Source organism: Streptomyces sp. NPDC031049 (genome assembly GCF_055571015.1).
Genome location: NZ_JBVIGC010000004.1, coordinates 362,372 through 420,042 on the forward strand (window position 1 = coordinate 362,372; position 57,671 = coordinate 420,042).

At 74.1% G+C, this 57,671-nt stretch carries 43 protein-coding genes and 3 pseudogenes; 22 read left to right on the top strand and 24 right to left on the bottom strand.

Features of this window, described 5'->3' with window-relative positions; genetic code table 11:
* Window positions 1-112: 112 nt before the first annotated feature.
* Together ACZ45Q_RS09385 and ACZ45Q_RS09390 are read right to left on the bottom strand one after the other, a co-directional pair.
* Window positions 113-1,135 (bottom strand): hemolysin family protein, encoded by a 1,023-nt coding sequence (locus ACZ45Q_RS09385; protein WP_468257263.1) that lies wholly within the window; start codon window positions 1,133-1,135, stop codon window positions 113-115.
* On the bottom strand, window positions 1,132-2,484 hold the full coding sequence (locus ACZ45Q_RS09390; RefSeq protein WP_468257266.1) for a hemolysin family protein: 1,353 nt from the start codon (window positions 2,482-2,484) through the stop codon (window positions 1,132-1,134). Before ACZ45Q_RS09390 ends, ACZ45Q_RS09385 begins: the two co-directional genes overlap by 4 nt.
* Window positions 2,485-2,759: 275 nt before the next feature.
* Between ACZ45Q_RS09390 and ACZ45Q_RS09395 the strand changes: the two genes are divergently transcribed.
* A complete protein-coding gene (locus tag ACZ45Q_RS09395; protein ID WP_468257268.1) occupies window positions 2,760-3,032 on the top strand; it encodes a twin-arginine translocase TatA/TatE family subunit in 273 nt (90 codons plus the stop codon).
* Between the two features lie 14 nt (window positions 3,033-3,046).
* Here the strand turns inward: ACZ45Q_RS09395 and ACZ45Q_RS09400 are convergent, their stop codons facing one another.
* The 3 genes from ACZ45Q_RS09400 to ACZ45Q_RS09410 all read right to left on the bottom strand — a co-directional run bounded on the left by ACZ45Q_RS09400 (window position 3,047) and on the right by ACZ45Q_RS09410 (window position 7,660).
* Window positions 3,047-4,678, bottom strand: a complete 1,632-nt coding sequence (locus ACZ45Q_RS09400; RefSeq protein WP_468257271.1) for a penicillin-binding transpeptidase domain-containing protein — start codon at window positions 4,676-4,678, stop codon at window positions 3,047-3,049.
* Between the two features lie 126 nt (window positions 4,679-4,804).
* A complete protein-coding gene (locus tag ACZ45Q_RS09405) occupies window positions 4,805-5,803 on the bottom strand; it encodes a CE1 family esterase (protein WP_468257274.1) in 999 nt (332 codons plus the stop codon).
* Between the two features lie 243 nt (window positions 5,804-6,046).
* The gene (locus ACZ45Q_RS09410) at window positions 6,047-7,660 is read right to left on the bottom strand and encodes a right-handed parallel beta-helix repeat-containing protein (RefSeq protein ID WP_468257277.1); all 1,614 of its coding nucleotides are present in this window, start codon (window positions 7,658-7,660) and stop codon (window positions 6,047-6,049) included.
* Between the two features lie 144 nt (window positions 7,661-7,804).
* Between ACZ45Q_RS09410 and ACZ45Q_RS09415 the strand changes: the two genes are divergently transcribed.
* The 4 genes from ACZ45Q_RS09415 to ACZ45Q_RS09430 all read left to right on the top strand — a co-directional run bounded on the left by ACZ45Q_RS09415 (window position 7,805) and on the right by ACZ45Q_RS09430 (window position 13,166).
* Window positions 7,805-8,179 carry a DUF6479 family protein gene (locus tag ACZ45Q_RS09415; RefSeq protein WP_468257280.1) on the top strand — a complete coding sequence of 125 codons (375 nt, stop codon included), beginning with the start codon at window positions 7,805-7,807 and terminating at the stop codon, window positions 8,177-8,179.
* A 129-nt stretch (window positions 8,180-8,308) separates the two neighbouring features.
* On the top strand, window positions 8,309-8,635 hold the full coding sequence (locus tag ACZ45Q_RS09420) for a trypco2 family protein (RefSeq protein WP_468257283.1): 327 nt from the start codon (window positions 8,309-8,311) through the stop codon (window positions 8,633-8,635).
* Between the two features lie 34 nt (window positions 8,636-8,669).
* On the top strand, window positions 8,670-12,521 hold the full coding sequence (locus ACZ45Q_RS09425) for a trypsin-like peptidase domain-containing protein (RefSeq protein WP_468257285.1): 3,852 nt from the start codon (window positions 8,670-8,672) through the stop codon (window positions 12,519-12,521).
* Window positions 12,522-12,662: 141 nt separating this feature from the next.
* Window positions 12,663-13,166: an FxLYD domain-containing protein gene (locus tag ACZ45Q_RS09430; protein ID WP_468257287.1), complete on the top strand. Its 504-nt coding sequence runs from the start codon at window positions 12,663-12,665 to the stop codon at window positions 13,164-13,166.
* A 25-nt stretch (window positions 13,167-13,191) separates the two neighbouring features.
* On the opposite strand, the gene ACZ45Q_RS09435 is transcribed toward ACZ45Q_RS09430, so the two are convergent.
* The 3 genes and pseudogenes from ACZ45Q_RS09435 to thrS form a co-directional block, all read right to left on the bottom strand.
* Window positions 13,192-14,862: a glycoside hydrolase family 13 protein gene (locus ACZ45Q_RS09435; RefSeq protein ID WP_468257290.1), complete on the bottom strand. Its 1,671-nt coding sequence runs from the start codon at window positions 14,860-14,862 to the stop codon at window positions 13,192-13,194.
* Between the two features lie 92 nt (window positions 14,863-14,954).
* Window positions 14,955-15,890 (bottom strand): nucleoside hydrolase, encoded by a 936-nt coding sequence (locus ACZ45Q_RS09440; RefSeq protein WP_468257548.1) that lies wholly within the window; start codon window positions 15,888-15,890, stop codon window positions 14,955-14,957.
* Window positions 15,891-16,017: 127 nt separating this feature from the next.
* A pseudogene (thrS, locus tag ACZ45Q_RS09445) lies at window positions 16,018-17,250 on the bottom strand (threonine--tRNA ligase); the annotation flags it as partial.
* Between the two features lie 446 nt (window positions 17,251-17,696).
* Between thrS and ACZ45Q_RS09450 the strand changes: the two are divergent.
* A complete protein-coding gene (locus ACZ45Q_RS09450; RefSeq protein WP_468257293.1) occupies window positions 17,697-18,491 on the top strand; it encodes a hypothetical protein in 795 nt (264 codons plus the stop codon).
* Window positions 18,492-18,542: 51 nt separating this feature from the next.
* Here ACZ45Q_RS09450 and ACZ45Q_RS09455 read toward each other — a convergent pair.
* The 3 genes and pseudogenes from ACZ45Q_RS09455 to ACZ45Q_RS09465 form a co-directional block, all read right to left on the bottom strand.
* Window positions 18,543-18,725: pseudogene (locus ACZ45Q_RS09455) on the bottom strand (ANTAR domain-containing protein); the annotation flags it as partial.
* Between the two features lie 387 nt (window positions 18,726-19,112).
* Window positions 19,113-19,631 (bottom strand): annotated as a pseudogene (locus ACZ45Q_RS09460) (GAF domain-containing protein); the annotation flags it as partial.
* Between the two features lie 145 nt (window positions 19,632-19,776).
* The gene (locus tag ACZ45Q_RS09465; RefSeq protein WP_468257296.1) at window positions 19,777-21,129 is read right to left on the bottom strand and encodes a helix-turn-helix domain-containing protein; all 1,353 of its coding nucleotides are present in this window, start codon (window positions 21,127-21,129) and stop codon (window positions 19,777-19,779) included.
* Window positions 21,130-21,266: 137 nt separating this feature from the next.
* Between ACZ45Q_RS09465 and ACZ45Q_RS09470 the strand changes: the two genes are divergently transcribed.
* Window positions 21,267-21,455, top strand: a complete 189-nt coding sequence (locus tag ACZ45Q_RS09470; protein ID WP_468257299.1) for a hypothetical protein — start codon at window positions 21,267-21,269, stop codon at window positions 21,453-21,455.
* 10 nt (window positions 21,456-21,465) lie between these two features.
* Here ACZ45Q_RS09470 and ACZ45Q_RS09475 read toward each other — a convergent pair whose 3' ends face one another.
* The 5 genes from ACZ45Q_RS09475 to ACZ45Q_RS09495 all read right to left on the bottom strand — a co-directional run bounded on the left by ACZ45Q_RS09475 (window position 21,466) and on the right by ACZ45Q_RS09495 (window position 28,514).
* Entirely contained in the window at window positions 21,466-22,803 is a 1,338-nt protein-coding gene (locus ACZ45Q_RS09475; RefSeq protein WP_468257550.1) for an extracellular solute-binding protein, read from the bottom strand.
* A 185-nt stretch (window positions 22,804-22,988) separates the two neighbouring features.
* The gene (locus ACZ45Q_RS09480; RefSeq protein ID WP_468257302.1) at window positions 22,989-25,649 is read right to left on the bottom strand and encodes a substrate-binding domain-containing protein; all 2,661 of its coding nucleotides are present in this window, start codon (window positions 25,647-25,649) and stop codon (window positions 22,989-22,991) included.
* A gap of 6 nt (window positions 25,650-25,655) precedes the next feature.
* Complete coding sequence (locus ACZ45Q_RS09485) at window positions 25,656-26,021, bottom strand: hypothetical protein (protein ID WP_468257304.1); 366 nt, start codon at window positions 26,019-26,021, stop codon at window positions 25,656-25,658.
* A gap of 180 nt (window positions 26,022-26,201) precedes the next feature.
* A complete protein-coding gene (locus ACZ45Q_RS09490; protein WP_468257307.1) occupies window positions 26,202-27,302 on the bottom strand; it encodes a hypothetical protein in 1,101 nt (366 codons plus the stop codon).
* A gap of 120 nt (window positions 27,303-27,422) precedes the next feature.
* Window positions 27,423-28,514: a PP2C family protein-serine/threonine phosphatase gene (locus ACZ45Q_RS09495; RefSeq protein WP_468257553.1), complete on the bottom strand. Its 1,092-nt coding sequence runs from the start codon at window positions 28,512-28,514 to the stop codon at window positions 27,423-27,425.
* A 387-nt stretch (window positions 28,515-28,901) separates the two neighbouring features.
* On the opposite strand from ACZ45Q_RS09495, the gene ACZ45Q_RS09500 reads away from it, so the two are divergent.
* Complete coding sequence (locus ACZ45Q_RS09500; protein WP_468257309.1) at window positions 28,902-29,258, top strand: hypothetical protein; 357 nt, start codon at window positions 28,902-28,904, stop codon at window positions 29,256-29,258.
* 146 nt (window positions 29,259-29,404) lie between these two features.
* On the opposite strand, the gene ACZ45Q_RS09505 is transcribed toward ACZ45Q_RS09500, so the two are convergent.
* Window positions 29,405-29,812, bottom strand: coding sequence for an SH3 domain-containing protein (locus tag ACZ45Q_RS09505; protein ID WP_468257312.1), 408 nt, complete (start codon window positions 29,810-29,812; stop codon window positions 29,405-29,407).
* A gap of 328 nt (window positions 29,813-30,140) precedes the next feature.
* Here ACZ45Q_RS09505 and ACZ45Q_RS09510 point away from each other — a divergent pair, with 328 nt between their 5' ends.
* Both ACZ45Q_RS09510 and ACZ45Q_RS09515 read left to right on the top strand, forming a co-directional pair.
* On the top strand, window positions 30,141-31,028 hold the full coding sequence (locus tag ACZ45Q_RS09510; protein ID WP_468257315.1) for a hypothetical protein: 888 nt from the start codon (window positions 30,141-30,143) through the stop codon (window positions 31,026-31,028).
* A gap of 185 nt (window positions 31,029-31,213) precedes the next feature.
* Entirely contained in the window at window positions 31,214-32,221 is a 1,008-nt protein-coding gene (locus ACZ45Q_RS09515; RefSeq protein WP_468257318.1) for an endonuclease/exonuclease/phosphatase family protein, read from the top strand.
* A 34-nt stretch (window positions 32,222-32,255) separates the two neighbouring features.
* Here the strand turns inward: ACZ45Q_RS09515 and ACZ45Q_RS09520 are convergent, their stop codons facing one another.
* The gene (locus tag ACZ45Q_RS09520) at window positions 32,256-34,340 is read right to left on the bottom strand and encodes a PhoX family protein (protein ID WP_468257321.1); all 2,085 of its coding nucleotides are present in this window, start codon (window positions 34,338-34,340) and stop codon (window positions 32,256-32,258) included.
* Window positions 34,341-34,619: 279 nt separating this feature from the next.
* Here ACZ45Q_RS09520 and ACZ45Q_RS09525 point away from each other — a divergent pair, with 279 nt between their 5' ends.
* The 4 genes from ACZ45Q_RS09525 (at window position 34,620) to ACZ45Q_RS09540 (ending at window position 39,031) form a co-directional block, all read left to right on the top strand.
* Entirely contained in the window at window positions 34,620-36,059 is a 1,440-nt protein-coding gene (locus ACZ45Q_RS09525) for a VWA domain-containing protein (protein WP_468257323.1), read from the top strand.
* Between the two features lie 169 nt (window positions 36,060-36,228).
* Entirely contained in the window at window positions 36,229-37,956 is a 1,728-nt protein-coding gene (gene metG / locus ACZ45Q_RS09530; protein ID WP_468257326.1) for a methionine--tRNA ligase, read from the top strand.
* 131 nt (window positions 37,957-38,087) lie between these two features.
* Entirely contained in the window at window positions 38,088-38,453 is a 366-nt protein-coding gene (locus tag ACZ45Q_RS09535; RefSeq protein WP_468257329.1) for a PH domain-containing protein, read from the top strand.
* A 314-nt stretch (window positions 38,454-38,767) separates the two neighbouring features.
* Window positions 38,768-39,031 (top strand): hypothetical protein, encoded by a 264-nt coding sequence (locus tag ACZ45Q_RS09540; protein ID WP_468257332.1) that lies wholly within the window; start codon window positions 38,768-38,770, stop codon window positions 39,029-39,031.
* 79 nt (window positions 39,032-39,110) lie between these two features.
* Here the strand turns inward: ACZ45Q_RS09540 and aspS are convergent, their stop codons facing one another.
* Complete coding sequence (aspS, locus tag ACZ45Q_RS09545) at window positions 39,111-40,874, bottom strand: aspartate--tRNA ligase (RefSeq protein WP_468257335.1); 1,764 nt, start codon at window positions 40,872-40,874, stop codon at window positions 39,111-39,113.
* Between the two features lie 204 nt (window positions 40,875-41,078).
* Here aspS and ACZ45Q_RS09550 point away from each other — a divergent pair, with 204 nt between their 5' ends.
* Window positions 41,079-43,223: a SpoIIE family protein phosphatase gene (locus ACZ45Q_RS09550; protein WP_468257338.1), complete on the top strand. Its 2,145-nt coding sequence runs from the start codon at window positions 41,079-41,081 to the stop codon at window positions 43,221-43,223.
* On the opposite strand, the gene ACZ45Q_RS09555 is transcribed toward ACZ45Q_RS09550, so the two are convergent.
* The 3 genes from ACZ45Q_RS09555 to ACZ45Q_RS09565 all read right to left on the bottom strand — a co-directional run bounded on the left by ACZ45Q_RS09555 (window position 43,178) and on the right by ACZ45Q_RS09565 (window position 46,018).
* Window positions 43,178-44,239, bottom strand: coding sequence for an AI-2E family transporter (locus ACZ45Q_RS09555; RefSeq protein ID WP_468257341.1), 1,062 nt, complete (start codon window positions 44,237-44,239; stop codon window positions 43,178-43,180). The genes ACZ45Q_RS09550 and ACZ45Q_RS09555 overlap by 46 nt on opposite strands.
* A 164-nt stretch (window positions 44,240-44,403) precedes the next feature.
* Entirely contained in the window at window positions 44,404-45,381 is a 978-nt protein-coding gene (locus ACZ45Q_RS09560) for a pirin family protein (protein WP_468257344.1), read from the bottom strand.
* Window positions 45,382-45,553: 172 nt separating this feature from the next.
* On the bottom strand, window positions 45,554-46,018 hold the full coding sequence (locus ACZ45Q_RS09565; protein ID WP_468257347.1) for an SseB family protein: 465 nt from the start codon (window positions 46,016-46,018) through the stop codon (window positions 45,554-45,556).
* A gap of 189 nt (window positions 46,019-46,207) precedes the next feature.
* Between ACZ45Q_RS09565 and ACZ45Q_RS09570 the strand changes: the two genes are divergently transcribed.
* From ACZ45Q_RS09570 to ACZ45Q_RS09590, 5 genes are all read left to right on the top strand, one after another.
* Window positions 46,208-48,034 carry an acyl-CoA dehydrogenase gene (locus ACZ45Q_RS09570; protein WP_468257350.1) on the top strand — a complete coding sequence of 609 codons (1,827 nt, stop codon included), beginning with the start codon at window positions 46,208-46,210 and terminating at the stop codon, window positions 48,032-48,034.
* 108 nt (window positions 48,035-48,142) lie between these two features.
* Complete coding sequence (locus ACZ45Q_RS09575; protein WP_468257353.1) at window positions 48,143-50,068, top strand: LuxR C-terminal-related transcriptional regulator; 1,926 nt, start codon at window positions 48,143-48,145, stop codon at window positions 50,066-50,068.
* A gap of 341 nt (window positions 50,069-50,409) precedes the next feature.
* The gene (locus ACZ45Q_RS09580) at window positions 50,410-51,795 is read left to right on the top strand and encodes an FAD-binding oxidoreductase (protein ID WP_468257356.1); all 1,386 of its coding nucleotides are present in this window, start codon (window positions 50,410-50,412) and stop codon (window positions 51,793-51,795) included.
* Between the two features lie 80 nt (window positions 51,796-51,875).
* Window positions 51,876-53,174 (top strand): M18 family aminopeptidase, encoded by a 1,299-nt coding sequence (locus ACZ45Q_RS09585; RefSeq protein ID WP_468257359.1) that lies wholly within the window; start codon window positions 51,876-51,878, stop codon window positions 53,172-53,174.
* Window positions 53,175-53,312: 138 nt separating this feature from the next.
* Window positions 53,313-53,570 (top strand): DUF6458 family protein, encoded by a 258-nt coding sequence (locus ACZ45Q_RS09590; protein WP_468257362.1) that lies wholly within the window; start codon window positions 53,313-53,315, stop codon window positions 53,568-53,570.
* 73 nt (window positions 53,571-53,643) lie between these two features.
* Here ACZ45Q_RS09590 and ACZ45Q_RS09595 read toward each other — a convergent pair whose 3' ends face one another.
* Window positions 53,644-55,500 carry an NHL domain-containing thioredoxin family protein gene (locus tag ACZ45Q_RS09595; RefSeq protein ID WP_468257364.1) on the bottom strand — a complete coding sequence of 619 codons (1,857 nt, stop codon included), beginning with the start codon at window positions 55,498-55,500 and terminating at the stop codon, window positions 53,644-53,646.
* 102 nt (window positions 55,501-55,602) lie between these two features.
* A complete protein-coding gene (locus ACZ45Q_RS09600; protein WP_468257367.1) occupies window positions 55,603-56,058 on the bottom strand; it encodes a cupin domain-containing protein in 456 nt (151 codons plus the stop codon).
* A gap of 51 nt (window positions 56,059-56,109) precedes the next feature.
* Between ACZ45Q_RS09600 and ACZ45Q_RS09605 the strand changes: the two genes are divergently transcribed.
* A complete protein-coding gene (locus ACZ45Q_RS09605) occupies window positions 56,110-57,123 on the top strand; it encodes a GlxA family transcriptional regulator (RefSeq protein ID WP_468257370.1) in 1,014 nt (337 codons plus the stop codon).
* On the top strand, window positions 57,120-57,617 hold the full coding sequence (locus tag ACZ45Q_RS09610; protein WP_468257372.1) for an LURP-one-related/scramblase family protein: 498 nt from the start codon (window positions 57,120-57,122) through the stop codon (window positions 57,615-57,617). The genes ACZ45Q_RS09605 and ACZ45Q_RS09610 overlap by 4 nt, the downstream gene beginning before the upstream one ends.
* Window positions 57,618-57,671: the final 54 nt, after the last annotated feature.

Sequence of the window (57,671 nt, forward strand, 5' to 3'; positions counted from 1 at the left end):
CTCCTCCCCCCTTTCTTTTCTTTTGTTCCCCTCCCCCCCCCCCTCCCCTCCCCCCCCCTCCCCCCCCCCCCCCCCCCCCCCCCCCCCCCCCCCCCGCGGCCCCTGTCACGGGTCAGGTCGTCGCCGGGGCCGGCCCGACCAGCTCGGTCAGCACGTCCTCCATCGTCACGAAGCCGAGGACGGTGCCCGTCTCGCCCGTGACCGCGGCCAGGTGGCTGCCGTCGGCGCGCAGGGCGGTGAGGGTGTCGTCCAGCGGGGTGTCGATGCGGACCCGGGTGACCGTGTGCAGCGCCGAGCGCGGGAACGGCCGGTCGCGGTCGGTCAGGCCCAGGGTGTCCTTGATGTGCAGGTAGCCGAGGAGCGTGCCGTTGGGTCCGGTGACCGGGAAGCGGGAGAAGCCCGCCTCGGCCGCCAGCCGCTCCAGCTGGGCCGGGGTGACGGTGTGCGTCACCGTGCGCATCTGCACGGCCGGGACGAGGATCTCGCCGACCGGCCGGGTGCCCAGCTCCAGGGCGTCGCGCAGGCGTTCGCCGTCGGCCGGGGTGAGCAGGCCGGCCTCGCTGGCGTCGACCACCATGCGGGCGAGCTGGTCGTCGGTGAAGACCGCCTCGACCTCGTCCTTGGGCTCCACCCGGAGCAGCTTCAGCAGCCCGTTGGCGAAGGCGTTGATGCCGAAGACGACCGGGCGCAGGGCGCGGGTGACGGCGACCAGCGGCGGGCCGAGGACCATCGCGGTGGCGGCCGGGGCGGCCAGCGCGATGTTCTTCGGGATCATCTCGCCGATCAGCATGTGCAGGTACGTCGCCAGGGTCAGCGCGATCGCGAAGGCGATCGGGTGGATCAGCGCGTGCGGGATGTGGACCGCCTCGAACGCGGGCTCCAGCAGGTGCGCGATGGCCGGTTCGGCGACCGCGCCCAGCACCAGCGAGGAGACGGTGATGCCCAGCTGGGCCGTCGCCATCATCGCCGAGAGATGTTCCAGGCCCCACAGGGTCATGCGGGCGCGCTTGTCGCCCTCCTTCGCCCGCGGTTCGATCTGGCTGCGGCGCACCGAGATCATGGCGAACTCGGCGCCCACGAAGAAGGCGTTGGTCAACAGCGTCAGGGCGCCGATGAGGAGCTGGATCGCGGTCACCGGGCCACCTCGGGCTGCTTGTCGGTCTGCTGCCCGGCCTGCGGGGCCGGGGCGGGCGCCGTGATGCGGACCCGGTCGGCGCGGTGGTGGTCCACGTCGAGGACGTCCACCCGCCAGCCGTCCAGGTCGACGGCGTCGCCCTTGGCCGGGATGCGCGCCAGGTGGGTGGCGACCAGTCCGGCCACCGTCTCGTACGGCCCCTCGGGCGCGGTCAGGCCTATCGTCGCGAGCCGGTCGATACGGACGGAGCCGTCCGCCTCCCAGGCCTCGCGGCCGTCGGCGCCGGCGGGGGCGGGCAGCAGGTCCGGCACCTCGACGGGGTCGTGCTCGTCGCGGACCTCGCCGACGACCTCCTCGACGATGTCCTCCACCGTCGCCACACCGGCCGTGCCGCCGTACTCGTCGATGACGACGGCCATGGTGCGGGCGGCGCGCATGCGCTCCAGGAGCCGGTCGGCGGGCAGGCTGTCGGGGACCAGCAGGGGCGCGGTGGCCAGCTCGGTGACCGGCGTGACCGCCCGCTCCCCGGGGTCCAGGGCCAGCACGTCGCGGATGTGGACGGTGCCGACGACCTCGTCGAGGCTGTCCCGGTAGACCGGGAAGCGGGACAGGCCGGTGGCGTGGGTGAGGTTGGCGGCGTCGGCGGCCGTGGCGTGCGCCTCCAGGGCCTTGACGTCGACGCGCGGCGTCATCACGTTCTCGGCGGTCAGCTCGCTCAGGTGCAGGGTGCGCACGAACAGCTCCGCCGAGTCCGCCTCCAGGGCGCCCTCCGCGGCCGAGTGCTGGGCCAGGGCGACCAGTTCCTCGGGGGTGCGGGCGGACGCCAGTTCCTCGGCCGGCTCCAGGCCGAAGCGGCGGACGAAGCGGTTGGCGGTGTTGTTCAGGTGGGTGATGAACGGGCCGAACGCGGCCGTGAAGCCGCGCTGCGGGCCGGCGACCACCTTGGCGACGGCCAGCGGCCGGGAGATCGCCCAGTTCTTGGGGACCAGCTCGCCGACGACCATCAGGACGACGGTGGAGATCGCCACGCCGAGCAGGGTGGCGACGGTGGAGGCCGCGCCGCCCAGGCCGATCGCGCGCAGCGGACCGCGCAGCAGGACGGCGATGGACGGCTCGGCGAGCATGCCGATGACCAGGGACGTGACGGTGATGCCGAGCTGGGCGCCGGACAGCTGGACGGTCAGCCGGCGCACGGCCTTCAGGGCGCCCTCGGCACCGCGCTCACCGGACTCCGCGGCGCGCTCGAGGTCGCCGCGCTCGACGGTGGTCAGTGAGAACTCGGCCGCGACGAAGACGGCACAGGCCAGGGTGAGGAGGAGGGCCAGCAGGAGCAGCAGGACCTCGGTCACCGTGCCACCCCCGCTCCTTCGGGGGCCGCGGCGAGGTCACCGCGGACTATGACACAGCCGGTACTGGGAGGCTCCATTACGGAACGGGGCTCCTTGACGAGTCGTGAAACGGGTCAGCACCCATGGTAAAGGGCGGGCAAAGCGTTTCGGTCAACCTTGTGAGCACCCGAGTTTATTCCTCTACAGGGCTGTAGACCTAGTCTTGGGTTCGATCTCTGACCGACACTGGTGCGGTCGCCGAACCGTCCGACGACATCCGACCGACAGGGGGCACCATGTTCGGGCTGAGCGAGCTGGCCATCATCCTCATCGTGGTCATCGCCGTGCTGGCCGTGAAGAAGCTGCCGGAACTGGCCCGCTCGGCGGGCAAGTCCGCCCGCATCCTCAAGGCCGAGCGCCAGGCGATGCGGGAGACCGGGGCGGCGGCCGGCCTCGGCGGCACCGGCGGCACCGCCGGTGCCCCCGGTGCCGCCGAGGCCCCCGGAACCGCTCGGGAGCCCCGGGAGCCGCGGGTGATCCAGGGGGAGGCGATCCGCAGGGAGGACTGACCGGCGGACCCCGCTCAGGCCGGGTCGTCCGGCACCGCCGACAGCAGGCTGTGGACGACCGGGCCCGCCGAGCCGCCGCCGGTGACGCCCTCCTCCACGACGACGGCCACGGCGACGTTGCCCCGGTGGGCGACCAGCCAGCCGTTGTTCTCCTGGTCCTCGGAGACCTCGGCGGTGCCGGTCTTGGCGCCGACCTCGCCGGGCAGATCGGCCAGGACGCTCGCGGTGCCCTCGGTGACGGTGGCCCGCATCATCGTGCGCAGCTGCGCGACCACCTCGTCGGGGAGCGGCTCGGTGCGGGTGGTGTCCTCGTTCCCGGCGGTCAGCGACGGCTGGTGGAAGCGCCCGGAGACCGCGGTGGCCGTCACCGACGCCATGATCAGCGGATTGGCCTGCACCCGGCCCTGCCCGATCATCGACGCGGCCTTCTCCGTCTCGTCCTCGGGCACCGGGACGGAACCGTCGTACGACGGCACCCCGATGTGCCACTCCTGGCCGACCCCGAAGCGGGTGCGGGCCACCTCGCCCAGCTCTCCGTCGGCGAGCCTGCCGCGCAGGCTGATGAACGCGGTGTTGCAGGACTCGGTGAAGTCCTTGGCGAACGTCGCGCCCGGGAACTGGGACAGCTCCACGTTCTGGAACCGCTTCCCGACCGTGAGGTACTTCGGACAGTCCACGACGTCGTCCGGTTTCACCGCGCCCTTCATCAGCAGCGCGCTGCTGGTGACCAGCTTCCAGGTGGAGCCGGGTGCGTAGGTTCCGGAGACGGCCCGGTTGAAGCCGGACGCCGGGGAGTTGCCGACGGCGAGGATCTCCCCGTTGTCGACGCGCAGGGCGACCAGCGCGGCGTTCTTGCCGTCGGCCTCGGCCAGCGCCCTCTCCGCCGCCGCCTGCCAGGTCGCGTCCAGCGTCGTGCGCACCGGCCCGTCGTCCGCGGCGCCCTTCGGCCGCTCGCCGAAGCGGGCCTCGGTGCGCCGCACCTCGCCGGTGGCCCGGTCCACCAGCTCCACCGCGCCGCGGGGTCCGCCGTCCGCCCCGCCGCCGAGCCGGGCCAGCACGGGCGTCAGCGACGGGTACTCGGCCGCGGTGAGCTTCTCGCCGTCGCGGTCGACGGCCTCGGGCGGCGCGGTCTCCTCCCGCTCCAGCCGGAACTTCTCCGTCTCGCTCAGCCTCGGGTGGACCAGCGACAGCCGCCAGTCCACCTTCCAGGAACCGTCGCCCTGCTCGCGCAGCGGCAGCTGGGCCCGGTACGTCCACGTCCCCAGGTCCTCCACGGGCATCCGGGCGGTGTAGGGCACGGTGAGCGTGCCGTCCTCGGCCTCCTCGGCGTCCTCGCCCGGCGCCGCGGTGAGCTTGGGCCCGGTGATGTCGAGGCCCGCGGTGAAACTCTGGAGCACCTCCTGCGCCCGCTGGGGCCGGGTGGTGCGCTCGGCCGCGTCCGGCAGCCGGCCGGCCGCCCAGTCGGCGAGGAAGCCGCGGGCCTGCTCCATGGCGGCCGGGTCGGGGCCGTCCTCGCGGGCGAAGGGGCCGATCCCGGCCGCGTAGGAGCCGCCGGCGGCGACCGCGAGGACGACGGCCACCGCGGTGACGGCCCGCAGGGCGGTACGGGGTCTGCGGCGGGCGGCGGGCGTGCTGGTGTCGTACACGTCAGGGCTCCCTTGTCGTCGGCGGCCGTGGCCGCGCGGGAAGAAGTCGGGGATCACGGGCAGGGGTCGAGGAGGGCGGGCGGTCAGCGGCCGTGGCCGCACGGGCAGAGGTCGAGGGGGCGGCGGTCAGCGGCCCGGGCCGCGGGTGAAGAAGTCGAGGATCGTGGCGGTGGCGTCCAGGGCCTTGCTGGTGGGGCCGAAGCCCTCGGGCGGGGTGGCGGTCGAGCCCGGCCAGGTGTGGCCCGCGTCGTGCACGACGAGCAGCCGGACCTCGCCCGCGTCGTCCGGCAGCCGCCACACCGTCCGGTCGTGCCCCCGTTCCCTGGTGGTGACCGGCTCCCCCGCGCCGCCCGCCACGGCGAACGCCTCGGCGCTGGCCCGCGCCGAGCGGGTCGGGATGACCGGCTCGCCCTCGCCGGCCGGCGGGGAGGCCCACCCGGCGAGCGGGCGTACGGGGTCGTCCTCGCCGTAGACGACCATCACCGGCACCCGCCCGGCCGGCTCCACGGCGGCGGACCCGGAGGGCAGTTGGCCGGCGACGGAGGCCGCGCCGGCCAGCAGCGCGGGGCGCTCGGCGGCCATCCGCAGCGCCATCGAGCCGCCGTTGGAGAAGCCGACGGCGTAGACCCGCCCGGGGTCGGCCCCTTCGGTGCGGACCAGGTGCCGCACCAGCGCCTCGGTGAAGCGCACGTCGTGTTCCGGGTCGGGCCGCTGCGGGGTCGCCCGCGTACCGGCGCCCCAGCCCTGGTGCAGGCCCTCGGGGTAGGCGATCAGCATGCCGCGCGCCCGCGCGTCGGCGGTCAGCCTGCTCCGCTCGCGCAGCTCGGCCGGCGACGAGCCGCGGCCGTGGAAGGCGATGACGAGCGGCGGGCGGCGGCCCCGCTCGCCGTCCGCCGACGGCCGGTGCAGCAGGTAGTGGCGGGTGTGGCCGTCCACGCGCAGCCGCTCACGGGACTCGGGCGGGGCGGAGGCCGACCGGGTGGCCGCCGGGGAGGGGTCCCGGCGCACGGACTCGGCGGAGGAGCCGCAGCCGGCGAGGAGCAGGACGAGCACGGCGGCGAGGGCGCCGACGGCCGGGGCGGACCGCGCGGGGCGGGCGGAACGGGTGGGCTGGGCGAGGGGCATGTACCGAGGAGAGCAACGCGGGCACCGCGATGTCCAAGATCTCTGTCGGTCTCGAACCGATAGGTGACCCGTATGACTGCTGGTCGCGGCCCTGTTGCGGGAGGCCGGGGCGCCGGCCGGCTGTTGCAGAAGCGTCACATTCCCGGCCGTCGCCGTATCGCCCGCCGCCGTACCGGCCGACGTCGCGTCAGCCTTCCTCGTTCAGCCGACGTCGCGTCAACCCTCGTCGTCAACCCTCGCCGCTCAGCCGTCGTTGTCGCGCCAGCGTCCGCCGCTCGGGGCGGAGTCGAAGCGGGTCGCGGCCGAGGCGTTGCCGCTGAAGTCGTTGCCCGAGACCCGTCCGCCGGTCCAGTGGGCCCGTTCCGTCACCCACAGGGCGTGCGACTGGGTCCGGGGCCGCCCGTCGTCCCAGACGCGGTTGCCGTGCAGGTAGGGGTGGGTCAGGTCGGAGTCGGCGGTGAGGCCGGCGCGCGGGGCGGGCGCGTCGGGGAGCCGGTAGGCGGAGCCGGGCTCGGGCGTGCCGTCCGCCCAGGCGGTGCGGGCACCGGGACGCCGGGGGGCGAGGCGCAGCTCGGTGGCCGTGTTGCCCACCACCACGGCGGTCCGGTCCCCCACGGTCAGCTCCTTGCCGTGGTGCCCGTCCGGCGTCCAGTCGGCGGTCTCGTCGGTCATCGTCAGGTCGCTGAAGCGCACGCCCTCGCCGCCGCCCCGGGCGGCCGGTGCGGTGCGCCGGCCGTTGCCGTGGACGCGGTTGCCGATGAGGGCGGGCTCACGCAGGGGGGCGTCGACGCGGACGCCGTCCAGGGCGTTGTGCCGGATGTCGTTGGACTCCAGGACGATGTCGGTGGCCGGCTCCTGGTCGCCGCCGGCGAGGTTGTGCTGCCAGTAGCCGTAGCGGCCGTTGTTGCTGATGCGGTTGCCGCGGAAGGAGTAGGGGCCCGGTGTGTTGCCCAGGCCCACCCCGTCGAGCACGTTGCCGTCGATGAGGCAGCCGGTGACGATGCCGCCGCGCCCGCCGACGCTGGTGGTGCCCTGCGAGGACACGTCGAACCCGGCCTGGTGGTTGCCGATCATGGTGCATCCGGTGACCAGGAGTCCGTCGGCGCCCCAGTCGGAGATGCCGAAGCGGTTGTCCTCGGCGTGGCAGGCGGTGATCCGGATGCCGCGCGGCGGCGCCCACTCCTCCTGCTGGAGTTCGAGGAAGATGCCGTTGGTCCCGTTGCCGAGGGCGGTGCAGGCGGTCACGGCGAGCCGTTCGACGGGCCCCCAGCCGCCGACGCCGATGCCGATGCCGGCGCCGCCCATGGACTCCCCGGGGTCCTGCCGTCCGCACCGCTCGGCGTGCACGCCCTCCACGACGGTGTCCTGGAGGAAGTCGCACCCGAAGCCGGTGGCGGCGGTGTCGTGGATGTACAGGTCGGTGAAGCGTCCGCGCAGCACGTACTGGATCCCGAGCCCCTTGGCCAGGACGTCGTACTCGGGGGTGCGCACCTGCGATCCGTCGATCTCGAAGTGGGCGAAGGTGACGTCGGCGATGTGGTGGTCCCGGCCGGCGCCGTGCTGGGCCGTGGTGTACCAGGCCAGCGGCACGGGCTGCTCCGGCGCTCCCGGGTTGCTCAGCGCGAAGCAGGTGGCGCCGCGGCCGGCGCCGATCAGCGAGACGCCGCTGCGCCAGAGCACGGGTTGGTCCCGGACGACGTACCGCCCGGCGGGCACCCGGACGATCCTCGGCCGTCCGTCACGGGCGACCTCCTCCCCCAGGGCGTCCACCAGCTTTTGCAGGGCGGGCTGGTCGTTGGTGACACCGTCCCCGACCAGCCCGTGTTCACGGGCGTCGACCGCCGGCGGGAGAGACATGGGGGCTCCTTCCGGTGACGCGGGTCAGGGGGCCGGGTACCAGCGGGCGGCCGGACCAATCGCGCACGGCGGCAGCGGGGGCGACAGTGCGGGCATTTCCGACTATTCATCGCATTAATCAGCCAACAGGGCGATAATCGGAGCATGAGTACGGCACCGTTTGTACCGCTGGCCGTCTCGGCGGACCACGCGCTCTACATGACCCTGGCCTTCATCGGCGGGCTGGTGATCGCCGGCGCGCTGGTCTGGGCCGTACGCGTCGGCATGCGCGTGATGGACCGGGAGTCCCCGCGCCCCCACGCCGACGAGCAGCCGCACCTGCCCGACACCGGGCCCGTCCGCGAGGAACGCGAGGTGCGGGAGCCGGACGACGTGCCCCTCGCCGCCGACGGAGGCGCACGGCTCATGCCGTACGAGCTCCACCACGCCTCCACCCGCCGCGGCAAGGACCAGAACCGCCGCCGCTGGCTGCCGGGGTCGAGCGGATCGTTCGGGGGCGGCGGGCCGGGACACTTCTGAGCGGGCGCGGGCCGGCCGGGCACCGGCCGGGATGCGCTCGGGCCGTCCGGCGGGGTTGCCGGTTCCCGTCCGGAACCATGGCACCAGCAGCTACCGTATGTGATCGGCCGCATCACACCAGGAGGCTGCATGACCGCCGACCGCGCCCTGCCGGACGAGTACGGCATCTCTCTCACCGACGCGCTGAGCCACCTCCGGTCGGAGCTTCAGGCCTCCATGGAGGCCGGCGAGCGCGAACGGGTGCGGTTCTCCGTGGACTCCATCACCCTGGACCTCGAGGTCGTCGCCAAGGCCACACGCGACGTGAACGGGAAGATCACCCTGTGGCAGGTCCTGACCGCGGGGGGCGGTCGCCAACGTGAGGACGCCGCCACCCACCGCATCACCCTGACCATGAAGCCGCTGGACACGTCCCTCGGCGCGGGACAGGAGACGCTGATCGGGGACGACTTCTAGGTCACGTCCAGGACACCGGGGAGGGGGCCCCGCCGTGACGGAACCCAACCACGTCAGGCGCACCGTCGAGGTGACCGGTGCCCGGAAGGGCACGGGCTACGCGGTGGCACCGGACCTCGTCCTGACCGCCGGGCACGTGGTCGGGCGCCTGGCGGAGCCCTGCTCCGTCCGGACCCCGCGGGACGGCGACGCCGGCCACGCGAGCCGGGGCACCGTCGTGTGGCGGGCCGACCACCTCGGACTCGACGCCGCGCTGGTGCGGCTCGACGCGGCGGCCTGGTCGCCGGAGGAGACCGCGACGCGGTTCGGGGCGCTGCGGGGCCCCCGGCCGGTCGACTGCCTGACGGTCGGTTATCCCGCCGCGCGGGTCACGGCGTCCGGGCGGCGCCGGATCGAGGAACACTGGTGGAAGGTGATGCCCTCGACCGGCCACGAGGACGGCCGCTACGCCCTGAACTCGGAGCTGGTGGCCCCTTCGCCGCTCCCCGCCAGACCCGACGCCGCCGGTGTCCCGCGGCGTCCCTCCCCCTGGGCGGGGCAGTCGGGCGCCGCCCTGCTGACCGGCGACGGACGCCTCGTGCTCGGGGTCGTGGTCTCCGACCCCGCGGACTTCCCCGCCGGCCGCATCGAGGCGGTGCGGATCACCGCGCTGGTGGCCGATCACCGGTTCGCCTCGCTGGTGAACGCCGGGGAGCACCGCGTCGAGCCCGTCCCGGGCGACGCCACCGCGTATCCCAGCGGCGTCGTGGACCACCGCGAGGAGGTCGCCGGGCTGATCGGCATGGCCGCCAACCTCCGCGGCGACCAGCTCCCCTACGTCCCGCCCGCCCCCACCTCCGCCGCCCATCCCGACCAGCTCCTCGCCCAGCTGGAGAGGACCGCCGGAGAGTGCGGCGTCCTGCTGCTCGGCCCCGCGGGCGTGGGCAAGACCCGGACCTGTCTGGAGGTCGGCGACCGGGCCGTGGCCGCCGGCTGGACGGTGCTGCACGTCAAGCCCGGGGAGCCGCACGTCACGACCGATCAGCTGATCTCCGTCCTGGAGGGCCCGGTCGGCCCGCGGGTACTGGTGATCATCGACTACATCAACCAGTGCCACGGCCTGGACTTCCACGCGCTGCGCCACCGCCTCATACCCAGGACGGCGAGCCGCGGCACCCGGGTGGCGTTTCTCGCGTCGGCCCGTCCGGGCTGGTACTACCACCCGGAGAGCCACCCGGCCCGGCCGCTGTTCAAGCCGCTGGACATCTCGCCGGACGGCGAGCACGAGGAGAGGATCAGACGGCAGATCGCGAGTTCGCTGGCGCCCACCGCGGTCTCGGTCGTGGGCCGGGACCGGCTCTTCGAACTCTGCGGCCGGCGCCCGATCATCGCCATGCTGATCGCCGCCGAGGCCGAGACCCTGGCCCGGGAGGGCAAGCTGTCCTCGCTCGGCGGAGTGCGCCCCGGACAGCTCCTGGACTGGCTCGCCCGCCGCCTCGACGAGGACGACCGGCTGCTCTCGGAGCAGGTGCGCGGACAGTCCGGCGACCTGACCTCGTCCCTCGCCATGCAGGCGTGCGCCGCGATGGCCGCGGCCATGCCCCAGGACGAGGCGGACGTGGCGGCCTGCGGGGCCCGGGTCTGCGACGAGGACGACGAACTCGCCGAGCACCTCCTCGGAGCGCTGCTGCGGATGGGCTGGGTGATCCCCACGCCCGTCGGGCTGGCGACCGTTCACGACATCGTCGCCGACCAGCTGCTGGAACGCACCGCGATCCATCCGCTGAGCGACTCCGTGCGCCGCGGTGCGACGTCCCGGATCCTGTCCGGATGCCTGACCCGGGGCCGCACCGTCGGCCGGTACGCCTCGAACATCGGGCGTCTCCTGCGCGACCTCGAGATCGACGGGCGCGCCGACGCCCTGTCCCGGTTCTGCGGCACCTGGTTCGGTGAGCACGTCGCCGAGCTCGGCGAGATCGTCGGGGTGTCGGAGGACGAGGGCTCCTACGCGCTGGGAGCCGTCATCGACAACCCCGCCTGGGGCCGGACGGTCTTCGGCTGCTGGAACGAGCTGATCGGGCCGTGGCTGACCCGGCACGGGCGCTCGTTGCCGGCCCGGCACCTGTTCTACAAGGGCCTCAGGGCGGTCGGACCGCCGCACGTCGAGCGCCTGGTCGGCGAATCGCTGGCCTGGCTCGACCTGCACGGCACCTCGCTGGAGGCCAGCTTCGTCCTGGGCCCGCTGCTGGGCACCGGGCTGGAGGAGGACGCCGCGGCGCGGGCGGTGGAGCGCACCTTCGCCTGGCTGGGGCTCCACGGGGACCTGCTGGAAGCCCAGTTCGTCCTGGGGCCGCTGCTGGACCGCGAGATGGCGTCCGCCGACGCCACCCAGGCCGTCGACCGCGCCCTGACCTGGCTCACCCTGCACGGCACCACGCAGGAGGCCGGCTTCGTCCTCGACCCGCTCCTGCACCGCCACCTGGACGAGACCTCCGCGGCCCGCGCCCTGTCCCACACCTTCACCTGGTTACGCCGGCACGGCACCCTTTCCGAGGCACAGTTCGTCCTCGCCCCGCTGCTGGAGCGCGAGATGGCGTCCGCCGACGCCACCCAGGCCGTCGACCGCGCCGTCACCTGGCTCACCCTGCACGGCACCACGCAGGAGGCCGGCTTCGTCCTCAAGCCCCTGCTGAGCCGCCGGCTGGAGGAGGCCCCCGCGGCCCGTGCGGTCGAGCACACCCTCGCCTGGCTGCGCGTCAACGGCCAACTCCAGCAGGCCCAGTTCGTGCTGGCCCCGCTGCTGGACCGCGACCTCGCCGCCGACGACGCCACCGAGGCCGTCGACCGCGCCCTGACCTGGCTCGCCCTGCACGGCACCACCCGGGAAGCCGGTTTCGTCCTCGACTCCCTCCTGCACCGGCACCTGGACGACACCTCCGCGACCCGGGCCCTGTCCCACACCTTCACCTGGCTGCGTCTGCACGGCGCCCTGCCGGAGGCGCAGTTCGTCCTGGGGCCCTTGCTGGGCCGCCGGCTGCCGGAGCGGGCCGCCACGCAGGCGGTCGAGTGGGCGCTGGCCTGGCTGCGGGCCCACGCGACGCTCTCGCAGGCCAACTTCGTGCTGGGTCCGCTGCTGGGCCGCCGGCTGACGGGCCGCCCGGCGACCCAGGCCGTCGAGTGCGCCCTGCGCTGGCTGCGGGACCACGGAACGACCCTCGAAGCCGGCTTCGTCCTGCCCCCGCTGCTCGCGCACTACCGGGCGGCGAGCTTCGGCCCGGCCTTCCTCGAGGACGTGGAGCACTGGGTGGCCAGCCACTCGGACCGCTCCGACGTCGGCTTCGTGGCCAAGCACCTCGGACGGCAGGGCCTCATCACCACCAAGACGGCGGCGCTGATCCTCAAAGGGGTGATCGACAACCCGGGCACGGAGGATGTCGCCTGGCGTCTGACGGCCGTGTCCCGGTCGATCGACGGCCACCCCCTGCTGGCGAAATGGACCCTGATCGCGCTCGAGGCCCACTTCGCCCAGGGCACCGAGGGCGGCGGCTCCATCAACACCAGGGCCGAAATGGACGGCCTGTTCGAGAAACTGTGCCGACTGCGCGTCTTCTACTCCGGGATCGGCGCCGCACGCCTCGACGACCTGCTCCACGTCTGGGTCATGCGTCCGGACTCCCTGAGGTGCGCGCCCGGGTCCTACTACCACGCCCTCGTCTCGCGGGTGGCCGCGATGATCCGCGGTGGCCGGTTCGGCCCGGAGCAGTCCGGGCCGCTGATCGTGCGGATGCGGACGTGGGTGTCCGGGTGGATGTGCCATCCGGAGGACGAGCAGTGGAAGCGGGAGTCCGAGGCGGTGCTCGGTCACCTCCTGCCGGCCCCGCCCACCGTCGCGCTGCGCAGCCCCTGACCGATGTCTCGGCGCCCGCCCTCGATGCCGGGCTCCCCGGGCCCGGCTCCCCGGTGTCGCCCGTTCGGCGGGCCGTGGGCGTGCGCTCCGGCGGTCACCGGCCTTCACTGGTGGGGACGTTCCGAGGTCCCTGGAGGCGACATGGCCGCTCACCGGATGTGTCGGGCGGCCGGTGCCGTTCTCGTGCTGACGGCCGTGCTGAGCGGCTGTTCCGGCGGCGACGACGAGCCACCACCGTCTCCCGCCGAGAGCGCCGCCGGCGCCGCGAGCCGGGCCGCGTCGGCCGCGTCCTCGCTGGCCTCCGAGGGGGCGGACGTGCTGGCCTCCGCCACCGCCGAGGCCGGACGGTGGCTGGAGGAGATCACCGAGGGCGTCGACGTACGGGACGACGTCACCCTCGGCGATCCGCGGACCGGCGAGGACGGGCGGGCCACCGTCGAGATCACCGCCCGGAACACCACCGACACCGCCAAGACCTTCGCCGTGCAGGTGGACTTCACCGACCGCAAGGGCAACCTGCTCGACACGGCGGTCGCCACCGTCGACGACGCGCCGCCCGGCGAGTCCGGACGCGCCACCGCCCGCAGCACACGCGACCTCTCGGACGACGTGCGCGCGAGGGTCGCGCGGGCGGTGCGCTACTGACGCCGGGGCGTCCCGCGGGCCCCGGTCACAGGGCCAGCCACGCCGTCGTGTCCGGGCCCAGCCGGCCGCCCTCCAGGGGGGCGCTGGTCAGCAGCAGCTCGCCGGCCGGCAGGTCGACGGCCGTGTCCGAGCAGTTGGCGACGCAGCGCCAGTTGTCGCAGCGGTCGAACCGCAGCACGCCCGGCGGGGTGTCGTCCGCCCAGGTGAGGGTCTCGTCGGTGAGCAGCTTGCGGCGCAGCCGCAGGGCCGTGCGGTACAGCTCCAGGGTCGAGCCCTCCGCACCGTCCTGCGCCTCGACGGCGTACCGGGCGAAGGCCGGTGGCTGGGGGAGCCAGGCGCCACCCGGCCCGAAGCCGTACGACGGGCCGGTCGTCGTCCACGGCAGCGGCACCCGGCAGCCGTCGCGGCCCTTGCGGACATGGCCCGTCTGCTCCCAGATCGGGTCCTGGAGGACCTCGGTGGGCAGGTCGGCCACCTCGGGCAGGCCGAGTTCCTCGCCCTGGTAGACGTACGCCGAGCCCGGCAGCGCCAGCATCAGCAGGGTCGCGGCGCGGGCGCGGCGCAGAGCGGCCGCCTCGTCGACGGACGGGGCGGTGCCGCCCGACAGCAGCCAGGCGTCGGTGTCCGTGTCCGGCGGGAGCATCAGGCGGGTGGCGTGGCGGACGACGTCGTGGTTGGACAGGACCCAGGTGGCGGAGGCGCCGGCCGCCGCGGCGTCGGCCAGCGACCCCTCGATCACCGCGCGCAGCTCCGCGGCGTCCCAGGACGCCTGGAGGTACTCGAAGTTGAAGGCCTGGCCCAGTTCGTCCGGGCGGGCGTACAGGGCGCGGCGGGCGCCCGGTACCCAGGCCTCGGCGACCGCCATGCGGGGCGGGGAGTAGGCGTCGAGGATCTTGCGCCAGTCGCGGTAGATCTCGTGGACCTCGTCGCGGTCGTAGAAGGGGTGGGTGCCGGGGGCGAAGTCCACCAGCGCCGCCTCGCTGCTCAGTTCGGGGGCGCCGAGGTCGCGCAGCGGCTCCGTCAGGTCCTTGGCGAGGGCGTGGGCGACGTCGACGCGGAAACCGTCCACGCCCCGGTCGGACCAGAACTTCAGCGTCGTGCGGAAGTCGGTCCGCACCTGCTCGTTCTCCCAGTTCAGGTCCGGCTGCTCGGGCGTGAACAGGTGCAGGTACCACTGGCCGTCCGGCACCCGCCGCCACGCGCTGCCGCCGAACACCGACTGCCAGTCGGTGGGCGGCAGCTCGCCGTGCTCGCCGCGGCCGTCGCGGAAGACGTACCGGTCGCGGGCCGGGGAGCCGGGGCCCGCGTGCAGGGCCTCCTGGAACCACACGTGGCGGTGCGAGGTGTGGTTGGGGACGAGGTCGACGATGACCTTCAGGCCGAGCCGGTGGGCCTCGGCGGCCATGGCGTCGAAGTCGTCCAGCGTGCCCAGGCGCGGGTCCACGGCACGGTAGTCGTCCACGTCGTAGCCGCCGTCGGCGAGTTCGGACGGGTAGAACGGGCTGAGCCACAGCGCGTCCACACCGAGGGCGGCCAGATGGGTGAGGCGCTGGGTCACGCCGCGGAGGTCACCGAGCCCGTCGCCGTCGGCGTCGGCGAAGCTGCGCGGGTAGACCTGGTAGATGACGGCCTGCCGCCACCAGTTGGGGTCCTGGGACGACAGGTCGGGCGTGCTGGTGGTGGTGCGTACGGTCACGCGGCCTCCTCGGCGATGTGTGCGGGCGACATGAGTAGGTCTGTCCACATCGCCGGGAAAGTGAACACCGTCGTGGCCGTGTCCCGTCGTGGCTAGCGTTCCACCGCCTCCAGGTACAGCCGCACGTACCGGGTCACGTCGACGTCCAGGGCCACGTCCACCAGCGCCTGTTCCCTGGTGCCCTCGTGGAGTTCGGACTCGCCGGGGCGGACGCGGCGGTCGACGACCGTCTGGCCGCGGGCCGGGCCGGGGGCGAGGCAGACCTCGACGGGCAGGCGGTGTGTGGTCACGCCCTCCGGGTCGGCGACCGCGCAGACCGCGCCGGCGTCGCCGAGGCCCCCGCCGGGGTCGGAGGCGTCGGTGGCCGGGCCGCGGTGGGCGAGCAGTTCACCGGCCAGCCGGGTGCCGGGCTCGGCGCTCGCGCGCAGCCGGCGGACGTCCGGGCCGGGGACGATCACCCGCTGGAACACGTCCAGGCCGTACATGGTGAGAGGCACCCCGGCCGTCAGCAGGATCGCCGCCGCCTCCGGGTCGTGCCAGACGTTGAACTCCGCGACCGGGGTGGCGTTGCCGGTGGCCACCGCGCCGCCCATGAAGACGATCCGTTCGATGTTGCGGGTCACCTCGGGGTGGGTGCGCAGCAGCAGGGCGATGTTGGTCAGCGGCGCGGTGGGGATCAGGGTGACCGGGCGGGGCGAGGCGAGGATCTCCCGGCGCAGCAGGGTGACCGCGTCGGCGTCGGCGGGGCGCCGGGCCGGCGCGGGCAGCCCCAGGTCGCCCATGCCGTCGTGGCCGTGCACGTGCCGGGCGGTGCGGACGCCCTCGATCAGCGGGCGTTCGGCGCCCCGGGCGACGGGGACGTCCGGGGCGCCGGCCTGTTCCAGCACGGTGAGGGTGTTGCGGACGACGCCGTCCACGTCCGTGTTGCCGGCGACGCAGGAGACCGCGCGCAGGTCGAGCGCCGGGTGGCGGACCGCGAGGAGCAGGGCGAGGGCGTCGTCGATGCCGGTGTCGCAGTCGATGATCACCGGGGTGGGACGGCGGCCGGCCGCCCGGTCGGGCCGGTGGGGCCCGTTCCCGCGTCCGGTCGGGTCGGTGTGGTCGGTCGTCGTCACGGCGAGCGCTCCTCGTCTTCCGGGGCCTGCGGCGGTGACCCTACGCGTCTTCCCACAGGCCGGTGCCGCGCGCCGCGGCCCGCCGGGCGATCCGGTCGAGGAGCTCCGCGGCGGGCAGCGGGCCGGGGCGGCGGCCGTCGCGCAGGCGTACGGCCACCAGGTCGTCGTCGGACGCCGCCTCGCGGGCGCCGATCACCACCTGGTACGGCACCAGCCGCGCCGCCCGGACCCGGGCGCCCAGGGTGCCGCGGTCGGGTCCCGCGACCTCGGCGCGCAGCCCGCCGGCGGTGGCCCGGCGCACCAGGTCGTACGCCCGTTCCTCCTGGTCGGGGCCGACCGGCAGCACCACCAGCTGGACCGGCGCCAGCCACACCGGGAAGGCGCCGCCGTGCACGTCGATCAGGTGGGCGACCGCCCGTTCGACGCTGCCGATGACGCTGCGGTGCACCATGACCGGACGGTGCGGGGCGCCGTCGGGGCCGGTGTAGCGCAGGCCGAAGCGTTCGGGCTGGTGGAAGTCGATCTGGACGGTGGACAGGGTGCTCTCCCGGCCGGCGGCGTCGGCGATCTGCACGTCGATCTTGGGGCCGTAGAAGGCCGCCTCGCCCTCGACCGCCTCGTACGGCACCCCGTCCAGGGCCTCCTCCAGCAGGGCGGTGGCCCGCCGCCACAGCTCCGGGTCGGCGACGTACTTGCCGCCCGGCGCGGGCAGCGAGAGGCGGTGGCGGGCGGCGGTGATGCCGAGGTCGGCGTAGGCCCGGCGGATCAGCGCGAGGGCGGAGCGTGCCTCGTCGACGGCCTGGTCGGGGGTGCAGAAGATGTGCGCGTCGTTGAGGTGGATGGCCCGGACCCGGGTCAGGCCGCCCAGGACTCCGGACAGCTCGGCGCGGTACATGGCGCCCAGCTCGGCCATGCGGAGGGGGAGTTCGCGGTGGCTGCGGGCGCGGGAGCGGTAGATCAGGGCGTGGTGGGGGCAGAGGCTGGGGCGGAGCACGACCTGCTCGCCGCCGAGGTCCATCGGCGGGAACATGTCGTCGCGGTAGTGGGCCCAGTGGCCGGACAGTTCGTACAGCTCGCGTTTGCCGAGGACGGGTGAGCCGACGTGGCGGTAGCCGGCGCGGCGCTCGGCGTCGCGGACGTACTCCTCCAGGGCGTGCCGGACGGTGGCGCCGTCGGGCAGCCAGTACGGCAGTCCGGCGCCCATCAGGGGGTCGGTGCCGAAGAGGGCGAGGTCGCGGCCGAGGCGGCGGTGGTCGTGCACGGTGGGTTCCTCTCGGTTGCGTCCGGAGGAGGGCGAGCACCGCGCGACGAAGCCCCGGGGACTCGCCCCGGGGCTTCGGACATTCGGTCAGCTGTCAGCGCGCCGGGACACTCTCCGGCGTCGTCGTGCGGGGGGCACGGGTGCGCTGCATGGACGGGACCGTAGCAAGGGGGCCGGTGGCACGCGACCGGTTTTTTCTCGCCCCGCCGCCCCTACCCGTCCCGTCCCCGGGGGCTTCGCCCCCGGACCCCCGCTCCTCAAACGCCGGAGGGGCTGACGTACCAGCCCCGTCCGGCGTTTGAGGACGAGGCCGTTCAGGCCGAAGCGGGGGGCTGGGGGCGGCAGCCCCCAAGCGGCGGGGGCGCGCTCACCCGGACGGGCCCGCGCGCTGGTGGGGGGCCGGAGGCGGTGGTGGCGTGGAGGGGCGCGACCGCACCGGCCCCAGGAGGCACCCCCTGATGCACCGCTCCCCGGCCGCCCGCCCCCGCCTCGTCCCCGCCCTCGCCGCCGCCCTGCTGCCGGCCCTGGCCGCCTGCTCCGTGAGCGGCCCGGCCTCCACCGCCCCGACGGCCCCCGTCTCGGCGCCGGCCACCCGGTCCCCGGCCACCGTCCCCACCCCCGCCGCCGCGCCCACGCTCACCACGGCCCAGGCCGAGGCCGCGCTGATCACCGAGGACGACCTGAACGACCTGGGGGAGCAATGGCTGCCGACGCGCGGAGCGGCGACCTGGCGGGACGGACGGCTGAAGGCCACCGCCGAGGACCGCGACTGCCACCGGCTGCTGGACGTCCTCTACACCGAGGACCTCTTCGGTCCCGGCGCCGCCCTCCGTGCCGAGGCCGGTTTCGACGACCCCGTCGGAGGGACTCAGCTGCACTACCGGATCACCGCCCACCGCGCGGCCGACGTGGACCGGGCGCTGGCCTGGCTGCGGTCGCTGCCGGACCGGTGCGGCCGCTTCCCGGCGCGCACCGCCAGGGGCGAGGTCCAGGACGTCCGGGTCACCGGCCTGGACCTGCCCGAGGCCGGCGACGACCGGGAGGGGCTGCGGGTGACGCTGACGCTCCCGGCGGCGGGCGCCGGGGACAACGTGCTCACCGTCGTCCTGGCCGCCGTGCGGGTCGGTGACGACGCGGTCGGCCTCACGCACGGCGGCCTGGGCGAGGTACCGGACGACGTGGCGTGGACGGCCGCGGAGACCGGCGCCCGGCGCCTGGCGGAGGCGAGGAGGCAGGGGCGGGCCCTGGTGTGACCACCCTGCCCCCGGCCGTCCCCTGTGCCGGCGCCCGCGCCCGCGCCCGCGTTACGGGTCGCGTTCCACGCGGTCCCGGTGGGCGACGACGTCGCGTGCCACCTCGTGCGCCGTCCGCCCGCGCACGAAGGCGTGGGCCCGCAGCCGTGCCAGCGCCTCGTCGGCGCCGACGCCCAGCTGCGCCATGATCATGCCGACGGCCTGGTGCACCTGGTCGTGGGCGCCACCGAGCCAGCGCCGCATCCAGCCCCGGGCGGCATCGGCGGCTCCGGTCGCGTCATCGGCGCCGGACTCGCCACAGGCGCCGGAGGCATCGGAGGAGGCGGCGGTGGAAGCGTCGGAGGAGGAGGCGGAAGCGTCGGAGGAGGCCTCGGCCGACGCCGCCTCCCGGCGGCCGTCCGCGCCGCGCTCCCGGTCGGTGTGGGGCCGTTGGTCCCCGTGTCGGCGGGGGTCCCCGTGTTCGCCGAAGTCCCCGTGCTCCTCGTACGCCGCCCCGTCCCCGTGGTCCTCCTGATACGCGCCGTCCGGGCCGCCCTCGTACCCGTCGTAGCCGGCGTACTCCTCGAAGTCCGCGCCGTCCTCGTGGTCCCACCCGTGTGGCAGCGCCATCAGAGCCGTCGTCATCACGTCGGCCACGATCCGTGCCGTGTGCAGTTCGGGGCCGGTGAGTTCGCCGGGGATGTCGCGGTAGAGGTCGAGGGTGCCGACGCAGGCGCCGGCGTCGCCCAGGGGGAGCGCGTACACCGCCCGTACCCCGGCGGCCGTCACCTGCTGGGCGTAGACGGGCCAGCGGCCGGCGTCGTCGCCGGCCGTCAGGTCACCGGCGAGCACGGGCGCGCCCGCCGCGCCGGCCTCCACGCACGGGCCGTCGCCCAGGGTCGCCTGGATCTCGGAGAGGCGCGCGGCCCGCTCGCTGCTGGCACACAGCCGTACCGGAAGGCCGTCGCTGCGCAGGGACACGCTCGCGCCGGTCACGGGCAGCAGCCGCACCGCCATGCGGCACAGCCGCCCCGGCACCTCGCCGGGTGAGGCGCCCCGCACTCCCTCGGCGATCAGGTCCGAGGCGTTCAGGGGCGGAGGCGGTGGTTCGTCGTCGCCCGGGACGTCGCCACCGCGTCCGTCGCTGGGCCGCACGTCCATCGCCTCCTTCGTTCGACGCGGCCTGCAACGTCGTCGGCGGGCCCCGGTCCACCGTGCAGGGCCGGTGCTTTCGCCCGGGTCCGGAGACGAGCCCCGACTACCCCTCACGGCCGGTGCGAAACCGCCAGGTCGCACCGCGGCGGCCTCACTGGAGCGGCGGCTGCGCGGGCGCCGGCCCGAGGGTGGTCGTGCCCGGGGCCGTACGGTGCCCGAGCCCGGTGCGGTAGGCGTCCATGGCCGCCTCCACCCGTCCGGTGCGGCGCAGCAGGTCGCCCAGGAGCCGGCACAGGTCGGCCAGGTCTCCGGCGGCGCCCGCGCGCTCCAGCAGGCTGAGCGCTCGGACGTAGTGCTCCTCGGCGGCCTCGGTGTCGTGGGCGTCCTCGGCGATGATGCCGAGCAGCCGGTGGGCGCCGGCGGCGTGCACGGCGCCGCGCTCGGAGGACAGGTCGTCCAGCACCTCGTGCAGCAGCGCGGCGGCCTGGCCGGACTCGCCGCGCCGGTGCAGGACGTCGGCCAGCTCCACGGCGGCCTGACTGCGGTAGAGGGCGGCGCGGCTGGCCGACAGCATCTCCAGGGCCTCGCGCAACTCCGCCTCGGCCCGCTCCAGTTCGCCGTTCTGGGCGTGGACGTACCCGCGCATCCAGTGGCAGTTGGCCAGCTCGGTGCGAAGCTGGAGGGTGCGGTACAGCTCGGCCGCCCTGGCGAGCGAGGCGTCGGCCTCGGCGAGGCGCCCCTCGGCGAGCAGGGTACGGGCGACCGTGCGGTGCATGCGGGCCACCAGCGCCGGGTCGCCCGCGCTCGGGGCGAGCGCGAGGGCGAGTTCGGCGGCCTGGGCGGCGCGGGCGTGGGCGCCCATGTCCATGTAGGGGCCGATGACGCTGGCGTAGAGCATGAGCAGGGCGTCCGGGTCGTGCAGTCCACCGCGGTTCAGCTCGTCGAGGGCGGTCTCCAGCAGGTAGACGGCGTACCGCAGTTCACCGGTGAGGTAGTGGGCGACGGCCCGGCCGCGCAGGGCGGGCACCCGGGCGGGCAGCGGGGCGTCGGCGGCGGCCAGGCACTCCTCCGCCCGCTCGAAGCAGCGCCGCCCCTCCTCCAGCTCGCCGCTCTCCAGCGCGCAGTCCCCGAGCCCGAGCAGCGCCTCGGCGGTCAGCTCTGCGAGCCCGTGCTCCTCGGCCTCGGCGAGCAGCGCGCCGTACTGCTCGGCCGCCTGCCCGGCGCCTTCGGTGGCGAGCGTGCGCCGCGCCTCGGTCAGCCTCAGGCGCAGGTCGGTGGCGAGGCGGGCGGGACGCCCGGTGAGCAGCTCCTCGTACGCCACCCCGAGCCGCTCGGCGATGTGCCGCAGGGCCTCGTCGGAGGGGCGCACCCGGCCGGCCTCCAGTGTGGAGACGTAGGCGGGGGTGTACGCCGGTTCCGCCAACTGCCGCTGGGTCAGACCGCGCTCGACCCGCATCCGCTGCACCCGGCGTCCGATCACCGCCGGATCGTCACGGTTCGACACGGTCAACTCCTCCTGCGGCCCTTGCCGTTGGCTGCCGGGGCCCCTAGGTTAAACGGCGCGTTAAGCATGCTTAACACATCACTGTTGCCTTGTTGGCGCCGTTGCCGACTTCACCCGATCGCTGTTGCGAGGTCGCCGTGCTCGGACGCACACGCGCCGCGGAGCGCTACGCCAGGGGCTGCGCCGCCGCTCTCGTCGCCGTGGCCACCCTCGTCCTGGCCGGCAACGCGGGCCCGGCACGGGCGACCCCGGCCCCGGCCTCGCCGGTCCAGCAGACCGACCCGGCCCCGCGGACCGTGGAGCAGGCCGCCGGCCGCGCGGACTGACCGGCACCGGTCAGTCGGGCAGCGCCCGGCGCAGCGCGGCGTCGAGGCTCTTCGCCAGCGCCGCGTCGTCCGGCGGACGCTCCGTGAACAACGCCCCCAGCTGGGTGGTGAACGTCTGGGTGAAGGCCCCGTACAGCGGCGTGCGCGGGCGGTGCACCGCCCGCTGGAGGGCGGGCAGCAGCACCGGGCGGGCGTGGGCCGGGCGGCCCGCGGCGTCGCGGGGCATCCGGTCGGGGCGTTCCCCGGTCGGGGCCGCCGAGGGCGCCGCACCGGAGACCGGGCACCGCAGCCCGTCGTCGGTGTACGCCGACGTGCGCGTCGCCGCGAAGCCCGCGTCCAGCAGACAGCGCTCGCTCTCCGGGCCGGTGAGGTACCTGATCAGCTCGACCGCCTTGGCCGGGCGCTGGGAGGAGGCCGTGACGGCCAGGTTCTGCCCGCCCAGCACGGCCCGGCCGGGCAGCGCGGTCACCCCGAGCTGCCCGGTGGTGAAGGACTGGTGGAGCGTGGCGTAGACGTAGGGCCAGTGCCGCAGGAACGTGGTGCGGCCGTCGGCGAAGTCGCCGAGGGAGGCCGCCTCGTCGGAACGCTCGGCGTCGGCGAGGGTGTACGACACCTCGGTGCGGCGGCGCAGCTCCGCGATGCCCCGGGCCAGCTGCTCGGTGTCGGCGGTGTAGCGGCCGTCCTCGTCGGTGAGCGCGAAGTCCTCGGCCGTCGACGCGAACGCCTCCACGGCGTTGACCGTGCGCCCCTCGTAGGCCGCGAGCTGCGTGGTCCAGCCCTTCTCATACCCCCGGGGTCTCGGGGTGTGCTCGTCGACGGTGTTGATCAGGGTCCGCAGCTCCGGCCAGCCGAACCCGCCGCCGTCCAGGTCGGGCCGGTCGACGCCCGCGTGACGCAGGTGGTCGCGCCGGTAGTACAGCAGGCCGACGTCGCTGTTGAACGGCGCGGCGTACACCTCCCCGGCCCAGCGTGCCGTGCTGGCGACGGGCGCGATGACGTCCTCGCCGACCAGCGACGGCGGCAGCGGCCGGACCAGGCCGGCGGCGGCGAACTCCGGCACCCAGGTCACGTCCAGGTTGACCACGTCGTAGGCGGAGCTGCCGGACTGCAACGCGCCGAGCAGCTGGCTGCGCTGCTCGTCGGCACTGCCGGGCAGTTCGACCAGCCGCGCGCGGTAGCCGGTGCCCTCCTGTTCCTGCGCCTCGTTCCAGGCGTCGATGAGCCGCTGGCGGATGCCGTTCCTGCCGGTGACGTCCCGGCCGCTGGCGACCACGATGTCGCCGGGCACGTCGGCGGAGGGCGCCGGTGTGGCGGTCCCGTCCGCGTCACCGCCCGTACAGGCCAGCACCGGCAGGAACGCGAGCAGCAGCGCCGCGAGGCGCCGGACGGCGGACGCCGGCCCGAGCCGGGCACGCCGGGCCGCGGACGCCGGTTCGGGCCCGGGGCGGTACGGCCCGGGCGCCGGCTCGGGCCCGGGGCGGCACGGCACGGGCGCCGGCCCGCGTTCTCGGCGGCGGAACACCGCGTGCTCCCTCACTGCTCCCCCGTCCCGGTGCGGGCGACCTCGTCGTGCAGGGCGGCCCCGAGGTCGTCGTCGGTGTCCAGGCAGCGGCCGCCGCTCACCGCCGAGATCCGGGCGTCCGGCTCCCCGGCGTCGCAGCCTCCGCCGGTCAGGGACACCATCGTCACCGGCACCCGGGCCGTGCGGGCCCGGTCGAGGACGTCGGCGAGGCCCTCGCCTGAGAGCCGGTCCGCGTCCTCGTCGTCGGTGACGAACACGATCAGGTCGGGCCGCCGGTCGACGGCACCGCGCTGCTCCATGTGGTCGAACGCGGCGAGCAGGGCGCCGCGCGGATCGGCCTCGGCGTCCCGCACCCGGGCCGTGCGGTCGACGGTCCGCTCGGCGTCGGCACGGGCGTGACCGCCGAGGGGGAGCAGGGTGTCGTACACGTCCTCGCCGGTGCCGTACACCGCCCACACGCCGTACTCGTCCTCCTCGCCGAGCCCGCCGAGGGAGTGCCTGACCAGCCCCGGCCCGCCGCTCGGCCCCTCCCACAGGCCGCCCATCGAGCCGGAGCTGTCCAGCAGGAACAGCACCCGGCCGGGGCCGTTGGCGCCCTGGTAGCCGACGAGCGCCGCCTCCATCGCGTCCCGCCCGGCGGGCTCGGTGAGCGGCGACGGGGCGCGCAGCACCCCCTCGGCGACCTCGTCGGTGTCCAGCAGGGGCCGGGAGCCGGTCGCCGCGCGGAACCCGTCGCGGGCGAACACCGCCTTCCCGCCGTCGCCGGACAGCCACGCCCGGAACCGCTCGACGGCGTCGTCCCGGTCGGCCGCGTCGCGGTCGGCGCCCTGCCAGCGGACCCGGACGAACACCGGCTCCAGGCCGGGCACGTCGCCGGGGTACTGCGCCATCCGCGGGGTGCGCCGGGTCGCGTCGCAGCCGACGCCGCTCTTCAGCAGGAACTCGGGGACCAGGGCGGCCGTGCGGTCGTCCACGGTGCCCTCGTCCGGCAGCGCGCACAGCAGGTCGGCGGCGGTCGGGGAGGGCGGCCCGCTCTGGGCGACGCGGCGTTCGGCGCCGGCGTGGTCGGGGGCGGCGCCGTCCTCGGCGTCCGGGGCGGGCGCGTGCAGGCCGACGGTCGCGAGCAGCCCGCTGACGGTGAACTCCGGGTCGGGGCGGCGCACTTCGGCGTTCTCGTGCCGGGCCCGCAGGGCGTCGAGCATCCGGTTGAGCGGGGGGCCGACCCGGTCGTCGAGGTCCTCGACGGCCAGGGCCTGGGGGACGGCGAGCACCACCGGCGAGTAGGCCAGCGGCTCCTCGGCCGGCTCCAGCACGGCGACGGCGTCGGTGTCCTGGCCGGCCACGACGCGGGCCGCCTCGGCGCGGGAGCCCGGGATCCACACGTCGGGCTGCGGGCCCACGTCCCGCTGCGGGTTGGTGCCCTCGTCGCGGGGCTCCTGCCAGGCACCGCTCTGCCGGCGCAGCGCGGTGACCGCGTCGGCGGCGCCCGCGCCGTAGACGGTGATGCCGCTGCGGCGGCAGCCGTCGCCGGTGGTGTTCTCCGGGGAGGTGAGGTAGGCGTCGGCGGCGGCGCGCACGGTCGGTTCCAGGTCGGGGTCGGTGAGCACACGCAGCTCCAGGGGCGGGGCGCAGGTGACCGGGCCGTCGATCAGGTCGGGTACGAGGCGGTAGGCGCCGATGCCGAGGACGGCGACGGTGAGCAGCGCGGCCAGGCCGGCCAGCAGCCGGCGCGGGCCCGGGGCGAGCCGGTGGGGGCGGGCGCGGCGCCCCGGCCGGACGGCGAGCGCGCGGCGGGCCAGGGCCGTCGCGGCCCCGGCGAGGGCCCCCGCCAGGGCGTCGGACGCGGTGCGCAGCAGCGCCCGCAGGCGGGCCCACGGGCCCGGGTCCGGCGGCAGCGGCGGCACCGGCCGGCGGATTCCGTCCCCCGCGCCGCCCGTGGCCAGCAGGACGTCCACGCCCGGCTCGGTGCGGACCTGCGGCTCCCACACCGCGCCGCGCAGGGTGCGGGGGCCTGCCGCGGCCATCCGCGTCCGCAGCTCGTCGGCGAGCCGGTGGAAGGTCAGCCCGGGTGAGTCCGGTTCCTGGAGCAGCCGGACCAGCTCCGCGGTGAACGGTGTCGGCGTGCCCGGATCGCCGGCGTCGATACGGTGGTTGGCCTGCACGGCCATCAGCAGCAGCACCCGCCGCTTGCCGCCGAGCTTCTCCCAGATCCAGGCGGCGTTGCCCGCGAAGCAGCAGTCGAGGACGACCACGATCCGCTCGGCCGGACTGGTGGCCAGCTCCGTCACCACGTTCGTGAACGACTCGGCGCCGGGGAAGACCGCCCGCCCGCCCGCCACCACGCGCGCGTTGCGCAGTTGCAGGAACAGCTCGTCGCCCGCGCTGGGGATCGCGCCGTGCCCGGAGAAGTACAGCAGCAGCAGGCCCTCGGCCTCCTGGGCGGCGGTGAGCAGCTCCTGGCCGAAGGCGACCTGGTCCGGCGACCGGGACACCGTGATCTCCCGCTCGCCGAAGACGCCGCCGTGCCGCAGGGCCTCCCGCAGCGCGTTCAGGTTGTGCTTGACGGCGGGCAGGTCACCGGGCACCCCGTGCGGACGACCGGTGTGGTCGTACTCGGACACCCCGACCAGCAGCGCCCGGTTCACCTTCCCCCGCGGGTCGAAACCGGCCACCGGCCGTCACCTGTCGTCGGTGTTCACCGGATCGACCGTGCCGGTGGGCGGCTCGCCGTCCTCCACCCCGCGGCGGTTGGCCCGCCACGCCTCCACGGCGCTCCTGACCTGGTCCACCAGCTCGTGCGCGAAGGCACCGGAGGCGCCTCCGATCACGGCCACGAGGATCTCCATGCCGATGCCCATCGGGGCCCCGGCGGTGTCGTCGCCGCCCTGCCGTTCCTGGATCTGCAACCGGCCCGCGCGCACCAGCTCGTCGAGCGGCTTCTCCCGCTCCAGCCACTTGCGCAGGGCGCCTATGTCGCTTTCCGTCGCCGTGTCGTCCAGCCGCACGCGAACACCCCGCGTGGCCGCTCCGTCCCCCTCAGCCATGACTCACCATCATGGCACCGGGGTTGCGCGGTGGGGAGGGTCTGTACGCCGTCCTCGCGCGGCGCACGCGGGCGCACGGCATCCGGCCGCTCGTCACGGACGGTTCCGGGTCCGGGCTCGGTACGGGTGCGGGATCGGTCCGGGTACGGGTACGGGGTCGGTCGGGAGCCGGGCCGTGGGTCAGGCGGGGGCCTGGGCGCGGAGGCGGTGCAGTTCGCGGCGTACGTGGTCCAGCGCGCCCCGGCGCCGTCCGGGCACCCGGCCGCGCAGGTCGGCGAGGAGCAGGCCCAGTTCCCGTGCGGGGACCGGGTCGCCGATGCGGCCCCACTGGTGGTGCGCCCGGTCGGCGGCGGCCTCGACGGCGGGCGCGTCCGGCGCCTGACCGGCGTTCAGCCGGGTGAGCGCCACCGTCAGCCAGGTACGGCAGCTGCGCACCGGGTCCCCGGCGAACATCGCCAGGTCGGCCCGGACCTCCGTCCAGTGCAGCGCCTCCTCGGACGCCGGCCCGAACGCCTGCCCGGCCGCCCGCTCGTGGCGCGCGGCGAGCGCGTCGGCGTCGCCGTGCCGGCCGGCCTGGACGGCGGCCGTGATGGCGGCGTGCGGATCACCGGCGGGCAGCGGCCCCGGCGCGGCCAGCACCAGGTCCGCCCCCAGCCCCGCACCGGCACCCGCACCGCCGCCCGGCGCCTCGGCCGCGGCGCGGGCCAGCGCCTGGAGGTGCAGCTGGTCCACCGGCGGACGGTGCCCGCTGCGCAGGATCGTCGCGACGCCGCGCATGTACGCCGGCTCCGCCACCGCCCGGCGGGCGGGCGGCGGTGCGATGCGACCGTAAACGGCGTTGTTGCGGCCGGAGTCGAAGGGGTGCGCCCGCAGCCACTCCCAGGTCTCCTGGTCCGCGTGCAGGTCGAGCAGCAGGGTCGTCGCCCCGGCGGGCCGCAGCCGCAGCTCCTCCCTGATCCAGTGCCAGGGCAGGGCGGTGTACCGGACGGTCGCCGGCGTGGTGCGGGCCAGCGCCAGATGCGGCAGGCGCTGGCGGCGGTCCAGGTGGAGCTGGCCGGTGACGTACACGGTCAGCGGGCCGGGGGCCGCCGCGGCGGCCCGCAGCCGGGTGAGCACGGCCTGCGGCTCCAGCGGGTCGGCGAGCTCGACGACGTTGGCGGTGTCCGTGCCGGACAGCACCGCGGGCGGCACGGCGGCGAGCACGGGGAGCACGGAGGCCGCGTCCACGAGGCACCCCTTGCCCACGGGCGACGCCGCGAGCAGCAGCACGGTTCCGGGCATGTCCCCTCCCCCTGGCGACCCCTGACGGTCACGGTCGATCACGTACGGCAGCACCGTAACGGCTGCGGCTGCAAAGCGGGGCACGCGCCCGAGGACTCGGGGTCGCCGGAGCCGTACCGCTCAGTCCCGCAGGCGCCGTACCGCGAAGACGGTCGTGTCGTCCGACAGCCGCGCCGCGCAGTGCCGCAGCGTGCCGTCGCGGACGAGGTCCACCAGCCGGCGCGGCGCGGTGGCCGGCGGGGCGTCGGTGACCGCGCGGCCGACCTCCTCGGTGTACGGGAAGAAGCAGCCGTCGTGGTCGCGGGCCTCCGTCACCCCGTCGGTGACCAGCAGCAGCGTCTCGTCGGCGGCCAGGTGCAGCCGGCACACCGGGGGCGGCCCGGAGCCGAGTTCGGCGAAGCCCAGGGGCAGGCCTCCGGTGGCCGGCAACCGCCGTACCCCGGCCGGTCCGACCGCGAGCGGCGCCTCGTGGCCGAAGACGACGACGTCCACGGCGTCGGGCTCGTCCTCCAGGAACCCGACCAGCACCGCGGTGGCGAACCGGTCGCCGTCGTTCCGGCCCAGGGCCGTGGTGAGGGCGCGGTGCCGGACCATACGGACCTCCAGCCGGTCGGCGACGGCGGCGAGGTCGGCCTCGTGGTAGCCGGCCTCCCGGAAGGTGCCGAGCAGCGCCGCCGCCGTCTCCACCGCGCCCAGCCCCTTGCCCTGCACGTCGCCGAGGAGGACCCGGGTGCCGTGCGGGCCGGGCTGGATGTCGTAGAAGTCGCCGCCGACACGGGCCTCGGTGTCGGCCGTGAGATAGACCGCCGCGTGCTCCAGCCCGCCCCAGTGCGGCGGCAGCGGGCGCAGCACCGTGCGCCGGGTCACGTCGGCGACGTCCCGCATGTGCAGCATGCGCCGCTCGCCGCGGACCCGGACCACGCAGGCCGCCGTGGCCAGCAGACCGCCCGCGGCGACGAGGATGAAGTCGGGCAGCCCGGTCTGGAACTGGTGCGGCCAGGCGTTGTCCACGGCGACGTACGTCAGGAGCGCCAGCACCGCGAGGACGGCCGTGCCCCACACCCCGCAGATGGCGGCGGCGATACCGGGCACGAGGACGATCCAGGAGATGGTCCGGAACTCGCCGCCGGTGTTGCTGTCGACCAGCACGATGCCGACCAGGAGCAGCAGCGGCGGCACCCAGGCGACGCTCCGGCCGCCGACGCGCAGCATCTGGTGCCGGTGCACGGCCTCCGGCCGACCGGCGTCCTGCGCGGGCGGCCCCGGCCGGCCGCTCACCGGCCTCGGGAGGCGACCCCTCACCTCCCCAGCGAAACACGCGCCCGTGGGCCGCGCACCCTGACTTGCCTCCCGGCGGCCCCAGGTGTGCGCTGGTATGCGGGGGCGAGAGAGAGGAGTGCTCTCATGGCTCATGCGGCACCCGCGCCCGGCGGACGGCCGGGAGTACCGGGACGACCCGGACAGCCCGGACAGCCCGGACAGCCGGGAGGGCCGGGAGGGCCGGGACGGCCTGGAACTCCCGGAACGACCGGTGCGGCCGGAACGACCGGGCCGGGATCCACGACACCCGACGTCTTCGGCCCGGGCGTCCACAAGGCCGTGAAATTCGGGCTGCCCGTGGTGATCGGCCTGGTCTACGGCTTCTGGGCGGCGGCCAACCGGCGCCACGGCGGCCCCATCACCGGCGGGAACCTGCTGTTCGGCTTCATGACCGCGCTCGGGTACATCGTCGTCAACTACGCGGTCGGGCTCGTCGCCGAGCGGTCGATGCGCGAAGTGCACGCCGTGCTGTGGGCGGCGTTCGCCGGCACCGCGGTCGGCTTCCTGTACGCGCAGAGCGGCGCGGCCGTGTTCACGTGCGTCGTGGTGTCGCTGGCCGTCGCGGCGGGTGTGTTCGCCGTGCTGTTCTACCGCTACTACACGCACGAGGACGCACAGGGACGACGCATCGGCTGACCGGACGCCCGGGCGCGCCTGCGCACCGGGCGTCGGCCGGCGGAGACGCGCGACGGCGATGCGACGGGGACGGGGCGGGGACGGGGCGGGGACCGGCCGAGCGGCCGGGCCCCGCGTCCCTCACCTCGCCTCTTCCCGGCCGGCGGCTACCAGCGGCCGTCCTTCCACTCGGGGCACGGGTCCGCGCACTGCGGCACCGAGCGCCCACCGGAGTCGACGAAGGCCGCGCTCGCCCAGCCCTGGGCACCGACGAGCCAGTACCAGTACGGGTTCCCGTTGACGCTCTGGCCGCGGACCACGCACAGCACACGGTCCACGGAGCCCGGCGCGAGGCGGTCCACCGCGGGCGCGTGGCTGGTCGGCGCCTCGCGCACGGCGAGCGGGGTCGGCGAGGTCACGACGCCGCGTACGGGGCCGCCGTCACGGCCCCGGGGGCCGTCGGGGTACGCCGGTGCGGTCGTCGCCGCTGCCGTGGTGCCCGCCGCCGCGGCGACGAGCGTGCCGCCGGTGAGCAGGGCGGCGGTCAGACCGCGCAGGACCGGAGTGGTGCTCATGATCGGCTCCAATCTCCCCCGAACCAGGTAACACCCGTTCGGGTGAGCCCTCCACCGGAGGGAGTAAAGCCCCAGCTCAGAGCCGCCGGACTCCGCACCCGGCCCCCGGCCCGCGCCCCCGAACGCCCCGCCGCCCGCCCCGGAGCCCGGTCCTGCTGCTCACCCCGGCGCTCACCCCCGGAGCCCGGCCCCGGCGCTCGCCCTGGGGCCCGGCCCCGCGCTCGCCCCTGGGCCCCCGGGCGCGGCCCCTCGTACCGTCCGGAAGCCGTATCGCCCGGATGCAGTCCCCGCGCTCGCGGGAGTGGTCCGCGGGGCCTTGCCTGGAAGGGTGCCCCACCGTCTCCGGAACGCCCTGTCGGCCACCCTGCTGGTCCTGGCCTGCCTGCTCGCGCCCTGCGGCACGCTGGCGGCCTGGGCGGTGCACGGGGTGGGCGACACCGGCCGGTACACCGCCGCGATGGCGCCGCTCGCGGCCGACCCGGAGGTGCGGAACGCCTTCGCGGACGCCGTGGGCGACGGTGTCGCGGACGACGTCGCCGCCGGTCCGATGGCGGGCAGCATCCGGCTCTTCGTCCACGACGCGGCCCACTCGTTCACCGCCACCGAGGCCTTCCGCGCCGGCTGGGACACGGCGAACCGCACCGTGCACGCCGCCCTCCTCGGCGCCCTGCGGGACGAGGCGGCCTACGGCCGCCCGGTCACCGTCGACCTGTCCCCGGTGACCGCCCGCGTCAAGTACCAGCTCGCCCGCGACCACGTGCCGTTCGCCCACCGCATACCGGTCCGTCCCACGACGGTCACGGTGCTGCCGGCCGGCGATGCCGACCGGCTGAGGAGGGGTTACCACGTGCTGGACGTCGCCGCACTCTGGCTGCCGCTGGCGGCCGTCGTCTTCGCCCTCGCCGGCATCGCCCTGGCCACCCGGCGCCGCCGCGCGGTGACGGCCGCCGGGCTCGGCACGGCCCTGGGCGGGGCGCTGCTCGGCCTGGCGGTCGTGATCGGCCGCCGGCTCACCCTGGCCGAGCTGCCCGGCGCGGTGCACGGCCCGGCCGCGGGCGCCGTCTACGACGCCCTCACCGCCACCCTGCGCACCGCGGCCTGGCTGCTGGTCGCGCTGGGCCTGACCGTCGCCCTGGCCTCCTGGCTCACCGGCCCGCACAGCCCGCTCCGCCGCCGGGCCCCCCGCCGCAAAGCGCTGCGCGACCCGGTGCCGTGAACCGGATTCCCGCACGCCCGCACCCCCGCCGCGCGCCGGGCGGCGGGCGGCGGGCGGCGGGCGGCGAGGCGAGCAGGCCCCGGAGGAACTTTCCCGCGGAACTTTCCCGGTGGACGGCCCGTCCTTCAGGGAGGATTCGGGCGCGCAGCCCATCACCTCATCGCCGACCGGGGGGGGGCCGGGACTTGGACACGGACACCGCGACGGCCGCGTGGACGGTCCCGGACGACGCCCCCGTGCGGCGGCGCACCGGCAGGCGGTTCGGGGCCTGGTGCGCCGGGCTGCTGTTCGCCGGGGTCAGCGTGGTCGTCGGCTGCCGGGCCGCCGACAGCGACGGCGTCACCCCGGTGCCGCAGCTGCTCGCCTTCCTGCCGTGGCTGCTGGTGCCCACCGGCGCCGGGCTGCTGCTGACGCTGCTGGCCCGCTGGTGGACGGGCGCGGTGTGGGGCGTGGCCCTGCTCGGCATGCTGGCGTGGTTCATCGAGCCGTACGGCAGGACCGGTGACCCCGTCGGCCTCCCCGTGACCGAGCTGCGGGTGCTGACCTCCAACGTGGAGTTCGGCCAGGGCACCGGCTCCCTGATCGCCGCCGTCCGGCGCGAGAGACCCGACCTGATCTTCGTACAGGAGTGCGAGCACACGTGCGATGCGGCGCTCCGCCGCGACCTCGCCGCGGACTATCCGCACCGCCGCGCGGTGGAGGGCGGCGGTTCCGAGGGGTCCGTCATCCTGAGCCGTTTCCCGCTCCGGCCCGCCGCCGAGGTCCCCGGCACCATGGGCATGCCCGGCGCCGTGGCCGAGGTGGAGGGCCTCGCCGTACGGCTCCAGCTCGCGCACCCCATGCCCCCGCTGCCCGACCAGGTCGGCCTGTGGCGCACCGAGCTGGGCGCGCTGCGGGACGCCGCCGCCCGGGCCACCGACGGACCCGCGATCTTCGCCGGTGACTTCAACGCCTCCCAGGACCACGCCGCGTTCCGCCGCATCCTGGACACCGGGCTGCGCGACGCGGCCCGGCTGGCCGGCGCCGACCGGACGCCCACCTGGCCGTCCCGGACGACGCCGGCGTTCGGCACGCAGATCGACCATGTCCTGGTGTCGGAGGACTTCACCGCGCGCGGCGCCCGCTTCCTCGACCTCGCCGACACCGACCACCGGGCCGTGGTCGTCGACCTCACCCTGCACGGGCGCGGCTGAGACAGCCGCGCCCGCCGGGCGGCACCGGGGCGGCTCAGACGCCGATGTCGCGGCCGTCCGCGCGCCACACCGCCACGACCGCCGGCCGCACGAGCTTGCCCGGCCCGTCGGGCCAGGAGCTGGCGGGCCTCTCGACGGAGGCGCCGTCGACCTCGCCGGGGTGCTGGACGGCGACCAGCACCCGCCGGTCCTGGATGATCGGCCCGCAGGTCTCGGCGCCGGTCGGGACGGTCAGGAACTGCTTCAGCTCACCGCGCCGGTCGCCGCTGGTGGCCACGCCGAAGAGGCCGTCGTGGTTGCCGAGCGCGTTGCCGTCGGTGGACAGCCACAGGTTGCCGTGGCCGTCGAAGGCCACGTTGTCCGGGCAGGAGATCGGGCTGACGGACTCCTTCGGGAAGCCGGCGAAGTAGGTGGCCGGGTCCTCCGGGTCGCCCGCGACGAGGAACAGCGACCACGCGAACCTCGTGCTGTCGGCCCGGTTCCAGCGCTCGGTCAGCTCCAGCACGTGGCCGTGCTTGTTGCTGTTGCGCGGGTTGGCCTCGTCGGGGCCGGCGTACCCGGTCTTGCCGCGGTTGGAGTTGTTGGTGAGGGCGACGTACACCTTGCCGGTCTTCGGCGAGGGCTCGATGTCCTCGGGGCGGTCCATCTTCGTCGCGCCGACCTTGTCACCGGCGAGCCGCGTGAAGACGCAGACCTCCTCGGCGGTCATGCCCTCCACGTGCGAGACGGCACCGTCCTCGGTCGCGGTGACCAGCGGGATCCACTCACCGCTGCCGTCGAACTCGCCGTCCTTCGGCAGCTTGCCGGTGCCGTCGATCTCGATGGCGGGCGAGTCGCCGGTGAGCTTGGCGACGTACAGGGTGCCCTCGTCCAGCAGCGAGAGGTTGTGCTCGCGCGCCCAGCGGGAGTTGCCGTGCCGCATCCGCTTGCTGCCGACGAACTTGTAGAAGTAGTCGAACCGCTCGTCGTCGCCGGAGTAGACGACCGGACGCCCGTCCCAGGTCAGCCGCACGGTCGCGGCCTCGTGCTTGAACCGGCCCAGCAGGGTGTGCTTGCGGGGCGTGGAGTGCGGGTCGTACGGGTCGAACTCGACGACGTACCCGAAGCGGTGCACCTCGTTCGGCTCCTGAGCGACGTCGAACCGCTTGTCGAACCGCTCCCACTTGCGGTCGGTGGTGCCGCCGCCGATGCCGTACCGCTTGTCGGTGGCGCTGGAGCCGTTCGCGAAGTACTGGTTGAAGTTCTCCTCGCCGTGCAGGGTCGTGCCCCACGGGGTGGTGCCGCCGGAGCAGTTGTTGAGCGTGCCCAGCACCGTGCGGCCGGCCGGGTCGGCGGAGGTCTTCACCAGGCCGGAGCCGGCGGCGGGCCCGGTGAGCCGGAACTCGGTGGTGGCCGTGACCCGCCGGTTGAGGTGGTGCCGCGGCACGGGCGTCAGCTTCCCGCTGCGCCGGTCCTCCTCCACGACGACCGCGGACAGCCCGTGCGCGGCCCAGGCGATCTCGACCTGCTCCCGGGTGGGGTTCTCCGGGTCGTAACCGCGGAACATCAGCATCTCGTCGGTGTACTCGTGGTTGGCGACGAGGAGCTGGCGGCCCCGCTCACCGCGCAGCGGCAGCAGCGCGAGGAAGTCGTTGTTGTAGCCGAACTGACCGGCCTGGGCCTTGGCGGTCTGCTTCTCGGGGTCGAACGCGGGCGCACCGCGCAGAATGGGCTCGCCCCAGCGGATCACCACGTCCTGCCGGTAGCCCTCCGGTACGACGACGGCGTCCTCGGTGTTGGGCGCCACGGGCGTGAAGCGCAGTCCGCGGGCGCCCTTCGGTTTTCCGTGAATGCCGTGCCCGTGCCCCTTTCCGGCCACCGGCGCCGCCTGCGCCTCGGGGGCCCCGGCGACACCGGCCGCGCCGGCGCCGGCCGCGGCGACGGTCACGACGGCGGCGGCCCGCATCATCGAACGGCGGCTGAGCGCACCGGCGATGACATCACCGACGTACTCGTTGTCGCTGGTGTTGGGCACCTCGTGGAAGCAGGCGTTCCCACACCGGAACCGGCAGGTCATGGCGGACCGGCCGCCAGGATGCGAATCGGACGGCGTTCCGATCAACGGCAGCAGCTTGCGCACTGTTCTCTCCCCTTGGATGCCCTTGGTGTCAGCGCGACCGTAGGGGCACATATGTGCGGCAGCCGGGCGCCGGAGTGAACAGCGGGTGAACCCCCGTGAACCACGGGTCGGTTGCTTCGCGACCGGGCACGGACCGGCACGCAGTCCGGATGCGCCCCTTGACGTGGGCGTCCCCGTTGTGTCAGACCCTGCCCTGAACCACCCGCCGGGGCCGCTAACCTTACGTGTCCGTCCTGGCCAGGGATTGACGGGCTACAACTCACGCGAAGGGTTGCGCACATGGGCATTCTCACTCTCCTGCGGAACGCGTTCGGACGGTCACGCAAAGCACGGGCCGACCGTGTCGAGGAGACCCCGCAGGAGGCGCCGCCCTCGCAGGACCGCACGCCGGAGCCCCCGGCGGCGAAGCCGACGGCATCGCCGGCGCCGTCCCCGACCGCCGCGCCCACGCCGACGCCGCCCGCCGAGCCCACGCCCCCGAGGGTCCCGTCCCAGCCCACGGTCCCGGAGCCGGGCCCCGCGGCCCACGTCCCGGAACCGCGCACGGCCTCCGAGGAGCACGACCTGGTGGCAGCGGCCTTCGACAACGTCACGGTCCCGAAGCCCACCCAGACCCAGGAGCCGACCCCGGCCCAGGAGGCCACCCCAGACCCGGAGGCGACCCCGGTCCAGGATGCGGCCCCGGCCCAGGAGAGCACCCCGGCCCAGGAGGCCACCCCAGCCCAGGAAGCGACCCCGGTCCAGAAGACGACCCCAGTCCCGGAGCCCACCCCGGCCCAGGAGCCGACCACGGACCTGGAGACCACCCCGGACCCGACGCCCGAGCCGGCACCGGCGCCCGATCCGGCACCGACTGCCGAAGTCACTCCCGAGCCCGAGCCGGACCCCAAACCCACCCCTGCCCCCGTCCCGGAACCCGCCCCGGAACCCGTCCCGGAACCCGCAGCCGCCGACGGCGAGCCGGCCCCACAGGGGCCACCCGCACCCGAAGACGAGACCCGCACGGGTGGTGCGGGCGGGAACACAAGGGCCGAAGGCGAAGCCGAGGCCAAGAAGCCCGCCACCACCGCCGCGCGCCTCCGCTCACGCGCCCCCTCCCTCACCACCGCCCACAAGGCCGCCGGCACGGCCCTGCGCAAGTACGACCTCACCGGCACCCGCGCCAAGGTCTACCTCGTCCTCGACCGCTCCGCGTCCATGCGCCCGTACTACAAGGACGGCTCCGCCCAGGCCCTCGCCGAGCAGACCCTCGCCCTGGCCGCCCACGTCGACCCGGACGCCACGGTGAACGTCGTCTTCTTCTCCACGGAGGTCGACGGCACCGGCGAGCTGACCCTCACCGACCACGAGAACAAGATCGACACCCTGCACGCCGGCCTCGGCCGGATGGGCCGCACCAGCTACCACGCCGCCGTCGCCGAGGTGATCGCCCTCCACGAGAAGTCGGCCGACCCCACCGCCCCGGCCCTGGTGGTCTTCCAGACGGACGGCGCCCCCGACGCCAAGACGCCCGCCACCCAGTCCCTGGCGGACGCGGCGAAGAACCACCCCAACCTCTTCTTCTCCTTCGTCGCCTTCGGCGACCCGGAGAACAAGGCCTTCGACTACCTCCGCAAGCTCAAGACGGGCAACACCGCCCACTTCCTCGCCGGCGAGACCCCGCGCGAACTGACGGACAAGGAGCTGTACGAGGGCATCCTCTCCTCCTGGCGCCCGTGACCGCACCCGGCTCCGCCCCGGGCCGCCCCTTCCCGTACGAGTTCCACCCACCAAAACGGGAAGCGGGCGGCCCGCCCCCGTCGGCTACGATTTCAAGGTTCGAAAACCGACGACAGGTACCCGAAACCGGCACCCGTCACCCCACGTAGCGACTTGGGAGCAGCCCGCGATGGCTCGACACCTCATCACCAGCGCCCTTCCGTACATCAACGGGATCAAGCACCTGGGCAACATGGTGGGGTCCATGCTCCCGGCCGACGTCTACAGCCGCTACCTGCGCCAGCGCGGCCACGACGTCCTCTACATCTGCGCCACCGACGAGCACGGCACCCCCGCCGAGCTGGCCGCCAAGGAGCAGAACCTCCCGGTCGACGCGTTCTGCGCCCAGGCGCACGACGCCCAGAAGGCGGTCTACGACGGCTTCGCGCTGGCCTTCGACTACTTCGGCCGCAGCTCCTCCCCGCAGAACGTGGAGATCACCCAGCACTTCGCCCGCAAGCTCAACGAGAACGGTTTCATCGAGGAGCGGGCGATCCGCCAGGTCTACTCGCCCGCCGACGGCCGCTTCCTGCCGGACCGCTACGTGGAGGGCACCTGCCCCCACTGCGGTTACGACAAGGCCCGCGGAGACCAGTGCGAGAACTGCACCCGGGTCCTGGACCCGACCGACCTGATCGACCCGCGCTCGGCGATCTCCGGCTCCACCGACCTGGAGGTCCGCGAGACCAAGCACCTGTTCCTCCTCCAGTCCAAGCTCCAGCACGAGGTCGAGGAGTGGGTGGCCGCACACGAGGAGGAGTGGCCGCAGCTGGCCGCGTCGATCGCCCGCAAGTGGCTGAACGAGGGTCTGCACGACCGCGCCATCACCCGCGACCTGGACTGGGGTGTCCCGGTCCCGTCCGACACCTGGCCGGACCTGGCCGCCGAGGGCAAGGTCTTCTACGTCTGGTTCGACGCCCCGATCGAGTACATCGGCGCGACGAAGGAGTGGGCGGACGCCGCCCCCGCCGGTGAGACCCGGGACTGGAAGTCCTGGTGGTACGAGGCGGACGACACCGTCCGCTACACCGAGTTCATGGCCAAGGACAACGTCCCGTTCCACACGGTGATGTTCCCGGCCACGGAGCTGGGCGTGCGCGAGCCGTGGAAGAAGGTCGACTACGTCAAGGCGTTCAACTGGCTGACGTACTACGGCGGCAAGTTCTCCACGTCCCAGAAGCGGGGCGTCTTCACCGACCAGGCCCTCGAGATCCTGCCCGCCGACTACTGGCGCTACTTCCTCGTCGCCAACGCGCCGGAGTCCGACGACGCCTCCTTCACCTGGGAGCACTTCACCGCCACGGTGAACAAGGACCTGGCGGACACGCTCGGCAACTTCGTCAACCGCGTCCTGTCCTTCTCCAAGAAGCGCTTCGGCGAGGAGGTCCCGGCGGGCGGCGAGCCGGGCGGGGCGGAGACCCGCCTCGGCGAGGAGATCGCGGGGCTCCTCGCCGAGTACGAGTCCCACATGGAGGCGCTCCAGTTCCGCAAGGCGGCCGCGGCCCTGCGCGCCCTGTGGTCGGCCGGCAACTCCTACCTGGAGGAGAAGGCCCCCTGGCTGGAGATCAAGACCGACAAGGACGCCGCGGCCCTGACCCTGCGCACGGCGATGAACCTGATCCACCTGTACTCGGTGGTCTCGGAGCCGTTCATCCCGTCCTCCGCGGCGGCGATGCGCGCGGCCTTCGCCCTGCCGGACGACACGGCGACCTGGGTCACCCCCGAGGAGGCGCGCGCCCTCACCAGGCTCACGCCCGGCATCCCCTTCACTGTCCCGCCGGTGCTGTTCGCCAAGCTGACGGACGACGACCTGGAGGCCTACAAGAGCCGCTTCGGCGGCGAGCCGGCGTCCGTGTAGCGCCCTGAGGACGCGCGACGGGGCCCGGGAGCAGCCGCTCCCGGGCCCCGCGCCGTCCACGGCGTTGCGGAGATCGTGTGACCGCGGAGATCATGTGCCGACACGATCCAGCCAGCGTGGGGGGACCACCCATGGCACTGTTCGGCAACGCACACAGCATCGACCCGGCCCAGGCCCAGCAGGAGTACGCCCGACTGCTCGGCCACGGCGAGCAGGTGCACGCCGCGTACCTGCTGATCCGCGACACCATCCTGTTCACCGACCGCCGTCTGATCCTGGTCGACAAGCAGGGCATCACCGGCAAGAAGACGGAGTACCACTCCATCCCCTACCGCAGCATCACCCACTTCGCCGTCGAGACGGCCGGCACCTTCGACCTGGACGCGGAACTGAAGATCTGGCTCTCCGGCGCCCAGACCCCGATCCAGAAGACGTTCACCAAGGGCGTCGACATCTACGAGGTCCAGGCGATCCTGACCCAGTTCGTCGCCCGCTAGCCGACGCACACAACGTGTCTTCGCCTCTCGAACGGGTGAATGCACGCATTTCCCCGAACAGGCCGCTCCTGGCATCCCTACGTTCCCGCACATGGTCACTTCAGCCCACGAGGGAATGCACCGCATCTTCCAGGAGCGGCCCGAGATCCTCACTCCCGTCTCGAGGTGCTGGGCATAGCGCTGCCCGAAAAGGCGACCGTGGACGCGATCGTCACCGACGTGACGGAAACGAAGCCGCTCGAACGCCGCCTGGACACCGTCCTGCGGGTCGGCCCCTCCGACGGGGGCCGGCTGGAGGCAGGTGGAAGGAAATCATGTCGTCTGTCGTCACCTACTTCCCCGGGCGGGGAACGCTCATCGAGAAGGCGTACCTGGAAGGCGAGGCCAAGGGCGCGGCGCGGGGCGAGGCCCGCGCGGTGCTGCGGGTTCTCGAGACACGCGCAATCCCCATCTCCGAGACGGCCCGCGAGCGGATCACCTCCTGCACCGACCTCGCCCGCCTCGACGCCTGGCTCGGCCGGGCGCTGACCGTGGAACGGGCGGAGGAGCTGTTCGACGACGAGGACTCCGCCGACTGAGCCAGCACGCGGCGCAGACGCCAGGGGCCCGGCACCGGAGAGCGATCCGGTGCCGGGCCCCTGTGCGTGCCTCGGCGGACTACTTCGGCTGCGGCTTGCGCACCGACAGGTGCAGCTCCCTCAGCCGGGACTCGTCCAGCTCCGTCGGGGCGCCCATCATCAGGTCCTGGGCGTTGCCGTTGAGCGGGAAGGCGATCGTCTCGCGGATGTTGGGCTCGTCCGCGAGGAGCATGACGATACGGTCCACACCCGGCGCGATGCCGCCGTGCGGCGGGGCGCCGAAGCGGAAGGCGCGCAGCATGCCGGCGAACTCGCGCTCGGTGGTCTCCCGGTCGTACCCGGCGATCTCGAAGGCCTTGAGCATGATGTCCGGCTCGTGGTTCCGGATCGCGCCGGAGGACAGCTCGACGCCGTTGCAGACGATGTCGTACTGCCAGGCCAGGATGTCGAGCGGGTCCTGGCTCTCCAGGGCCTCCATGCCGCCCTGCGGCATGGAGAAGGGGTTGTGGGAGAAGTCGATCCGGCCGGTCTCCTCGTCCTTCTCGAACATCGGGAAGTCGACGATCCAGCAGAAGCGGAAGACGTCCTCCTCGAAGTGGCCGGCCCGCTTGGCGGCCTCGACGCGCACCGCGCCCATGATCTTGGAGACCTCGTCGAACTCGCCCGCGCCGAAGAACACCGCGTGGCCGGGGGCCAGCGCCAGCCGCTTGGTCAGTTCCGCGACGTTCTCCTCGGTCAGGAACTTCGCGATCGGGCCGGTCAGCGAGCCGTCCTCGCCGACCCGCACCCAGGCCAGGCCCTTGGCGCCCTGGGAGACGGCGAAGTCACCGAGCTGGTCGAAGAACTTGCGGGGCTGGGCGGAAACGTCCGGCACCGGCAGGGCACGGACGTGCTTGCCGGCGAAGGCCTTGAACTCCGAGCCCTCGAAGATGTCGGTGATGTCCACCAGCTCCAGCTGGGCGCGCAGGTCCGGCTTGTCGGAGCCGTACTTCAGCATCGCCTCGCGGAACGGGATGCGGGGGAACGGGGAGGTCACGTGCCGTCCGTTGCCGAACTCCTCGAACAGCTCCGTCATCAGCTGCTCGATCGGGCGGAAGACGTCCTCCTGCTCGACGAAGCTCATCTCGACGTCGAGCTGGTAGAACTCGCCCGGCGAGCGGTCGGCACGGGCGTCCTCGTCGCGGAAGCAGGGCGCGATCTGGAAGTACCGGTCGAAGCCGGAGATCATCAGCAGCTGCTTGAACTGCTGCGGCGCCTGCGGGAGGGCGTAGAACCTGCCCGGGTGCAGGCGGGAGGGGACGACGAAGTCGCGGGCGCCCTCGGGCGAGGTCGCCGTCAGGATCGGGGTCGCCAGCTCGTTGAAGCCCAGCGCCGTCATCTTCTGGCGGATCGCCGAGATGACCGCCGTGCGCAGCATGATGTTGCGGTGCATGCGCTCGCGGCGCAGGTCCAGGAAGCGGTACTCCAGGCGCCGCTCCTCGTTCACCCCGTCCTCGGTGTTGATGGTGAACGGCAGCGGCTGGGCGGCGCCGAGCAGCTCGACCTCGCCGACCTCGACCTCGATCTCGCCCGTGGGCAGCTCGGGGTTGATGTTCTCGGTGCCGCGGGAGACGACCTTGCCGTCGACGCGGACGGTGGACTCCTTGGACAGCTTGTCCAGGGCCTCGTACGCCTCCGTGCCCGGACGGGCGACGAGCTGCGTGATGCCGTAGTGGTCGCGCAGATCGATGAAGAGGATGCCGCCCAGGTCGCGCCGATTGTGCAGCCAGCCACTCAGCCGGACGTCGGTGCCGACGTCAGAGGCGCGGAGCTCGCCGCAGGTGTGGGACCTGTACCGATGCATCGTCGTTCATCCAGTCTTCGCGGATCGGGGTCTGTGTCTCACGGTGTCGCGGTCCGCCGTTCACGGTCCGTGTTTCACGTGAAACAACCCCCAGCGTACCGGGCACCCGAAGCTCGGTTCCTCCCCATTGCCGCGAGCGGGACCACCACCGAGCGGGACCGCGAGCGGTGGCAGCCCCCGATCACCTCTTCTTAAAGTGGGGCAATGCGCACTGGTGAGCCCCTGCCCGCCGTGGAGGACGTCCTCGCCTCCCTCGCGACAGGGCTCTGGCACTGGGACACCTCCAGGGGAGTCGTCACCGGCGACGCGGAGGCGGCCCGGCTGCTCGGACTGCCCGCCCGGCCGGTGCGGCTCACCGAGGCCGAGGTCCGCGCCCGGCTGCACCCCGTGGACTGGAACGAGATCACCGGCGTCGTCCAGCTCGCCGTCGCCGAGGGCACGCTCGCCGAGGTACGGATACGGATCATGGACGAGCGAGGGCATGTGGTCCGCGTCGTCCGCAGCCGCTCCAAGCCGACCTACGACCCCGAAACCAGGGCGTACAAGCTGACCGGCACGCTCCAGGAGGTGGCCGAGCCGACGCCGGGCACCCCGGCCGGACGCCGCGCGGTCACCGGGGACTGGCGCCGCTCCCGTGAGGCCTTCCTGCTGGACGCGGGCCGGGCGCTGGCCGAGGCCCGGTCGACCGAGGAAGTGCTGAGGGTCGCGGCCGGGCTGTCCATGCCGGGGTTCTCCCCCGACGGGCTCGCGGTGTTCGGCGTGGAGGGCGACCGGCTGACGATCATCGGTCACCACGGGCAGGAACCCGGAGCCGAGAGCCCCTTCTGGCACATGGCCCTGGACACGGACTACCCGGCCGCCGAGGTGGTGCGCACCGGCCGGGCCGTGTATCTCTCCTCCCCGGAGCAGTACCGCTCGCGCTACCCGCTGACCTGGCCGCTCGCCGAGCGCTTCCACCGGCGCTCCTGGGCTTTCCTGCCACTGACCGTGGCGGGCCGTCCGATGGGCGCCTGGATGGCCGCCTTCGCCTATCCGGTGGCGTTCACCCCCGACGAGCGCTCCGTCCTGACCACCGTGGCCCGGATGCTGGCCCAGGCTCTGTCCCGGGCGGGCGCGGCCGAGACCCAGCGGGAGCTGACCGAGGGGCTCCAGCGCTCGATGCTGCCCGTGCTGGGCCCGGAGATCCCCGGGATGAGCATCGCCGCCCGCTATGTGCCCACCGGCGGCGGCCTCCAGGTCGGCGGCGACTGGTACGACATGATCCCGCTGCCGCGAGGCCGGTTCGCCCTGGTCATCGGTGATGTCCAGGGGCATGACGTACGGGCGGCCGGGCTGATGGGCCAGCTGCGCATCGCCCTGCGCGCCTACGCCTCCGAGGGCCACCGCCCCGACGCGGTGCTCTCCCGCGCCTCGCGCTTCTTCCACGACATCACCACCCACTCCGGCGAGGACCTCGGCGATCTGCGCTTCGCGACCTGCTACTACGCCGAGGTCGACCCGGTGACCGGCACCGTGGAGAGCGCACGGGCCGGCCATCTGGACCCGGTGGTGCGCATGGCCGACGGCACCGCGCTGATCCGGGCCACGACCGGCGGGCTGCCCCTCGGCATCGACCCGGACTGCGACTACCCGACCACCCGGCTCGCCCTGGAGCCCGGCGACACTCTGATGCTGTGCACGGACGGCCTGGTGGAGACCGGCGGCCACGACCTGCACACCGGCTGGCAGCGGCTGCGCGTCGTCCTCGAGCAGCACGACGGCGACCTGGAGGGACTGGCCGACGCGCTGGTGCAGGCCGTGCACGGGCCGACGTCCCACTACACCACCGGTCCGCTCGCCGACCGGCGGGAGGACGACATCGCCGTGCTGCTGCTGTGCCGGGACGCCGAGGGCTGCGGCTGCGGGGACAGCCCCGTGGCCCGCACGCCCGTGCGCCGCACGATGCTGTCGGTGGCCCAGGCCGAGCCGGAACGGGTCGCCACCGCCCGGCAGCATCTGCGCGACCTGCTGCACGACTGGCCCAGCGAGGACCAGTGCGACGCGGCGGTGCTGCTGCTCTCCGAGGTGCTGACCAACGTCCTGGTTCACACCGACGCCGACGCGCTGCTGGTGGCCGAGGTGACCGGATCCCCGGGCGAACGGCGCATCCGGGTCGAGGTCACCGACACCGGTGACGATCTGCCGCACCGGCGCCGGCCGGGGGAGATGGCGTCGTCCGGGCGGGGCCTGATGCTCATCGAACTGCTCGCCGGCACCTGGGGGGTCTCGCCGCGCGGCGAGGGCAAGAGCATCTGGTTCGAGATCTACGAGTCAGGCGAGGGCGGCTCGGGGGAGGCGGAGGCCGCGTAACGGCCCCGCAGCTCGTGGACGATGCCGAAGGCGGCGGCGGTGAGGGGGACGGCCAGCAGCATCCCGAGGATGCCCGCCACCGACGCGCCCGCGGTGAGCGCGAGCAGCACCACCGCCGGATGCATCTGCACCGTCCGGCTCTGGACCATCGGCTGGAGCACATGCCCTTCCAGGACCTGCACCGCGAGCACCACCCCGAGGGCCCACAGCGCGATGACGAACCCGCGGTCGGCGAGCGCGACCAGCACCGCGACCGCCCCGGAGATGAAGGCGCCGAGGTAGGGGATGTAGGCGCCGACGAAGACCAGCGCGCCCAGCCCGAGCGCGCCGGGCACCCGGAGCACGAGCAGCCCGACCGTGATGCAGACGGCGTCGATGAGGGCGATGAACGTGGTTCCCCGCATGAAGCCCTCCACCGCCCCGAAGGCGCGCCGGGCCATGGCCTCGACCATGTCGGCGCCGCTGTGCGGGGCCAGCGCGCGCACCGTGCCGACGGCCCTGTCGGAGTCGCGGAGGAAGAAGAAGACGAGGAGCAGGGCGAGCACGGCCATGGCGAGGGTCTCGCCGACCACGCTGACCCCGCTGATCACACCCGAGGCGGCCGTCCCGCCGAACCTGCCCAGCAGCTCCCGCGCATTGGAGGCGAGGTCCTCCAGCGAGGTCCCGGCGGCCCCGAAGTGCCGGGCCAGGTCGCGCGCCGCGGTCCGCAGGGAGGTGAGGATCTGCTCGCCGCTGTCGATCAGCGCGGCGACGACGATGTAGACCGCGCCGCCCACCACGGCGACCACGGCGACGCAGGTGATCCCCGCGGCCAGCGACCGCTGGACGTGCGCGGCCACCAGCCGCCGGTGCAGCGGGCGCAGCAGCGCGGTGCCGAGCAGCGCCAGCAGGGCGGGGGTCACGGCGGTGCGGAACTCCACGCAGAGCCGGATCCCGACGTAGACGACCCCGCTGGCGAGCAGGACGACCACGCACCAGGCGGCGAAACGGCGTACCGGGACGGGAAGCAGCTGCACGTCCCCAGCCGACCACGGCCGGGGCGGGCCGTCCCGCCGGAACGGCCCGCCCGAGTGAGGTGCGGCGAGCGCCACGAGCGCCGTCAGGTCACCCCGCGTGCGCGGCCCTCAGACCCGCGGCCCCTGGCGTGCGGCCTCAGGTCCGCGGTCCCGCTCGTGCGGCCTCAGGCCCGCGGCCCCTGCGCCGACATCCCGTGCACGGCGGGGATCGTGCCCAGCCGGCCCTTCTGGAAGTCCTCGAAGGCCTGCATCAGCTCGTCCTTGGTGTTCATCACGAACGGGCCGTAGTGGGCCATGGGCTCGCGGATCGGCTGCCCGCCGAGCAGGACGACCTCCAGGTCCGGCGTGTGGGAGTCCTGCTTCTCGTCCGCGCGGACGGTCAGCGAGGAGCCGGCGCCGAAGACGGCGGTCTGACCCAGGTGGACCGGGCGACGCTCGGCGCCCACCGCGCCGCGGCCGGCGAGGACGTAGGCCAGGCCGTTGAACTCCTCCCGCCAGGGCAGCGTGACCTCGGCGCCCGGCGCCAGCGTGGCGTGCACCATCGTGATCGGCGTGTGCGTGATGCCGGGACCGGCGTGGCCGTCCAGCTCACCGGCGATGACGCGGAGCAGGGCGCCGCCGTCGGGGGAGGTGAGCAGCTGGACGCTGCCGCCGCGGATGTCCTGGTAGCGGGGGGCCATCATCTTGTCCCTGGCCGGCAGGTTCACCCACAGCTGGAGGCCGTGGAAGAGGCCGCCGGACATCACCAGCGACTCCGGCGGGGCCTCGATGTGCAGCAGGCCGCTGCCCGCGGTCATCCACTGGGTGTCGCCGTTGGTGATGGTGCCGCCACCGCCGTGGCTGTCCTGGTGGTCGAAGGTCCCGTCGATGATGTAGGTGACGGTCTCGAAGCCGCGGTGCGGGTGCCAGGGCGTGCCCTTGGGCTCACCGGGCGCGTAGTCCACCTCGCCCATCTGGTCCATCATGATGAACGGGTCGAGATGGCGGTAGTTGATCCCGGCGAACGCACGGCGCACCGGGAAGCCCTCGCCCTCGAAACCGCCGGGGGCGGTCGTGACGGCGAGCACGGGACGTGCCACGGCATCGGCGGGGGCGGTCACTCGGGGCAGCGTCAACGGGTTCTCGACGGTCACTGCGGGCATGTCGGTACCTCCTCGGGTACGCCCAGTTTAGTTGAGCGTTGAACTTCTTGCCACCGGAACCACAAAAGCCCGGAGGGCATTCCCTCCGGGCTCGCGGACGACGGCGACGGCGAGGCCGCACGACGGCGACGGCCGGGCCGCACACCACGGCGGCCGGCCGCACCGGCCACGGCTAGCCGTACATGCGGCGCATCGCGAAGTCGACCATCTCCTCGACGGCCTTGGCGTCGAACACCATCCGGTGCTCCCCCTCCATGTCGAGCACGAAGCCGTAGCCGGTCGGCAGCAGGTCGATCACCTCGGCGCCGGTGATCACGAAGTACTTGGACTCCTTGCCCGCGTACCGGCGCAGCTCCTTGAGCGAGGTGAACATCGGGATCACCGGCTGCTGGGTGTTGTGCAGGGCGAGGAAGCCGGGGTTGTCGCCGCGCGGGCAGTAGACCTTCGAGGTCGCGAAGATCTGCTGGAAGTCCTCCGCGGCCAGCTGACCGGTGGTGAAGGCCCGCACCGCGTCCGCGAGCGAGGGCGGGGACGGCTCCGGGTAGGCCGGCGACTGCTGCCCGTATCCGCCGGACATGGGCTGCTGCGGCGGGGCGTACTGCTGCTGGGGACCCGCGGTCTGGTCGTAGCCGTACATGAGCGCAAGCGTACCGACGCCTCCGGTGTGTCCTGTCACAGATGACCGGATCGGGGTTGCTTCTTATTACCGACGGGTAGCATCATCGTAGCTACTTGCTGGTACACAGCTGACCGCTGGACCTGCTGGACGTGACTGAAGGTGCGAGGAGCAAGTGCCTCGCCGATCTCTTCCTACGGAGCCGTCGCCATGGGGCACTACAAGTCGAATCTCCGCGACATCGAGTTCAACCTCTTCGAGGTGCTCGGCCGCGACAAGCTGTACGGCACCGGCCCGTTCGCGGAGATGGACGCCGACACCGCCAAGAGCATCCTCGAGGAGCTGACCCGCCTCGCCGAGAACGAGCTGGCGGAGTCCTTCACCGACGCCGACCGCAACCCGCCGGTCTTCGACCCGGAGACCAACACCGCGCCGGTCCCCGAGTCCTTCAAGAAGAGCTACCAGGCCTTCATGGACTCCGAGTACTGGCGCCTGGGCCTGCCCGAGGCCATCGGCGGCACCACCGCTCCGCCGTCGCTGATCTGGTCGTACGCGGAGCTGATCCTCGGCGCCAACCCGGCCGTGTGGATGTACTCCTCCGGCCCGGCCTTCGCCGGGATCCTCTACGACGAGGGCAACGACGTCCAGAAGAAGATCGCCCAGATCGCCGTCGAGAAGCAGTGGGGCTCCACCATGGTCCTCACCGAGCCGGACGCCGGCTCGGACGTGGGCGCCGGCCGTACCAAGGCCGTGCAGCAGGAGGACGGCTCCTGGCACATCGAGGGCGTGAAGCGCTTCATCACCTCCGGTGAGCACGACATGTCGGAGAACATCCTCCACTACGTGCTCGCCCGTCCCGAGGGCGCCGGCCCCGGCACCAAGGGCCTGTCCCTCTTCCTCGTCCCGAAGTACCTCTTCGACTTCGAGACCGGCGAGCTGGGCGAGCGCAACGGCGTCTACGCCACCAACGTCGAGCACAAGATGGGCCTGAAGGCCTCCAACACCTGCGAGATGACCTTCGGCGACCGCCACCCCGCCAAGGGCTGGCTGATCGGCGACAAGCACGACGGCATCCGCCAGATGTTCCGCATCATCGAGTTCGCCCGCATGATGGTCGGCACGAAGGCGATCTCCACGCTCTCCACCGGCTACCTCAACGCGCTGGAGTACGCCAAGGAGCGCGTCCAGGGTCCGGATCTGGCCAACTTCATGGACAAGACCGCGCCCAAGGTCACCATCACCCACCACCCCGACGTGCGCCGCTCGCTGATGACGCAGAAGGCGTACGCGGAGGGCATGCGCGCCCTCGTCCTCTACACCGCCTCGATCCAGGACGCGATCGCGGTCAAGGAGGCGAACGGCGAGGACGCCACGACCGAGCACGCCCTGAACGACCTGCTCCTGCCCATCGTCAAGGGCTACGGCTCCGAGAAGGGCTACGAGCAGCTCGCCCAGTCGCTCCAGACCTTCGGCGGCTCCGGCTTCCTCCAGGAGTACCCGATCGAGCAGTACATCCGGGACTCCAAGATCGACACCCTCTACGAGGGCACCACGGCGATCCAGGGCCAGGACTACTTCTTCCGGAAGATCGTCCGCAACCAGGGCGCCGCGCTGAACTCGCTCGCCGAGGACATCAAGAAGTTCCTCGCCCTCGGCACCGGCGGCGAGGAGCTGTCCGGCGCCCGCGAGCAGCTGGCCAAGGCCGCCGTCGAGCTGGAGGCCATCGTCGGCCTGATGCTCACCGACCTCGCCGCCACCGAGCAGGACGTCAAGAACATCTACAAGGTCGGGCTCAACACCACCCGCCTGCTGATGGCCTCCGGCGACGTGATCGTCGGCTACCTGCTCCTGAAGGGCGCCGCGATCGCCGCCGAGAAGCTGCCGACGGCCTCCGCCAAGGACAAGGCCTTCTACACCGGCAAGATCGCCGCGGCCAAGTTCTTCGCCGCCACCGTCCTGCCCGGCGTCACCCTGGCCCGCAAGGTCGCCCAGGGCGTCGAGCTGGACCTGATGGAGCTGGACGAGGCGGCCTTCTGAGCCCGTCCGTCACCCGCGCGACCCCGTGAGCGGGCCGTTCCCGGACCCTTCGTCCGGGGGCGGCCCGCTCCGCGCGTTCCTATGCTGGACAGCGGAAGGGAACCGCGCATGGGTACCGCGCAACCGCGATCCGAGACGCCCGGCGGCCCGCCCCGCACCGGCCCGCCCGACACCGGGCAACCGGACGCCGGCCGGCCCGGCAACACCGGTCTGCCCCACGCCGGCCCACCCGACGCCGGCCATCCCGAGGCCGGGCCACCCGACGCCGGCCGACTTGGCGACACCGGTCGGCCCGGTACCGGTCGGCCCGGTACCGATCGGCCCGGTACCGATCGGCCCGGTACCGATCGGCCCGGCCCCGGCCTGCCCCGCGCCCGCGCGGCGGCCGCGCGGGACGCCTGGGCCGACGCGTACCGGGTCCTGAGCGGCCTGCCGCCCGAGGGGCTCTCCCCCGACGACCTCTGCCTGCTCGCCGACGCCGCCTGGTGGACCGGGCACGGTGACGAGTCCCTCGCCGCCCGTGTCAAGGCGTACTCCGGTTACGCCGCGGCCGGCGCCGCCCGCTCCGCCGGGCGCACCGCGTGGATGCTGTTCTACGACAACCAGGACGTCGGGCGCCCCGGCGCCGCGAGCGGGTGGCTGCGCCGGGCCCGGCAGCACCTGGACGGCCTGCCCCAATGCCTGGAGCACTGCTACACCGCCTGGAGCGACGCCGAGGAGGCCTCCGCACGCGGCGACCTGGAGGCGGCACTGGCCGCCGCACGGCGGATGACGGCGATCGCCCGCGCCCACGACGGCCGCGATCTGCTCGCCATGAGCCACCAGGTGCACGCCGGCGTCCTGCTCGACCACGGCCGCACCGCCGAAGGGCTGGCCCGGCTCGACGACGCGATGTGCGCGGTCACCGCCGACGAGCTGAGCTCGCTGTTCACCGGATGGATCTACTGCCTGGCGCTGACCCGGTGCATGGCCGCCGCCGACCTCGGCCGGGCCGTCGAATGGAGCGAGGCGGCGATGCGCTGGTGCGCGGACCACTCCGTCCACAACCCGTTCCGGGGGCTGTGCCGGATGCACCGTGTGCAGGTGCTCGACCTGCGCGGCGACTGGCCGGGCGCCGTGGCGGAAGCGGCCCGGGCCTGTGGCGAGACGGGCCTGCACGACGCCGAGATCAGCGCCGAGGCCCACTGCATCGCCGGAGACGTCCACCGGCGGCGCGGCGATCCGGCCGCCGCCGAGACGGAGTACGCCCGCGCCCACGCCCTCGGCCGCACGCCGCAGCCCGGGCTCGCCCTGCTGCGGCTCGCCGAGGGCCGCGCCGAGCAGGCCGCCACGGCCCTGCGCCTCGCCCTCGGCGACGCGCCCGACGGCAGCGGGCCCGGGGGAGCCTTCGGCCGGGCCCGGTTGCTGGCCGCGCTGGTCGAGGTGGAGCTGGCGGTGGGCAACGCCGTGGCGGCCCGGGCGGCGGCGGACGAGCTGCACGGGCTCGCCCACGCGCACTCGTGTGACCCGACGGAACCGGACCCGCCCCTGCTGTGCGCGCTCGCCGACACCGCCCTCGGCGCCGTGGCCCTCGCCGGCCACCTGGACGGCTCCCCGCCGCAGGAGGCCCGCCGCCCCCTGTGCCGGGCCCTCGCCACCTGGCTGGAGCTGGGCGTGCCGTACGAGGCGGCACGGGTACGGATGCTGCTCGCCGCCGCCGACCGGGCCGTCGGCGACCACGAGGGCGAGATGCTGGAACTGCGCGCGGCCCACGCGGCCTTCACCGCGCTGGGCTGCGCCCCTGACGCCCGCCGCGCCGCCGCGCTCCTGGCGCGGTCCCCGGCGTCCGGCCCCGCCCTGCCCGCCGGGCTCTCGGCCCGTGAGGCGCAGGTGCTGCGCCTGGTCTCGGCGGGCCGGACCAACCGCGAGATCGCGGCCGAACTCTGCATCAGCGAGCACACCGTCGCCCGCCACCTGAACAACATCTTCGCCAAGCTCCAGGTGACCTCCCGGTCCGCCGCCACCGCGTTCGCCTGCGCCCACGGCCTCGCGTGACGCCGGCACCACGGCGCACACCGCGTCCCGAACCGCCCGACGGGCCGTCCCACCCGATGAGCCGTCCCGCCCCACGGGCCGTCCCACCCGATGAGCCGTCCCGCCCCACGGGCCGTCCCACCCGATGAGCCGTCCCGCCCATCGGCGCCGTCGGTGCGAATGGGCGATCCGGTCGATGCCGGGCGCCGGTGCCGACGCCTACAACAGAGGCATGGGCGGCACCGCCCTCTCCCCCCGGGGCCCGCGTCCCGGACCCACGAGGCCCGCGGTCCACCGCCCGGCCCGCCCGGCGGAGGTACGCGCTCCGCGCCGCCCGCCATGCTCCACGAGGTGTCCGCGCCATGACCGATCTCATCCCCTCCTCCCTCACACCGTCGCTCGGCCCGCTGCACGACAGCGTCCGGGGTGACGTCATCGACCCCGCCGACCCCCGCTACGACCGGGCCCGCCGGGTCTACAACGCGCTGCACGACCGCCGTCCGGCCGTCGTCGTCCGCCCGGTCGACGCCGCCGACTGCGCGATCGCCGTGACCTTCGCCCGGGAGCGCGGACTGCCGCTCGCGGTGCGCGGTGGCGGCCACTCCGCCGCCGGACACGGCACCTGCGACGACGGCCTGGTGCTCGACCTGTCCCGGATGCGCGCCGTACGCGTCGACCCCGAACGGCGCCTGGCACACGCCCAGGGCGGCTGCACCTGGCGGGACGTCAACCCGGCGACGTACGCACACGGCCTGGCCACCACCGGAGGTGTCGTCTCCTCCACCGGTATCGCCGGCCTCACCCTCGGCGGCGGCATGGGGCACCTGGCCCGCCGCTGCGGGCTCACCTGCGACAACCTGACCGCCGCCGAGGTCGTCACCGCCGACGGCACCCTGGTGCGCTGCGACGCCGAGCACGACGCCGAGCTGTTCTGGGCGCTGCGCGGCGGCGGCGGCAACTTCGGTGCCGTGATCTCCTTCAGCTACCGGCTGCACCCCGTCGCCGACATCCTCGGCGGCCCCACCTTCTACCCCCTGGACGGCGATGTCGTACGGCGCTGGCGGGAGCTGGTCGCGGACTCCCCGGAGGAGTTCAACACCATCCTCGCGGTGGTGCTCGGTCCACCGGTGCCGTTCCTGCCGGAGCCCTGGCACGGACGTCCGGTGTGCGGGGTGCTCACCTGCTTCAGCGGCGACGAGGAGGCGGACGACCGCGTCCGCGCCCGGCTCACCGGACTCGGCCCGGTCCTCGGCCAGGCCGTGCGGCGGATGCCGTACCCGGTGATCAACACCCTGTTCGACGAGCAGCTGCCCCCGGGGCTGTACCACTACTGGAAGGGCGCGTTCAGCCGGGAGATCACGGACGCCGCCATCGGCGTCCACCTGACCTACGGACGCACCCTGCCGTCGATGGAGAGCGACACGATCGTCTTCCCCATCGACGGCGCCTGCCACCGGGTCGGCCCCGGGGACACCGCCTTCGCCTACCGCGACGCGGCCTTCTCCACCGGGTACGGACCGAGCGTGGCCGACCCCTCCCACCTCGCCGAGGACATCGCCTGGTGCCGGGAGTACGACGCCGCCCTGCGCCCGCACACCCTCGACGCCGGTTACGTCAACTTCCTCAGCGGCGACGACCAGAGCCGGGTCCGCGCCAGCTACCGCCAGAACTACGACCGGCTGACGGCCGTCAAACGCCGCTACGACCCCGGCAACCTCTTCCGCCTGAACCACAACATCGCCCCGTGAGCGGACGCGGGGACCGCGGGCGGGCCCTCACCGGCGCCGGAGACGGGAAGCGGGCCCGGGTCCGTCGTTAAGGTGAACCCATGAGCGAACCTCCCCGCTTCGACCGCGGCCACACCGACGACCTGATGTCCTTCCTGGCGGCGAGCCCCACGCCGTACCACGCCGTGGCGGGCGCCGCCGAGCGGCTGGAGAAGGCCGGCTTCCGGCAGGTCGCCGAGACGGACGCCTGGGACGGGACGGCCGGCGGCAAGTACGTGCTGCGCGGCGGTGCGATCGTGGCGTGGTACGTCCCCGAGGGCGCCCGGCCGCACACCCCCTTCCGGATCGTCGGCGCGCACACCGACTCCCCCAACCTGCGCGTCAAGCCGCGGCCCGACAGCGGGTCGCACGGCTGGCGCCAGGTCGCCGTGGAGGTGTACGGCGGGCCGCTGATGAACTCCTGGCTCGACCGCGATCTGGGCCTGGCCGGCCGGCTGACGCTGCGCGACGGCTCCACGCGCCTGGTCAACGTCGACCGGCCGCTGCTCCGCGTCCCCCAGCTCGCCATCCACCTGGACCGCACGGTCTCCTCGGAGGGCCTCAAGCTGGACAAGCAGCGCCACCTCCAGCCCGTCTGGGGCCTCGGCGACGACGTCCGCGACGGCGACCTCATCGCCTTCCTCGAGGAGACCGCGGGCATCCCGGCGGGCGAGGTGACCGGCTGGGACCTGATGGTGCATTCCGTCGAGCCGCCGGCGTACCTGGGCCGCGACAAGGAGCTGGTGGCCGGCCCGCGCATGGACAACCTGCTCTCCGTCCACGCGGGCACCGCCGCGCTGGCCGCGCTGGCCACGGCCGACCGGGGCCTGTCGTACATCCCCGTCCTGGCCGCCTTCGACCACGAGGAGAACGGCTCCCAGTCGGACACGGGCGCCGACGGTCCGCTGCTCGGCACGGTCCTGGAGCGCTCGGTGTTCGCCCGGGGAGGCTCCTACGAGGACCGGGCGCGGGCCTTCGCCGGCACCGTCTGCCTGTCCTCGGACACCGGCCACGCCGTGCACCCCAACTACGCCGAGCGCCACGACCCGACGCACCACCCCCGCGTCAACGGCGGCCCGATCCTCAAGGTCAACGTCAACAACCGCTACGCCACGGACGGTTCGGGCCGCGCGGTGTGGGCCGCCGCCTGCGAGAAGGCGAACGTGCCCTTCCAGTCCTTCGTCTCCAACAACTCCATGCCCTGCGGCACCACGATCGGCCCGATCACCGCCGCCCGGCACGGAATCCGCACCGTCGACATCGGCGTGGCCATCCTGTCGATGCACAGCGCCCGGGAGTTGTGCGGCGTCGACGACCCGCATCTGCTCGCGAACTCGCTGGTGGCGTTCCTGGACGGCTAGCCGGGACGCGGCCCGCGAGCGGCCGGACCCGTGGGGGAACGGCCCGCCGCGGCATGGGGGTTGACACCGGGGGTACCCGACCGGAACCGGATCGGCCGGAGAGCCCGGCGCGATCGGACCGACAGGGAGGCGACACTCATGGGCCTCGGCGGGTGCATCATCCTCATCGCCGTGGGAGCCATCCTCACGTTCGCGACCGACTGGGACATGCGGGGCGTCAATCTCGACCTGGTCGGCGTCATCCTGATGATCGTCGGCCTGATCGGCGTCGCGACCTTCAGCAGCATCGCCCGGCGCAGGCGCGTGGTGGTGCCGCCGACCACCCCGGTCGTCGAGGACCCGGCGGCTCCCCACACCCACCGCCGCGACGGCTACAGCGACGGCTACGGCGTCTGACGCCTGCGGAGCGCACGATGTTCGCGGTGCCTACGGTGCCTTCAGTGCCCACGGTCACGGTGCTTACGGCAGGTCAGGCGTCCATCCCCGCCAGCACCAGCGGCAGCCGGTCCGCGCCGCCCTCGGTGAGGCGGACCGGCACGCCCCAGTCCTGCTGGTGCACATGGCAGGCCGGGTACTCTCCCCCGGTCTTCGACTGGGAGGTGCCCCCAGCCGGGTCGTCGTCGCAGGACGCCGCCATCGCGGAGACGTGCAGGACGCCCTCCCCGACGGCGGGGTTCAGCTCCAGGGCGCGGGACAGCTCGGTTCCCGCGCCCTCGCCGTGCAGCAGCAGCTCGGGCGGGGTCGCCGACACCAGCAGCCGCGTCGACGGGCCGTACCGCGTGTCCAGCTTCTGGCCGGCCGGCGCCTCGAAGACCACGTCCAGCCGCAGCGCGCCCGGGGCCACCTCGGTCGCCTCCCGTCGCGTGCGGTGGGCGACGGCCTCGACGCGCACCGCCTCCTCCGGCAGCCGGAGCCGGGTCAGCCGGTGCCGGGCCGACTCGACGACCACGACGTCCCCGCCGACGAGCACCGCGTCGCTGGGCTCGCGCAGATCGGTGGCGAGGGTGGTCACCTCACCGGTCGCCGGGTCGTAGCGGCGCAGCGCGTGGTTGTAGGTGTCGCTGACGGCCACCGAGCCGTCCGGCAGCGCCGTCACCCCCAGCGGATGCTGGAGAAGGGCCTGTCCCGCGGCGCCGTCGCGGTGGCCGAAGTCGAACAGCCCGGTGCCGACGGCCGTGTGCACCGCTCCGTCGCCGTCCACCCAGCGCAGGGCGGACGTCTCGGAGTCGGCGAGCCACAGTCGCTCGGGCGTCGCCGCGAGCCCGGACGGCTGCGCGAACCACGCCTGGTCGCCGGGGCCGTCCACCAGCCCCTCGTTGGTCGTGCCCGCCGTGGCCGCGACCTCGCCGGTGGCCGGGTCGTACGCCCACAGCTGGTGGACGCCGGCCATGGCGATCCATACCCTGCCCTGCCACCACGCGACGTCCCACGGCGAGGAGAGGCTGACCTCGCGGGCGGGCCCACGGGTGGGCTCCCCCTGCATCCACTGGCGGCCGGTGCCGGCCAGGGTGGTCACCTCGCCGGTGGCGGGGTCGAGGCGCCGCAGGGCGTGGTTGACGGTGTCGGCGACGACCACGGAGCCGTCGTCGAGCAGGGCGAGACCCTGCGGTTCGCTGAAGGCGGCGGTGCCGGCCGGGCCGTCCGCGAAGCCCCGGGCGCCGGAACCGATGCGCCGCACGACGCTCTCCCCGTCCTGGGCCAGCTCCACCAGCTGGTGCCGGGTGGTGTCGCTGACCAGGAACGTCCCGGAGGGCAGCAGGAGGGCCTTGCCGGGGAAGCGGAGCGTGGTCGGCTCCGGCTCGGGCGCCACGTACGGGCCGTCGCCGCGGCGCAGGGTGCCCTTCGCCTCGTGCTCGGCCTCCAGCTCCTCGACCAGCCGCTCGATCGCGTGCGCGTGCCCCTCCCCGGCGTGCTGGGCGACGACGTACCCCTCCGGGTCGATCACGACCAGTGTGGGCCAGGCCCGCACCGCGTACTGCTTCCAGGTGGCCAGCTCCGGGTCGTCCAGCACGGGGTGGTCCACGCCGTACCGCTCGACGGCGTCGACGACGGCGCCGTGCTCGGCCTCGTGGACGAACTTCGGCGAGTGCACCCCGACGATCACCACGGTGTCGCGGTGCTTGTCCTCCAGTTCGCGCAGTTCGTCCAGGACGTGCAGGCAGTTGATGCAGCAGAAGGTCCAGAAATCCAGGACGACGATGCGTCCCCGCAGGTCGGCGAGGGTGTACTGCTTCCCTCCCGTGTTCAGCCAGCCGCCCTTGCCGACCAGCTCGGGGGCTCGGACACGGACGCGCCGCGGGGCCGGCGCCGGGGATGAATCGCTCATGGATCAAGAGTGCCACCCGCCACCGACAACCGGACGAGCGCCCGCCCCGGTGGTCACCGGACGGGCCCCCGGCCGGTCATCGGCCCAGCGTGTGCCCTGTCATCAGCCCAGCGTGTGCCCTGTAGTCGCGTCCACATGGTCCGGTACCTCGTCGTGCCGGTCGCCCACCGTGAGGGTGCCGGTCGGCTCGAACAGCAGGATGGCCGTGGGGGCGGGGGCGTACGGCTTGTGTTCCGTGCCGCGCGGGACCGTGAAGACCGCGCCCCGCGGCAGGACCACCGTGCGCTCGCCGGCCGCCTCGCGCAGGGCGATGTGCAGTTCCCCGTCGAGGACGAGGAAGAACTCGTCGGTGTGGTCGTGCACGTGCCAGACGTGCTCGCCCTCGACCTTGGCGACGCGGACGTCGTAGTCGTTGACGGCGGTGACGATGCGAGGGCTCCACTCCTCGTCGAAGGAGGCCAGCGCGGCGGCGAGCGAGATCGGTTCCCGTGGCGTCGAGATCGGATCCCGGGTCGTCGAGGTCGGCTCCTGAGGCGTCGGGATCGGTTCCTGGGTCATGCGGTCATCCTCGGGGTACCGCGCGCCCCGCACGAGTGCTAGGAATCGCACATGCCGCAAGGAACCTCTCACTCCTCCTCGGCCGCGCGTCCGCACCGCGTGGCGGTGATCGTCGACGAGGGCACCAACCCGTTCGAGGTGGGTGTCGCCACCGAGCTGTTCGGGCTGCCGCGACCCGAGCTGCGGCTCGACGGACCGCTGTACGAGGTGACGTTGTGCACGCCGGAGCCCGAGGTGCGGATGAACCACGGCTTCTTCACCCTGACCGGCGTGCCGGGCCTGGAGGCGGCGGACGACGCCGACACCCTCGTCGTACCGGGCCGTCCCGACAACGTCGTCCCCCGCGGGGAGGCCGTCCTGGACGCGATCCGCCGCACGCACGCGCGTGGCGCCCGCGTGGTGAGCTTCTGCACCGGCACCTTCGCCCTCGCCGAGGCCGGGCTGCTTCAGGGGCGCCGGGCGACGACCCACTGGATGTGGGCGGAGTCCTTCCGCGCGCTGCACCCGGAGGTCGTGCTCGAGCCGGACGTGCTCTTCGTGGACGAGGGCGGGATCCTCACGGCCGCGGGCAGCGCCGCCGCCCTCGACCTGGGTCTCCACCTGTGGCGGCAGGACCACGGCGCCGAGATCGCCAACGCCGTCTCGCGGCGGCTGGTGTTCGCCGCGCACCGGGACGGCGGGCAACGCCAGTTCGTGGAGCGGCCGGTGCCGGAGGTGCCCGACACCTCGCTGGCACCGGTACTGGCGTGGGCGCAGGAGCGGCTGGACCGTCCGCTGACGGTCGCGGACCTGGCGGCCCGCGCCTCGGTCTCCCCGGCCACGCTGCACCGGCGCTTCCACGCCCAGCTCGGGACGACGCCGCTCGCGTGGCTGACCGCCGAGCGCGTGACCCTCGCGCGGCGGCTGATCGAGCGCGGGGAGGAGCGACTGGACGTGGTGGCGGCCCGGTGCGGGCTGGGCACGGCCGCGAACCTGCGGGCCCGGCTGCGGCGGGAGACGGGGCTCAGCCCGTCGGCCTACCGGCGGCGTTTCGGACCGGGGGCGGGGGAAGCGATCACCGCATGAGATTCCTCGTGTACGACCGGCTCCTCGGCTTCGGCGACGACTACTGGATCGAGGACGACCAGGGGAACAAGGCGTTCCTCGTGGACGGCAAGGCGATGCGGCTGCGGGACACCTGGGAGCTGAAGGACGCCCGGGGCCGGGTGCTGATCGACATCCACCAGAAGATGTTCGCGCTGCGGGACACCATGGTGATCCAGCGCGGCGGCGAACCGCTCGCGACCATCCGGCGCAAGCGGCTGTCGCTGCTGCGCAACCACTACCGGGTGTCTCTCGCCGACGGCAACGAGCTGGACGTCAGCGGCAAGATCCTCGACCGCGAGTTCGCCATCGAGTACGACGGTGAGCTGCTGGCGGTGGTGTCGCGGCGCTGGCTGACGCTGCGGGACACCTACGGCGTCGACGTCGTCCGGGACGACGCCGACCCGGCGCTGCTGATCGCGCTCACGGTCTGCGTGATCCACCTCGCGGAGAAGGAACGGGAGGACGACGACTGACGCCGGACGCTCCACGCCCCCGGTGACCGGCGACGTGACCCGCGCCGGAGGTGA

Bases quoted from the DNA above. Each gene is read 5' to 3' on its own strand.
- ACZ45Q_RS09395 (WP_468257268.1), top strand. From the start codon at position 2,760: ATGTTCGGGCTGAGCGAGCTGGCCATCATCCTCATCGTGGTCATCGCC.
- ACZ45Q_RS09405 (WP_468257274.1), bottom strand. From the start codon at position 5,803: ATGCCCCTCGCCCAGCCCACCCGTTCCGCCCGCCCCGCGCGGTCCGCC.
- ACZ45Q_RS09410 (WP_468257277.1), bottom strand. From the start codon at position 7,660: ATGTCTCTCCCGCCGGCGGTCGACGCCCGTGAACACGGGCTGGTCGGG.
- ACZ45Q_RS09415 (WP_468257280.1), top strand. From the start codon at position 7,805: ATGAGTACGGCACCGTTTGTACCGCTGGCCGTCTCGGCGGACCACGCG.
- ACZ45Q_RS09420 (WP_468257283.1), top strand. From the start codon at position 8,309: ATGACCGCCGACCGCGCCCTGCCGGACGAGTACGGCATCTCTCTCACC.
- ACZ45Q_RS09430 (WP_468257287.1), top strand. From the start codon at position 12,663: ATGGCCGCTCACCGGATGTGTCGGGCGGCCGGTGCCGTTCTCGTGCTG.
- ACZ45Q_RS09450 (WP_468257293.1), top strand. From the start codon at position 17,697: ATGCACCGCTCCCCGGCCGCCCGCCCCCGCCTCGTCCCCGCCCTCGCC.
- ACZ45Q_RS09485 (WP_468257304.1), bottom strand. From the start codon at position 26,021: ATGGCTGAGGGGGACGGAGCGGCCACGCGGGGTGTTCGCGTGCGGCTG.
- ACZ45Q_RS09490 (WP_468257307.1), bottom strand. From the start codon at position 27,302: ATGCCCGGAACCGTGCTGCTGCTCGCGGCGTCGCCCGTGGGCAAGGGG.
- ACZ45Q_RS09495 (WP_468257553.1), bottom strand. From the start codon at position 28,514: ATGCTGCGCGTCGGCGGCCGGAGCGTCGCCTGGGTGCCGCCGCTGCTG.
- ACZ45Q_RS09505 (WP_468257312.1), bottom strand. From the start codon at position 29,812: ATGAGCACCACTCCGGTCCTGCGCGGTCTGACCGCCGCCCTGCTCACC.
- ACZ45Q_RS09525 (WP_468257323.1), top strand. From the start codon at position 34,620: ATGGGCATTCTCACTCTCCTGCGGAACGCGTTCGGACGGTCACGCAAA.
- metG (WP_468257326.1), top strand. From the start codon at position 36,229: ATGGCTCGACACCTCATCACCAGCGCCCTTCCGTACATCAACGGGATC.
- ACZ45Q_RS09535 (WP_468257329.1), top strand. From the start codon at position 38,088: ATGGCACTGTTCGGCAACGCACACAGCATCGACCCGGCCCAGGCCCAG.
- ACZ45Q_RS09540 (WP_468257332.1), top strand. From the start codon at position 38,768: ATGTCGTCTGTCGTCACCTACTTCCCCGGGCGGGGAACGCTCATCGAG.
- aspS (WP_468257335.1), bottom strand. From the start codon at position 40,874: ATGCATCGGTACAGGTCCCACACCTGCGGCGAGCTCCGCGCCTCTGAC.
- ACZ45Q_RS09550 (WP_468257338.1), top strand. From the start codon at position 41,079: ATGCGCACTGGTGAGCCCCTGCCCGCCGTGGAGGACGTCCTCGCCTCC.
- ACZ45Q_RS09560 (WP_468257344.1), bottom strand. From the start codon at position 45,381: ATGCCCGCAGTGACCGTCGAGAACCCGTTGACGCTGCCCCGAGTGACC.
- ACZ45Q_RS09565 (WP_468257347.1), bottom strand. From the start codon at position 46,018: ATGTACGGCTACGACCAGACCGCGGGTCCCCAGCAGCAGTACGCCCCG.
- ACZ45Q_RS09570 (WP_468257350.1), top strand. From the start codon at position 46,208: ATGGGGCACTACAAGTCGAATCTCCGCGACATCGAGTTCAACCTCTTC.
- ACZ45Q_RS09575 (WP_468257353.1), top strand. From the start codon at position 48,143: ATGGGTACCGCGCAACCGCGATCCGAGACGCCCGGCGGCCCGCCCCGC.
- ACZ45Q_RS09580 (WP_468257356.1), top strand. From the start codon at position 50,410: ATGACCGATCTCATCCCCTCCTCCCTCACACCGTCGCTCGGCCCGCTG.
- ACZ45Q_RS09585 (WP_468257359.1), top strand. From the start codon at position 51,876: ATGAGCGAACCTCCCCGCTTCGACCGCGGCCACACCGACGACCTGATG.
- ACZ45Q_RS09590 (WP_468257362.1), top strand. From the start codon at position 53,313: ATGGGCCTCGGCGGGTGCATCATCCTCATCGCCGTGGGAGCCATCCTC.
- ACZ45Q_RS09595 (WP_468257364.1), bottom strand. From the start codon at position 55,500: ATGAGCGATTCATCCCCGGCGCCGGCCCCGCGGCGCGTCCGTGTCCGA.
- ACZ45Q_RS09600 (WP_468257367.1), bottom strand. From the start codon at position 56,058: ATGACCCAGGAACCGATCCCGACGCCTCAGGAGCCGACCTCGACGACC.
- ACZ45Q_RS09605 (WP_468257370.1), top strand. From the start codon at position 56,110: ATGCCGCAAGGAACCTCTCACTCCTCCTCGGCCGCGCGTCCGCACCGC.
- ACZ45Q_RS09610 (WP_468257372.1), top strand. From the start codon at position 57,120: ATGAGATTCCTCGTGTACGACCGGCTCCTCGGCTTCGGCGACGACTAC.